The sequence below is a fragment of the Humitalea sp. 24SJ18S-53 genome, from assembly GCF_050632385.1.
In the GTDB taxonomy this organism is placed as follows: Bacteria; Pseudomonadota; Alphaproteobacteria; order Acetobacterales; family Acetobacteraceae; genus Humitalea.
Genome location: NZ_CP192599.1, coordinates 3,094,574 through 3,150,308, shown reverse-complemented (window position 1 = coordinate 3,150,308; position 55,735 = coordinate 3,094,574). Strand labels below are relative to the sequence as shown.

Annotated in this window: 53 protein-coding genes and 1 tRNA gene (2 of these 54 cut by a window edge); 36 read left to right on the top strand and 18 right to left on the bottom strand. The window is 68.3% G+C overall.

Features of this window, described 5'->3' with window-relative positions; all coding sequences use genetic code 11:
• Both ACQW02_RS14975 and ACQW02_RS14970 read left to right on the top strand, forming a co-directional pair.
• Positions 1–700, top strand: the final stretch of a protein-coding gene (locus ACQW02_RS14975) for a gamma-glutamyltransferase family protein (protein WP_431280710.1). It extends 905 nt beyond the left edge of the window; the window shows 700 of its 1,605 coding nt (coding positions 906–1,605); the start codon falls outside the window, past its left edge; the stop codon is at positions 698–700.
• Positions 701–704: 4 nt separating this feature from the next.
• Complete coding sequence (locus ACQW02_RS14970) at positions 705–2,201, top strand: amidase (protein ID WP_431280709.1); 1,497 nt, start codon at positions 705–707, stop codon at positions 2,199–2,201.
• A 1-nt stretch (position 2,202) separates the two neighbouring features.
• Here ACQW02_RS14970 and ACQW02_RS14965 read toward each other — a convergent pair whose 3' ends face one another.
• Positions 2,203–2,454, bottom strand: coding sequence for a hypothetical protein (locus ACQW02_RS14965; RefSeq protein WP_431280708.1), 252 nt, complete (start codon positions 2,452–2,454; stop codon positions 2,203–2,205).
• Positions 2,455–2,483: 29 nt separating this feature from the next.
• Complete coding sequence (locus ACQW02_RS14960) at positions 2,484–2,738, bottom strand: hypothetical protein (protein WP_431280707.1); 255 nt, start codon at positions 2,736–2,738, stop codon at positions 2,484–2,486.
• 221 nt (positions 2,739–2,959) lie between these two features.
• On the opposite strand from ACQW02_RS14960, the gene ACQW02_RS14955 reads away from it, so the two are divergent.
• Positions 2,960–4,210, top strand: coding sequence for an NAD(P)/FAD-dependent oxidoreductase (locus tag ACQW02_RS14955; RefSeq protein WP_431280706.1), 1,251 nt, complete (start codon positions 2,960–2,962; stop codon positions 4,208–4,210).
• Between the two features lie 26 nt (positions 4,211–4,236).
• Here ACQW02_RS14955 and ACQW02_RS14950 read toward each other — a convergent pair whose 3' ends face one another.
• The 3 genes from ACQW02_RS14950 to ppk2 all read right to left on the bottom strand — a co-directional run bounded on the left by ACQW02_RS14950 (position 4,237) and on the right by ppk2 (position 6,061).
• A complete protein-coding gene (locus ACQW02_RS14950; RefSeq protein WP_431280705.1) occupies positions 4,237–4,761 on the bottom strand; it encodes a sugar O-acetyltransferase in 525 nt (174 codons plus the stop codon).
• Between the two features lie 14 nt (positions 4,762–4,775).
• Complete coding sequence (locus tag ACQW02_RS14945; protein WP_431280704.1) at positions 4,776–5,030, bottom strand: Lrp/AsnC ligand binding domain-containing protein; 255 nt, start codon at positions 5,028–5,030, stop codon at positions 4,776–4,778.
• 92 nt (positions 5,031–5,122) lie between these two features.
• A complete protein-coding gene (gene ppk2, locus ACQW02_RS14940; RefSeq protein ID WP_431280703.1) occupies positions 5,123–6,061 on the bottom strand; it encodes a polyphosphate kinase 2 in 939 nt (312 codons plus the stop codon).
• Positions 6,062–6,169: 108 nt separating this feature from the next.
• Here ppk2 and ACQW02_RS14935 point away from each other — a divergent pair, with 108 nt between their 5' ends.
• The 6 genes from ACQW02_RS14935 (at position 6,170) to ACQW02_RS14910 (ending at position 11,863) form a co-directional block, all read left to right on the top strand.
• Entirely contained in the window at positions 6,170–7,225 is a 1,056-nt protein-coding gene (locus ACQW02_RS14935) for an ABC transporter ATP-binding protein (protein ID WP_431280702.1), read from the top strand.
• The gene (locus ACQW02_RS14930) at positions 7,222–8,211 is read left to right on the top strand and encodes an ABC transporter ATP-binding protein (RefSeq protein WP_431280701.1); all 990 of its coding nucleotides are present in this window, start codon (positions 7,222–7,224) and stop codon (positions 8,209–8,211) included. The genes ACQW02_RS14935 and ACQW02_RS14930 overlap by 4 nt, the downstream gene beginning before the upstream one ends.
• 85 nt (positions 8,212–8,296) lie before the next feature.
• Positions 8,297–9,967 carry a thiamine pyrophosphate-dependent enzyme gene (locus ACQW02_RS14925; protein ID WP_431280700.1) on the top strand — a complete coding sequence of 557 codons (1,671 nt, stop codon included), beginning with the start codon at positions 8,297–8,299 and terminating at the stop codon, positions 9,965–9,967.
• A 63-nt stretch (positions 9,968–10,030) separates the two neighbouring features.
• Positions 10,031–11,275, top strand: a complete 1,245-nt coding sequence (locus ACQW02_RS14920) for a Zn-dependent hydrolase (protein WP_431280699.1) — start codon at positions 10,031–10,033, stop codon at positions 11,273–11,275.
• Between the two features lie 76 nt (positions 11,276–11,351).
• Positions 11,352–11,510 carry a DUF3309 family protein gene (locus ACQW02_RS14915; protein WP_431280698.1) on the top strand — a complete coding sequence of 53 codons (159 nt, stop codon included), beginning with the start codon at positions 11,352–11,354 and terminating at the stop codon, positions 11,508–11,510.
• Between the two features lie 71 nt (positions 11,511–11,581).
• Positions 11,582–11,863: a DUF2312 domain-containing protein gene (locus ACQW02_RS14910; RefSeq protein WP_431280697.1), complete on the top strand. Its 282-nt coding sequence runs from the start codon at positions 11,582–11,584 to the stop codon at positions 11,861–11,863.
• Positions 11,864–12,082: 219 nt separating this feature from the next.
• On the opposite strand, the gene uvrA is transcribed toward ACQW02_RS14910, so the two are convergent.
• Positions 12,083–14,956, bottom strand: a complete 2,874-nt coding sequence (gene uvrA, locus ACQW02_RS14905) for an excinuclease ABC subunit UvrA (RefSeq protein WP_431280696.1) — start codon at positions 14,954–14,956, stop codon at positions 12,083–12,085.
• Between the two features lie 146 nt (positions 14,957–15,102).
• On the opposite strand from uvrA, the gene ssb reads away from it, so the two are divergent.
• The 12 genes from ssb to mnhG all read left to right on the top strand — a co-directional run bounded on the left by ssb (position 15,103) and on the right by mnhG (position 26,557).
• A complete protein-coding gene (ssb, locus tag ACQW02_RS14900; RefSeq protein WP_431280695.1) occupies positions 15,103–15,603 on the top strand; it encodes a single-stranded DNA-binding protein in 501 nt (166 codons plus the stop codon).
• 80 nt (positions 15,604–15,683) lie between these two features.
• On the top strand, positions 15,684–18,353 hold the full coding sequence (gene gyrA, locus ACQW02_RS14895) for a DNA gyrase subunit A (protein WP_431285910.1): 2,670 nt from the start codon (positions 15,684–15,686) through the stop codon (positions 18,351–18,353).
• Complete coding sequence (coaD, locus tag ACQW02_RS14890) at positions 18,346–18,846, top strand: pantetheine-phosphate adenylyltransferase (RefSeq protein ID WP_431280694.1); 501 nt, start codon at positions 18,346–18,348, stop codon at positions 18,844–18,846. Before gyrA ends, coaD begins: the two co-directional genes overlap by 8 nt.
• An 89-nt stretch (positions 18,847–18,935) precedes the next feature.
• On the top strand, positions 18,936–19,460 hold the full coding sequence (locus ACQW02_RS14885) for a peptidylprolyl isomerase (RefSeq protein ID WP_431285909.1): 525 nt from the start codon (positions 18,936–18,938) through the stop codon (positions 19,458–19,460).
• A 77-nt stretch (positions 19,461–19,537) separates the two neighbouring features.
• Positions 19,538–19,613 (top strand) — tRNA-Lys (locus tag ACQW02_RS14880).
• Positions 19,614–20,157: 544 nt separating this feature from the next.
• Positions 20,158–20,541, top strand: coding sequence for a PTS sugar transporter subunit IIA (locus ACQW02_RS14875; protein WP_431280693.1), 384 nt, complete (start codon positions 20,158–20,160; stop codon positions 20,539–20,541).
• 78 nt (positions 20,542–20,619) lie between these two features.
• Positions 20,620–23,490, top strand: a complete 2,871-nt coding sequence (locus ACQW02_RS14870) for a monovalent cation/H+ antiporter subunit A (RefSeq protein WP_431280692.1) — start codon at positions 20,620–20,622, stop codon at positions 23,488–23,490.
• On the top strand, positions 23,490–23,834 hold the full coding sequence (locus ACQW02_RS14865; RefSeq protein ID WP_431280691.1) for a Na+/H+ antiporter subunit C: 345 nt from the start codon (positions 23,490–23,492) through the stop codon (positions 23,832–23,834). Before ACQW02_RS14870 ends, ACQW02_RS14865 begins: the two co-directional genes overlap by 1 nt.
• Positions 23,831–25,438: a monovalent cation/H+ antiporter subunit D gene (locus ACQW02_RS14860; RefSeq protein ID WP_431280690.1), complete on the top strand. Its 1,608-nt coding sequence runs from the start codon at positions 23,831–23,833 to the stop codon at positions 25,436–25,438. The genes ACQW02_RS14865 and ACQW02_RS14860 overlap by 4 nt, the downstream gene beginning before the upstream one ends.
• A complete protein-coding gene (locus ACQW02_RS14855; protein WP_431280689.1) occupies positions 25,435–25,920 on the top strand; it encodes a Na+/H+ antiporter subunit E in 486 nt (161 codons plus the stop codon). The genes ACQW02_RS14860 and ACQW02_RS14855 overlap by 4 nt, the downstream gene beginning before the upstream one ends.
• Complete coding sequence (locus ACQW02_RS14850; protein WP_431280688.1) at positions 25,917–26,198, top strand: K+/H+ antiporter subunit F; 282 nt, start codon at positions 25,917–25,919, stop codon at positions 26,196–26,198. Before ACQW02_RS14855 ends, ACQW02_RS14850 begins: the two co-directional genes overlap by 4 nt.
• A 38-nt stretch (positions 26,199–26,236) precedes the next feature.
• On the top strand, positions 26,237–26,557 hold the full coding sequence (gene mnhG / locus ACQW02_RS14845; protein ID WP_431285908.1) for a monovalent cation/H(+) antiporter subunit G: 321 nt from the start codon (positions 26,237–26,239) through the stop codon (positions 26,555–26,557).
• 248 nt (positions 26,558–26,805) lie between these two features.
• On the opposite strand, the gene ACQW02_RS14840 is transcribed toward mnhG, so the two are convergent.
• The gene (locus ACQW02_RS14840) at positions 26,806–27,552 is read right to left on the bottom strand and encodes an IclR family transcriptional regulator (protein ID WP_431280687.1); all 747 of its coding nucleotides are present in this window, start codon (positions 27,550–27,552) and stop codon (positions 26,806–26,808) included.
• Between the two features lie 170 nt (positions 27,553–27,722).
• Here ACQW02_RS14840 and ACQW02_RS14835 point away from each other — a divergent pair, with 170 nt between their 5' ends.
• Genes ACQW02_RS14835 through ACQW02_RS14810 form a run of 6 tightly spaced genes read left to right on the top strand, consistent with a single transcriptional unit; the run spans position 27,723 to position 34,058 of the window.
• Entirely contained in the window at positions 27,723–28,559 is an 837-nt protein-coding gene (locus tag ACQW02_RS14835) for a MaoC/PaaZ C-terminal domain-containing protein (protein WP_431280686.1), read from the top strand.
• Positions 28,556–30,847 (top strand): molybdopterin-dependent oxidoreductase, encoded by a 2,292-nt coding sequence (locus ACQW02_RS14830; RefSeq protein ID WP_431280685.1) that lies wholly within the window; start codon positions 28,556–28,558, stop codon positions 30,845–30,847. The genes ACQW02_RS14835 and ACQW02_RS14830 overlap by 4 nt, the downstream gene beginning before the upstream one ends.
• On the top strand, positions 30,844–31,608 hold the full coding sequence (locus tag ACQW02_RS14825) for a CoA transferase subunit A (protein WP_431280684.1): 765 nt from the start codon (positions 30,844–30,846) through the stop codon (positions 31,606–31,608). Before ACQW02_RS14830 ends, ACQW02_RS14825 begins: the two co-directional genes overlap by 4 nt.
• Positions 31,608–32,321 (top strand): CoA-transferase, encoded by a 714-nt coding sequence (locus ACQW02_RS14820; protein ID WP_431280683.1) that lies wholly within the window; start codon positions 31,608–31,610, stop codon positions 32,319–32,321. The genes ACQW02_RS14825 and ACQW02_RS14820 overlap by 1 nt, the downstream gene beginning before the upstream one ends.
• A gap of 13 nt (positions 32,322–32,334) precedes the next feature.
• Positions 32,335–33,117 carry an SDR family oxidoreductase gene (locus tag ACQW02_RS14815; RefSeq protein ID WP_431280682.1) on the top strand — a complete coding sequence of 261 codons (783 nt, stop codon included), beginning with the start codon at positions 32,335–32,337 and terminating at the stop codon, positions 33,115–33,117.
• Positions 33,118–33,122: 5 nt separating this feature from the next.
• Complete coding sequence (locus ACQW02_RS14810; RefSeq protein WP_431280681.1) at positions 33,123–34,058, top strand: 3-keto-5-aminohexanoate cleavage protein; 936 nt, start codon at positions 33,123–33,125, stop codon at positions 34,056–34,058.
• Here the strand turns inward: ACQW02_RS14810 and ACQW02_RS14805 are convergent.
• The 7 genes from ACQW02_RS14805 to ACQW02_RS14775 are packed head-to-tail and all read right to left on the bottom strand — an operon-like array spanning position 34,043 to position 41,603.
• Entirely contained in the window at positions 34,043–34,504 is a 462-nt protein-coding gene (locus ACQW02_RS14805; RefSeq protein WP_431280680.1) for a MaoC family dehydratase, read from the bottom strand. The genes ACQW02_RS14810 and ACQW02_RS14805 overlap by 16 nt on opposite strands.
• Complete coding sequence (locus ACQW02_RS14800) at positions 34,501–36,153, bottom strand: long-chain-fatty-acid--CoA ligase (RefSeq protein ID WP_431280679.1); 1,653 nt, start codon at positions 36,151–36,153, stop codon at positions 34,501–34,503. Before ACQW02_RS14800 ends, ACQW02_RS14805 begins: the two co-directional genes overlap by 4 nt.
• A gap of 4 nt (positions 36,154–36,157) precedes the next feature.
• Positions 36,158–37,165 (bottom strand): oligopeptide/dipeptide ABC transporter ATP-binding protein, encoded by a 1,008-nt coding sequence (locus ACQW02_RS14795; RefSeq protein WP_431280678.1) that lies wholly within the window; start codon positions 37,163–37,165, stop codon positions 36,158–36,160.
• Complete coding sequence (locus tag ACQW02_RS14790; RefSeq protein ID WP_431280677.1) at positions 37,162–38,124, bottom strand: ABC transporter ATP-binding protein; 963 nt, start codon at positions 38,122–38,124, stop codon at positions 37,162–37,164. Before ACQW02_RS14790 ends, ACQW02_RS14795 begins: the two co-directional genes overlap by 4 nt.
• Positions 38,121–38,966 (bottom strand): ABC transporter permease, encoded by an 846-nt coding sequence (locus tag ACQW02_RS14785; protein WP_431280676.1) that lies wholly within the window; start codon positions 38,964–38,966, stop codon positions 38,121–38,123. Before ACQW02_RS14785 ends, ACQW02_RS14790 begins: the two co-directional genes overlap by 4 nt.
• Complete coding sequence (locus tag ACQW02_RS14780) at positions 38,959–39,978, bottom strand: ABC transporter permease (protein WP_431280675.1); 1,020 nt, start codon at positions 39,976–39,978, stop codon at positions 38,959–38,961. Before ACQW02_RS14780 ends, ACQW02_RS14785 begins: the two co-directional genes overlap by 8 nt.
• A 26-nt stretch (positions 39,979–40,004) precedes the next feature.
• A complete protein-coding gene (locus ACQW02_RS14775; RefSeq protein WP_431280674.1) occupies positions 40,005–41,603 on the bottom strand; it encodes an ABC transporter substrate-binding protein in 1,599 nt (532 codons plus the stop codon).
• Positions 41,604–41,758: 155 nt separating this feature from the next.
• On the opposite strand from ACQW02_RS14775, the gene ACQW02_RS14770 reads away from it, so the two are divergent.
• Genes ACQW02_RS14770 through ACQW02_RS14750 form a run of 5 tightly spaced genes read left to right on the top strand, consistent with a single transcriptional unit; the run spans position 41,759 to position 47,185 of the window.
• Positions 41,759–42,916 carry an acyl-CoA dehydrogenase family protein gene (locus tag ACQW02_RS14770; protein ID WP_431280673.1) on the top strand — a complete coding sequence of 386 codons (1,158 nt, stop codon included), beginning with the start codon at positions 41,759–41,761 and terminating at the stop codon, positions 42,914–42,916.
• Positions 42,913–43,686, top strand: a complete 774-nt coding sequence (locus tag ACQW02_RS14765; protein ID WP_431280672.1) for an enoyl-CoA hydratase-related protein — start codon at positions 42,913–42,915, stop codon at positions 43,684–43,686. The genes ACQW02_RS14770 and ACQW02_RS14765 overlap by 4 nt, the downstream gene beginning before the upstream one ends.
• A 9-nt stretch (positions 43,687–43,695) precedes the next feature.
• A complete protein-coding gene (locus ACQW02_RS14760; RefSeq protein ID WP_431280671.1) occupies positions 43,696–44,838 on the top strand; it encodes an acyl-CoA dehydrogenase family protein in 1,143 nt (380 codons plus the stop codon).
• Positions 44,835–46,217 (top strand): dihydropyrimidinase, encoded by a 1,383-nt coding sequence (hydA, locus tag ACQW02_RS14755; protein ID WP_431280670.1) that lies wholly within the window; start codon positions 44,835–44,837, stop codon positions 46,215–46,217. Before ACQW02_RS14760 ends, hydA begins: the two co-directional genes overlap by 4 nt.
• A complete protein-coding gene (locus ACQW02_RS14750) occupies positions 46,214–47,185 on the top strand; it encodes a CobW family GTP-binding protein (protein ID WP_431280669.1) in 972 nt (323 codons plus the stop codon). Before hydA ends, ACQW02_RS14750 begins: the two co-directional genes overlap by 4 nt.
• Here the strand turns inward: ACQW02_RS14750 and ACQW02_RS14745 are convergent.
• The 3 genes from ACQW02_RS14745 to greB are packed head-to-tail and all read right to left on the bottom strand — an operon-like array spanning position 47,169 to position 49,434.
• A complete protein-coding gene (locus tag ACQW02_RS14745; protein WP_431280668.1) occupies positions 47,169–47,993 on the bottom strand; it encodes an alpha/beta fold hydrolase in 825 nt (274 codons plus the stop codon). The genes ACQW02_RS14750 and ACQW02_RS14745 overlap by 17 nt on opposite strands.
• Before the next feature lie 11 nt (positions 47,994–48,004).
• A complete protein-coding gene (locus tag ACQW02_RS14740; protein ID WP_431280667.1) occupies positions 48,005–48,898 on the bottom strand; it encodes an isocitrate lyase/PEP mutase family protein in 894 nt (297 codons plus the stop codon).
• On the bottom strand, positions 48,895–49,434 hold the full coding sequence (gene greB / locus ACQW02_RS14735) for a transcription elongation factor GreB (RefSeq protein ID WP_431280666.1): 540 nt from the start codon (positions 49,432–49,434) through the stop codon (positions 48,895–48,897). Before greB ends, ACQW02_RS14740 begins: the two co-directional genes overlap by 4 nt.
• 82 nt (positions 49,435–49,516) lie before the next feature.
• On the opposite strand from greB, the gene ACQW02_RS14730 reads away from it, so the two are divergent.
• The 3 genes from ACQW02_RS14730 to msrP are packed head-to-tail and all read left to right on the top strand — an operon-like array spanning position 49,517 to position 53,065.
• Positions 49,517–50,617: a glycosyltransferase gene (locus ACQW02_RS14730; RefSeq protein ID WP_431285907.1), complete on the top strand. Its 1,101-nt coding sequence runs from the start codon at positions 49,517–49,519 to the stop codon at positions 50,615–50,617.
• Positions 50,607–52,061: a glycosyltransferase family 39 protein gene (locus ACQW02_RS14725; protein ID WP_431280665.1), complete on the top strand. Its 1,455-nt coding sequence runs from the start codon at positions 50,607–50,609 to the stop codon at positions 52,059–52,061. Before ACQW02_RS14730 ends, ACQW02_RS14725 begins: the two co-directional genes overlap by 11 nt.
• Before the next feature lie 53 nt (positions 52,062–52,114).
• The gene (gene msrP / locus ACQW02_RS14720) at positions 52,115–53,065 is read left to right on the top strand and encodes a protein-methionine-sulfoxide reductase catalytic subunit MsrP (protein WP_431280664.1); all 951 of its coding nucleotides are present in this window, start codon (positions 52,115–52,117) and stop codon (positions 53,063–53,065) included.
• 129 nt (positions 53,066–53,194) lie between these two features.
• Here msrP and ACQW02_RS14715 read toward each other — a convergent pair whose 3' ends face one another.
• The gene (locus ACQW02_RS14715) at positions 53,195–55,099 is read right to left on the bottom strand and encodes a peptidyl-prolyl cis-trans isomerase (protein WP_431280663.1); all 1,905 of its coding nucleotides are present in this window, start codon (positions 55,097–55,099) and stop codon (positions 53,195–53,197) included.
• 146 nt (positions 55,100–55,245) lie between these two features.
• Here ACQW02_RS14715 and tpiA point away from each other — a divergent pair, with 146 nt between their 5' ends.
• Positions 55,246–55,735 carry the 5' portion of a triose-phosphate isomerase gene (gene tpiA, locus ACQW02_RS14710; RefSeq protein ID WP_431280662.1) on the top strand. It continues 257 nt past the right edge of the window, so 490 of the gene's 747 nt are visible here — the first part of the coding sequence; the start codon lies at positions 55,246–55,248; its stop codon lies off the right edge, out of view.

The following is a 55,735-nucleotide window of genomic DNA, read 5'->3' as shown; positions in this document are numbered from 1 at the left end:
CCGCGACGCCTTCCTGGCCGATCCGTCCCAGGTCGATGTGCCGGTCGAGCGGCTGACGTCCAAACCCTATCTGGACGCACTGCGCGGGTTGATCCGCGACGACGTGGCGATGCGCGAGATGCCGCCCGCCGGCCAGGCCGATTGGGAAAAGCACAAGGACACGGTCTACCTGTCGGTGGTGGACCGCGACGGCAACGCCTGCTCCTTCATCAACTCGCTGTTCGAGGGCTTTGGCTCGGGCATCCTGGCCGAGGATTGCGGCGTGATGCTGCAGAACCGCGGCTACGGCTTCCGGCTGGAGGAAGGGCACCCCAACTGCATCGCCCCCGACAAGCGCCCGATGCACACGATTATCCCGGGGATGGTGATGCAGAACGGTCGCGCGATCATGCCCTATGGCGTGATGGGCGGGCATTTCCAGCCGATGGGGCAGAGCCTGTTCCTGACCAACCATTTTGAGTTCGGGCTGGATATCCAGCAGGCGATCGACCTGCCGCGGCTCTTCCCGCAAAGCGGCAAGGTGCAGGTGGAGCGCGGCATCCCGCAGGCGATGATCGACCGGCTGAACCGGTTGGGCCATGTCTGCGAACTGGTCGAAAAGCCGCATGGCGGCGGCCAGGCGATTTTTATTGACCACGCGCGGGGCGTGCTGGTCGGGGGGAGTGAGCCGCGGAAAGACGGCCTGGCCCTGGGGTACTGAGACGATGACCGAGCCCTGCGACCTGACCGCCCTCGAAGCCCGCGCGCTGATCGGCCGCCGTGCTCTGTCGCCGGTCGAATTGACCCAATCCTGCATCGCCCGGGTCGAGGCGGTGGACCACGCGGTCAACGCCATGCCCGCGCGGGACTTTTCGCGCGCGCTGGCGACCGCCAAGGCGGCCGAACAGGCGGTGGTCGCGGGGGCGCACCTCGGTCCGCTGCACGGCTTGCCCGTGGGTATCAAGGATCTGGAGGAAACCGAGGGGCTGCGCACCACCTGGGGCAGCCCGATCTTCGCCGACCATGTGCCGACCGCCGATTGCGGCATGGTGGCGCGGGTGAAGGCGGCGGGCGGCATCGTGCTGGGCAAGACCAACGTGCCGGAATTCGGCGCGGGGGCGAATACGCGCAACACGGTCTATGGCGCGACGGGCAATGCGTTCGATCCCACGCGCTCGGCCGCGGGGTCATCGGGCGGGTCGGCGGTGGCGCTGGCGACGAACATGGTGCCGCTGGCGACGGGCAGCGATACCGGGGGGTCCTTGCGCAACCCGGCGGCGTTCAACGGCATCGTGGGATTCCGCCCATCGCCGGGGCTGGTGCCGTCGGAAACGCGGGGCTTTGGCTGGTCCAACCTGCCGGTGCTGGGGCCGATGGCGCGCAATGTGCCCGACCTGTGCCTGATGCTGTCGGCGATGGCGTCCGACGATGCGCGGGATCCGCTGGCCTATACGCTGCCGCACCGGCCGGTGCGGGGGGAGCCGGCGCTGTTCTTCCCGCCGCGCGCGATCGACCTGGGGTCGCTGCGCCTGGCGATCACGCCGGATTTCGGCTTCGCGCCGACGGAGAAGCTGGTGCGGCGGGCCTTTGCCGCACGCGTCGCGGCCATCGCGCCGATGTTCGGCGCGGCCGAGGAGGCCGAGCCCGATTGCAGCGGCACCGATGAAGCGTTCGAGGTGCTGCGCGCCATCGGCATGGTGGCGAGCCACGGCCAGAAAGTGCGCGAAAGGCCGCAGGATTGCGGGCCGAACATCCGCGAGAATGTCGCCGAGGGGCTGCGCTATGGTGTCGAGGACATCACCCGCGCGATGACCGAGCAGACCAAGATCTATCGCCGCTGGCAGGCATTCTTCAGCCGGCACGATGTCATCATCTCACCGGCCATCACCACCAGCCCGCGCAATTGGCGTGAGCTGTTCCCGGCCGAGATCGATGGCGTGGCGACGCGGACCTACTTCCACTGGCTGGCGCTTGCCTATGCGGCGACCTTGGTCGGGCATCCGGCGATCAGCATCCCCCTTGGGCTGGACGAGGCGGGGATGCCCTTCGGCTTGCAGATCGTCGGGCCACGCGGCGGCGATGCGCTGGTGCTGGGCGTGGCGGCGTCGATCGAGGCCGCCTGCGCCGGCGATGCCGCGCTGCGCCGGCCAGTGCCGGACGTGGCGGCGTTGATGAAGGCCGGGCCGATCAGCGCCATGGCGGAGTTCATGACCTTCGCCTGACTCAGTACCGGTAGCCGCGCCACCCCGGGCCATAGGGTCGGTAGCCGTAGCCGTAGCCGTAGCCGTAGGGCCGGGCGTAATAGCGCGGGCGCGGCGGCACGACGTAGACCGGCGGCGGCGGCGCGTAATAGACGGGCGGCCCGGCATAGACCGGCGGGGGGGCCTCCACGTAACCCGGCGCCGGGTAGGCCACGCAGCCGCCCAAGGCCAAGCCTAGGGAAGTGATGGCCAGGATCGTCCAATTGCGGCGCATCTTGGCCTCCGGTGCAGACGGGCGATGCCCTACCATCGGCCACGACCGCTGCGGTTATAGGCATAGGCGGGTTGCCCACGCCCACGATTGTAGTTGGGGCCATAGCCGCCCCGGTGGTAGCCGCCATCATTGGAATTGTTGGACGCGGCGATGATCAGCCCAGTGGCCAGCACGGCACCAAGGCCCAGCGCCACCGTCCCCCCCACATTGGGCGACCCGTCGGGATTCTGGCAGCCTCCGAGGACCAGGGCGGAACCAAGGGCGAGTGCGGCGAGGATACGCATGGGGCAGGCCTCCTTTCGGCCTGCGTGCAACATGGGCCACGATCGTGTCGGGACGCGGCCGGAACATGGCGGCGCCATGGCCGGGGTTCACGTTGCTGTGAGCGGCCGCGGCCGTGCCACCGTTCGGACCCTGGCGGCGTTTACTCCCGACCAGGCGGGGGAATGGGCATGAATGCGTCGGACATTTCGGGCGCGCGGGCGACCCTTGGGCGTTCCTGGCGATGAGCAGCGGCGCCAGCCTCAAACGCGATCTGCGCACGGGCACCCCCGTCTGGATCGCCGACCCGCCCCGCCCCGCCCCGCCGACGCCGCTGGAGCAGGATGTGCGCGTCGATGTCGCGCTGATCGGCTGCGGCGTCAGCGGTGCGCTGGTCGCGGATGCGCTGTTGCAGGCGGGGCGGACGGTCGCGGCCTTTGACCGGCGGGGCGTGGCGCAAGGCTCCACCGCCGCCAGCACGGCGCTGCTGCAATTCGAATTGGACCAGCCGCTGACCCTGCTCTCCCGCCGTATCGGGGCGGAAAAGGCGGTGCGTGCCTATTGGCGCTCGGCCACCGCCGTCGCGCATCTGCGCGGAAGGATCGCGGATCTGAACCTGCGCTGCGGCTTTCGGGAACGGCATACATTATACTTGCCGGGCAATGTGCTGGCCGCGGCGGGCCTGCGGGAGGAGGCGGAGGCACGCGCGCGGGTCGGGCTGCGGTCGCGTTTCATCGATGCCGAGACCTTGCGGCGCCTGACCGCGGCGCCTGGCACCGATCCGCTCGAAACCGGCATCGACCGCCCTGGCGCCATCTGGTCGGGCGGGGCGGGTGAAGTGGATCCGGTGGCATTGGTGCGCGGGCTGTGGCGCTCCGCGACCGACCGCGGCGCCACGATCCACGCCCCCTGCGACATCGTGGATATCGCGCCTGGCGCCACGCAGGTCGTGCTGACCACCGATGCCGGGCGCAAGGTGCGCGCGAAGCACCTTGTGCTCGCCACCGGCTACGAATTGTCGAAGCTGGTACGGCCGAAGGGGTACAAGGTGATCTCCACCTGGGCCTTCGCGACCCGGCCGCAGCCGGACCGCCTATGGCCGAGCCGTTGCCTGATCTGGGAGGCGGCGGACCCCTACCTCTATATCCGCACCACCCGCGACGGCCGGGTGTTGGTGGGTGGCGAGGATGCGGATTTTTCCGATGAGGCGAAGCGCGATCGGCAACTGCCCGCGAAGGTCAAACGCATCGCCAAAAAGCTCGGCGCGTTGATGCCGGGGCTGGACACAGAGCCCGACTTCACCTGGACCGGCTGCTTCGGCGACAGCGCCACCAGCATGCCGGCCATCGGACCGGTGCCCGGGGCGCCCCGGTGCTTTGCGGTGCTGGGGTTCGGCGGCAATGGCATCACCTTTTCCGCGATCGCGGCGCAGGTGATCCAGCGCGCGATCTTGGGATTGCCGGACCCGGATGCGGATTTGTTTGCCCTGGCGTAACGGCGCGTATTTAGGCAGTCCTGGGGTCAGATCGGCCTCGCCGGATTGCCCACGACGGTTGCCCCGGCGGCCACGTCGCGGGTGACGACGGCGCCGGCGCCCACGATGGCATCGTCGCCGATCGTCACGCCCGGCAGGATCAGCGCGCCGGCGCCGATCCAGCAATTGGCACCGATGGTGACGGGGCGGCCGTATTCCACGCCGGCGCGGCGCTGGGCGGGATCGCGCGGGTGGTCGGCGGCCAGGATCTGCACGGCGGGGCCGATCTGGGTCAGGTCGCCGATGGTGACCGGCGCGACATCCAGGATCACGCAGCCGAAGTTCAGGAAGACATCCCGCCCGAGGCTGATGTTGAAGCCGTAGTCGCAATGGAAGGGTGGGCGGATACTGGTTCCATCGCCAACGGCGGCGAAGAGTTCCGCCATCAGGGCCTGGCGTTCCGCTTGGGCCAGCAGAATGCCGGCGTTGAAGCGGGCCATCCAGGCGCGGGCCTGGCCATTGGCCGCGACCAGTTCGGGGTCGCCTGGCCGGTAGGGCAGCCCGGCCAGCATCTTTTCCTTTTCGGTCAGGCGCGGCCGCCGGAAAAGGCATTGAAGGTCTGGATGGTGTAGGTGTCCTTCACCCCGGGCACGGTTTGCAGTTTCTGCACGACGAAGAGGCCGATGTCGGCTTCGGGGTCCAGGTAGAACTTGCCCATCAGGTCGTATTGGCCGGAGGTCGAGTGCATTTCCGACAATTCTTCGACCGTATCGGCCATTTCTCGGGCAACGCGGTAGGCTTGGCCCATGTCGCATTTGATCATCACGAATATGGCGCGCATGGCGGGGCCCCCTGGTTGGTCGGGCCGCACCATGCCGCCGGCGCGTGCGGCGGGGAAGGGGTGCCGCGTGCGGCCCCCCCCCCCGTTATCGCTCAGTAGATTTCCGGGACGTAGAGTTCCGGCGCCAGGGTCCGCCGTTCGTAGTTCGGATCGAACACCCGGTCCGGCAGCGGCACCGTCTCATGCGGCACGTCCTCGTACGGGATCATCGACAGAAGATGGGCGATGGTATTGAGCCTGGCGCGCTTCTTGTCGTTGCCCTCGACGATGAACCAGGGCGCTTCGGCGATGTTGGTGCGTTCGAACATCGTCTCCTTGGCCTTGGTGTATTGCTCCCAGCGGACGCGGGACTGCAGGTCCATCGGCGATAGTTTCCACTGCTTGATCGGGTCGTGGATGCGCATGAGGAAGCGCATCTGCTGTTCCTCATCGGTGATGGAGAACCAGTATTTCACCACCAGGATGCCGGAGCGGACCAGCATCCGCTCGAATTCCGGCACGTCGCGGAAGAACTGCTCGACCTTGTCGTCGTCGGCGAAGCCCATCACCTTCTCGACGCCGGCGCGGTTGTACCAACTGCGATCGAACAGCACGATTTCGCCGGCGGCCGGCAGGTGCGGGACGTAGCGCTGGAAGTACCACTGGGTCTTTTCGCGGTCGGACGGTGCCGGCAGTGCCACGGCGCGGCAGGTGCGCGGGTTCACCCGTTGCATGATGCGCTTGATGACGCCGCCCTTGCCCGCGCTGTCGCGGCCTTCGAACAGCACCACGACCTTCAGCCCCTTGTGGCGGACCCAGTCCTGCAGCTTGACCAGCTCACTCTGCAGCCGCAGCAATTCGCGGAAGTAGAAGTTGCGATCGATCGTGCTTTTCTTGCGTTCCTGCCAGAGGGCGCGAAGCTCGGCCGGGATGCGGGCGTCATCGACCTCCTGTTCCAGCTCCTCGTCGAAATCATCCTGGAGTTCGAGGTCGAGCCAAGGCCGTTCCGCTTGCGTGTCGTCGTGATCCTGCACAAGTCTCTCCTGGTTCATGGGCGGAGGTTACCAAGCGGGTCATGACAGGAGAATGACGCCGCCTAGACTGGCCGCTGGCCTTGGCGGCACGCGCCTTGCTTGCCAGCCATGTGTCTGGAGAACGCCATGTCCGACCCGATCGACCTGACCGAGCACACGAGCCAGGATCGCGGCGGCCCAGCGCAGCCGCTGCTGGCGATTTCCGGGCTGACCAAGCATTTTCCCATCCGCGGCGGGCTGTTGGGCCGGACGGTCGCCACGGTGCGCGCGGTCGATGACGTCGGCTTCACCGTGCATAAGGGCGAGACCCTGGGCATCGTCGGCGAAAGCGGCTGCGGCAAGTCGACCACGGCCCGGCTGCTGATGCGGCTGCTGCCGCCCGATGCCGGCGAGATGATTTTTGATGGCGAGGGGGTGGGCGAAACGGCGCTGCCGCTGACCGATTACCGCCGCCAGGTGCAGATGGTGTTCCAAGATTCCTATGCGTCGCTGAACCCGCGCCTGCCGATCGAGGACACCATCGCCTTCGCGCCAAAGGTACATGGGCTATCGGCGGCCGAGGCGCGGGAGCGGGCGCAGGAGTTGCTGGCGGCGGTGGGGCTGGCGCCGGCGCAATATGCCCGGCGCTACCCGCATGAATTGTCGGGCGGGCAGCGTCAGCGGGTGAATATCGCCCGCGCGCTGGCACTGCGGCCGCGCCTGGTGATCCTGGACGAGCCGGTCAGCGCGCTGGACAAATCGGTCGAGGCGCAGGTGCTGAACCTGTTGCAGGACCTCAAGGAACGGTTCGGGCTGACCTACGTCTTCATCAGCCATGACTTGAATGTCGTGCAGTATATCAGCGACCGGGTGCTGGTGATGTACCTGGGCCAGGTGGCCGAGGTCGGGCCGGTGGATGCGATCTACGACCGCCCGGCGCATCCCTATACGCGGGCGCTGCTGGCGTCGCGGCCATCGATGGACCCGGCGAACCGGCGCACCGTGCCGCCGCTGTCGGGCGACCCGCCGAACCCGGTGAACCCGCCATCCGGCTGCCGCTTCCGCACGCGCTGCCCGCATGCGGAGGATGTCTGCGCCGCGGTGCCTCCGCTGCCGGCCGACCTGGGGGGCGGGCATTTGGCGGCCTGCCATATGGCCCTGCCGGGGTCGGGGCATAGCTTGGCCGGGAGCCTGGCGGCATGAGCGCCGCGCTGAAGCCCGAGACCACGGATTCGGTGCTGATCCGGGCGCGCAACCTGACGGTGCAGTTCGTGTCGCGGGATGCCACGGTTTCGGCCGTCAACGGCGTGGACCTGGACCTGATGCAGGGCGAGACCCTGTGCATCCTGGGCGAAAGCGGATCGGGCAAGTCGGTCACCCTGCGGGCGCTGATGGGGCTGTTGCCGAAGCGGGCGCGGATCGGCGGCGAGATCATGGTCGCGGGCCATGACGTGGCGCGGATGAGCGAGAGCCAACTGTCCGACTTCCGTGGCGGCGAGGTCGCCATGATCTTCCAGGAGCCGATGACGGCGCTTGACCCGGTTTTCACCGTCGGGCGGCAGATCGCCGAGACGGTGCAGCGGCATGAGCGGGTGTCGCGATCGGCGGCCAATGCGCGGGCGCTGGAATTGCTGGAACTGGTGCAGATCCCATCCGCGAAACGCCGGTTGGAGGCGTATCCGCACGAGTTGTCGGGCGGATTGCGGCAGCGGGCGATGATCGCGGTGGCCCTGGCCTGCCGGCCCAAACTGCTGCTGGCGGATGAGCCGACGACGGCGCTGGACGCGACCGTGCAGATCCAGGTGCTGCTGCTGCTGCGGGAATTGCAGGAAAGGCTGCGGATGGGGGTGGTGTTCGTCACCCACGACCTGGGCGTGGCGGGCGAAATCGCCGACCGGGTGGCGGTGATGTACGCCGGTCGGGTGGTCGAACAGGGGCCGGTGGCGGCGCTGATGGCGGGTCCGCTGCACCCCTATGCCAATGGGCTCCTGGGGGCGACGGTGCATGCGGGGATGCGGGGCAAGCGGCTGACGACCATCCCGGGGGCGCCGCCGAGCCTGGAGGCGCTGCCGCCGGGCTGCGCCTTCGCGCCCAGGTGTTCGGAGGTGATGTCGGGGTGCGTGGCGGAGGTGCCGCGGCCGACGGTGATGCCCGGGGAGCGGATGGTGCGGTGCTGGAAGTATGGGTGAAGGCCTGACCGTCATCGACCCCTGGGCGGGGTGACGCCTCGCCCGACCGGGTTTAGGTTCCCCCCGCCAAACACGGGGAAACACCATGACCACTTCAGGACGGACCGGCGGCCAGCTTCTGGCCGATGCCCTTGTCGCGCAGGGCGTCGAACACCTGTTCTGCGTGCCTGGTGAATCCTACCTGGATTTCCTCGACGGACTCTACAACCAGCGCAACCGCATCGCGACCATCACCTGCCGCTTCGAAGCCGGTGCCGTCCATATGGCCGAAGCCTATGGCAAGCTGACGGGCAAGCCCGGCGTCTGCGCTGTGACGCGCGGCCCCGGTGCCTGCCATGCCGCCATCGGCGTGCATGTGGCGATGCAGGACAGCACGCCGCTGGTGCTGCTGATCGGCCAGATCCCGTCGGACGAGACCGACCGCGATTCCTTCCAGGAAGTCGATTACCGGAAAATGTTCGGCCCGCTGGCCAAGTGGGTGACGCAGATCGACGACGCGGCGCGGATTCCCGAACAGATCGCCCATGCCTTCGATGTCGCGGTCAGCGGCCGGCCGGGGCCGGTGGTGATCAGCATCTCCGAGGACATGCAGAAGGAAATCGCGGTCGTCCGCGACAGCGGCCCGGCGCCGGTCCTCGCACCTTTCCCGGCGCCCGAGGCGATGCCGCGGTTGATGGCCATGCTGGCCAAGGCACAGCGCCCGCTGGTGGTGCTGGGCGGGTCCTGCTGGACCGCGCAGGGCAAGGCCGACATCCGCGACTTCCTGGTCGCCAACAACCTGCCCGTCGCGGTGGGGTTCCGGCGCCAGGGACTGTTCGACGGCAACCTGGCGCAATACGCCGGCGACCTGGGCGTTGGCGCCGACCCCGCGCTGGTGGGTTTTGCCAAGAAGTCCGACCTGATCATCGCCATCGGCACCCGGTTGGGTGAGGCGGTGTCGCAGGGCTACACGCTGTTCGACTTGGCTGGTGAGAAGCCGATCGTGCAGGTCTTCCCGGATGGCGGGGAGATCGGCCGCGTGTTCCGCCCGGCGCTTGGCATCGTCAGCGACCTGAACGCCTTTGCCGGGGTCGCCGCGGCCACCGCGCCCGTGAAAAATCCGGCCTGGGCGGGTTGGACGCTGGAGGTGCGGGCGGCGCGCGTCGCCTCCCGCGTCGCCCCCGAATATGCCGGGCCGCTGAACCTGGCGGTGGCCTTGCAGGAACTGGAGGCGGCGCTGCCGGCGGATACGATCTTCACCTCGGATGCGGGGAATTTCGCCACCTGGCCGACGCGCTTCACGCATGTGTCGGAGAAGCAGGATTTTCTCGGGCCGACGAATGGTGCCATGGGCTACGGCGTGCCGGCGGCGATCGGCGCGAAGATCACGCATCCCGGCCGGGCGGTGATCTGCTTCGCCGGCGATGGCGGCTTCATGATGACGGGGCAGGAACTGGCCACCGCCTTCCATCATGACGCGCCCGTCGTGGTGCTCGTGTTCAACAACGGCATGTACGGCACGATCCGCATGTACCAGGAACGCGCCTATCCGGAGCGGATCTCGGCGACCCCCCTGACCAATCCCGATTTCGTCAAGTTCATCGAGGCCTTCGGTGGCTATGGCGAAAGGGTCGAGGCGACGGCCGATTTCACCCCCGCCGTGCTGCGGGCGCTGGCCAGCCGCAAGCCGTCGATCATCGAGGTGATGATGGACCCCGAGCAGCTGACGCATCGCGCCACGATCACGCAGTTGCGGGCGCAGGCTGCGAAGGCGTAACGGCTTGCCAGCGGGCCGCCCGGCGCTCATGTCCCGCTACGAAAATCGTGGCGGAGCATGGGCATGAGCGGCACCAACCGGAAGATCGACGCGGCCCGCCTGTGGGACAGCCTGATGGCCATGGCCTCCATCGGCGCGACCCCGAAGGGCGGCGTCAAGCGCCTGACCCTGACCGAGGTGGACCGCCAGGGCCGCGACCTGTTCGCGACCTGGTGCGCAGAGGCCGGGCTGACCATCCGCGTCGATGCCATCGGCAACATGTTCTGCCGGCGCCCGGGGCGCGACCCCAGGCGCCCGCCCGTGCTGCTGGGCAGCCACCTGGACAGCCAGCCCTCGGGCGGGAAATTCGACGGGGCCTTGGGCGTCATCGCCGGGCTGGAGGTGATGCGCAGCCTGAACGATTTGGGCATCGAGACCGAGGCGCCGATCGAACTGGTCAACTGGACCGATGAGGAAGGCAGCCGCTTCGGCCATTCGCTGATGGGCAGCGGCGTCTGGGCCGGCGTCTATGCCCAGGACCACGCCTACGGCCTGCGCGACACCGAGGGCGTGTCGGTGCGCGACGCGCTGGAGGCCATCGGCTATCGCGGCGAGCACCCGGCCGCACCGTTCACGGCCGATGCCTATTTCGAACTGCACATCGAGCAGGGCCCGATCCTGGAAGCCGAGGGCAAGCAGATCGGCATCGTCACCGGCGCCCAGGCGATGGTCTGGTGGGATGCCGTGCTGGAGGGGCAGGACAGCCACGCCGGCACCACGCCGCCCGTCGCGCGGCGCGATGCGCTTCTTGGCGCCGCCCGCATCATCGAATTGGTGGACAAGCTGATGCGCGCCCGCGGGCAGGATGGCCGCGGCACCGTTGGCTACCTGCAGGTGCTGCCGAACAGCCGCAACGTGATCCCGGGGGAGGTGCGGTTCTCCATCGAATTCCGCCACCCCGACACTGAGGAGATCGAGCGCCTGGCCGCCGAATTCCCGCATCTGGCGCAGAGCATCGCCGACGAACTGCGCCTCGGCCTGCGGCTGACCGAATTGTTCCGCCTCCCCGCCCAGCCCTTCGACCCCGGCTGCGTCGCCCTGGTGCGCCAGGCGGCCGCACGGCTGGGGCTGCCGGCGCGGGAGATCGTCAGCGGGGCCGGGCATGACGCGGTCTACGTCGCCCGCCACGTGCCGACGGCGATGATCTTCACCCCCTGCAAGGACGGGTTGTCGCACAACGAGGCCGAGAGCATCGAACCACAGGAAGCCGCCGCCGGCTGCCAGGTGTTGTTCGAGGCGGTGGTGGCGCGGGCAAACCGGCCTCTGTAACGAAATTGCAACCGGTGGCGGGGCCGCGCGCTATACTGGCTCCCGGCGCGTTGGGCGCCGGTTGGAGTATGCCCCCATGAGCCTCGGCACCATCCTTCTTGTCATCCTCATCCTGCTGCTGATCGGCGCCCTGCCGACATGGCGGCATGCGACGAACTGGGGCTATGGCCCAAGCGGCGGGCTTGGCCTGCTGCTGGTGATCGTCATCATCCTGCTGCTGATGGGGCGGCTGTAGCGGGGGCGGTTGGCGGGCGGGGCCGGGGCGCGTATACCCCGCGCCCCGACTGACGCACCCCGGAGCCGCCCATGGCCACGCCGCCGACCATCGCCGACACGCCCGAAAAAGACGCCGATGTGGGCGGCATCGCGGCCGATCGGCTGCGCAGTATCATCGAGCGGGTCGAGCGGCTTGAGGAAGAACGCAAGGCACTCGCCGGCGACATCAAGGACATCTTCACCGAGGCGAAATCGGCCGGGTTCGAGGTGAAGGTGATCCGCCAGATCATCTCCATCCGCAAGAAAGAACCGGCCGAAGTGGAAGAACAAGAAACACTGCTGGACCTGTACCGCCGCGCGCTGGGGATGTAGGGCGCGCCTTGAGAGGGGCTTTGCCCCTCTCAAACTCTCCCCACCAAGGGGCGGTGGCCCCTTGGAAACCCACGATATTTGGTAAAATGAAGAGAGGGGCGTCGCTGGCGCTCCATTGGCCGTGGCGGAACCTGCCCCTCTCTTCATTTTACCAAAACTCCGCCGCCCCTGGTGAGGGAGGTCTGGAGGGGGCGAAGCCCCTTCCTGACCTCCCCCGTTTCACGCCCGCTTGCGCAGTTTCGGCTTGGGCAGCAGCGGGGCCAGGAAGCGGCCTGTGTGGCTGTCCGGGATGGTCGCGATGGTTTCGGGCGTGCCTTGGCCGACGATGGTGCCGCCGCCTTCGCCGCCTTCGGGGCCCAGGTCCAGGATCCAGTCGGCGGTCTTGATGACTTCGAGGTTGTGCTCGATCACGATGATCGTGTTGCCTGCGTCCACCAGCGCCTGGAGGACTTCCAGCAGCTTGCGCACATCTTCGAAGTGCAGGCCGGTCGTCGGTTCGTCGAGGATATAGAGCGTGCGGCCGGTTGCCCGGCGGGACAGTTCCTTGGCCAACTTGATGCGCTGTGCCTCACCGCCCGACAGCGTCGTCGCCTGTTGGCCGAGGCGGATGTAGCCCAGCCCGACCTCCGACAGCATCCGCAGCTTCTCGTAGATCGAGGGCACGGCGGCGAAGAAGGTTGCACCCTCTTCCACCGTCATCTCCAGCACATCGGCGATGGATTTGCCGCGGAACTTCACTTCCAGGGTTTCGCGGTTGTAGCGCTTGCCCTTGCAGGTATCGCAGGTGACGTAGACATCCGGCAGGAAGTGCATCTCGATCTTCAGCACGCCATCGCCCTGGCAGGCCTCGCAGCGCCCGCCCTTGACGTTGAAGCTGAAGCGGCCGGGCTTGTAGCCGCGGGCGCGTGAATCCGGCAGTTCGGAGAACCAGTCGCGGATCGGTGCGAAAAGCCCCGTGTAGGTCGCGGGGTTGGAGCGTGGCGTGCGGCCGATCGGCGACTGGTCGATGTCGATGATCTTGTCGAGCAGCTCCAGCCCCTCGATCCGGTCATGCGCGGAGGGGACGGTGCCGGCGCCCATCAGCCGGCGCGCGGCGGCCTTGTAGAGGGTTTCGATGATCAAGGTGGACTTGCCACCGCCGGAGACGCCGGTGACGCAAGTCATCACGCCCAAGGGGATGCTGGCGGAGACGTTCTTCAGGTTGTTGCCGCTGGCATTGACCACGCGCAGCATGCGCTTGGGATCGGTCGCGCGGCGCTTGGCCGGCACCTCGATCCGCCGGCGTCCGGAGAGGTAGGCACCGGTCAGGCTGGCGGGGTCCGCCGCGACCTGGGCGGGCGTGCCCTGGCTGACCACCTGGCCGCCCGCGGCGCCGGCCGCGGGGCCGATATCCAGCAGGTGGTCGGCCTGGCGGATCGCATCCTCGTCATGCTCCACCACCAGCACCGTATTGCCGAGGTCGCGCAGCCGCCGCAGCGTGGTCAGCAAGCGTTCATTGTCGCGCTGGTGCAGCCCGATCGATGGCTCGTCGAGCACATAGAGCACGCCCGTCAGTCCGCTGCCGATCTGTGAGGCGAGGCGGATGCGCTGGCTTTCGCCGCCGGAGAGGGTGGCGGAGGCGCGCGAGAGGCTGAGGTAATCCAGCCCGACATCGACCAGGAAGCGCAGGCGATCGGTGATCTCGCGCAGGATGCGGCGGGCAATGGTGGCGCGCTGCGGGGTCAGCGTCGCCTCGACCGTGCGGAACCAGGCATCGGCCTCGCGGATGGAGAGCTCCGACGCCTGGCCGATGGAGCATTGCGCGACCTTCACCGCCAGGGATTCGGGCTTCAGGCGGAAGCCGCCGCAGACATGGCAGGGCTTGTCGGCCTGGTAGCGGCCGAGGTCTTCCCGCACCCAGGCATTGTCGCTTTCGCGCAGGCGGCGTTCGAGGTTGGGGATCACGCCCTCAAACGGCTTCTTCACCTCATAGGCGCGCAGCCCGTCCTTGTAGCGCAGGGTGACGGTTTCGGAGCCGGTGCCATGCAGCACGACCTGGCGGAAGGCCGCGGGCAGGCTGCCCCAGGCGGTGGTGAGCGGCGCCTTGAAGTGTCGCGCTAGGCTTTCCAGCGTCTGGTCGTAATAGGGGCTGGCGGCATTGCCCGACCAGGGCGCTATGGCACCGCCGGCCAGGGTCTTGTCGTCATCCGGCACCACCATCGCCGGGTCGAAGAAGGATTCGGTGCCCAGCCCGTCGCAGGCGGGGCAGGCGCCCTGGGGGGAGTTGAAGGAGAAAAGGCGCGGCTCGATCTCCTCGATCGTGAAGCCGCTGACGGGACAGGCGAATTTCTGGCTGAAGACGGTGCGTTCGGCGGTATCGGCGTGTTCGGCGTAGGCGATGCCCTCGGCCAGTTGCAGCGCGGTTTCGAAACTATCGGCCAGGCGTGGCTCGATGCCGGGCTTCACCACCAGGCGGTCGATGACCACCTCGATGTCGTGCTTCTTGGTCTTGGCGAGGGCCGGGACCTCATCGATCCGCAGCAGGGCGCCATTGACCTTGACCCGCTCGAACCCGCGGCGCTGCCATTCGGAAAATTCCTTCTTCCACTCGCCCTTGCGACCGCGCGCGACGGGGGCGAGCAGGAGGAGCCGGGTGCCCTCCGGCATGGCCATGACGCGGTCCACCATCATCGACACGCTCTGCGCCTCGATCGGCAATCCGGTCGCGGGGGAATGCGGCACGCCGGCGCGTGCCCAGAGCAGGCGCATGTAGTCGTGGATTTCGGTGACCGTGCCGACGGTGGAGCGCGGGTTGTGGCTGGTCGTCTTCTGTTCGATGGAAATGGCCGGCGACAGGCCCTCGATCGAATCGACGTCCGGCTTTTCCATCAGTTGCAGGAATTGCCGGGCATAGGCGGAGAGCGATTCGACGTAGCGGCGCTGGCCCTCGGCATAGATCGTGTCGAAGGCCAGGGATGACTTGCCGGAACCGGAGACGCCGGTGATCACGGTCAGCGTATCGCGTGGGATTTCGACGTCGATGTTCTTGAGGTTATGGGTCCGGGCGCCGCGCACACGGATCACGGGCGGCTCATGGCCGGCTGGCTTCGACATGGCGGGGGATTCCGTGTTCGCATTGTGTTCAGGGTGGTTTGCCACCAGAACGGCCCGGTCGGAAGGGGTTGAATCCCCGCCCGCTGGCCGTTCCCGATGCTTGAGGCTATAAGACTGGGGATGAATAGCGTGAGTGGGAGTGGCCGATGGCCGGCGTGAATAAGGTGATCATCCTCGGCCGCCTCGGGAAGGACCCCGAGGTGCGGAATTTCCAGAACGGTGGCCGCGTGGTGAACCTGCGAGTCGCGACCTCCGAGCGTTGGAAAGACAAGTCTGGCGAAAGCCAGGAACGCACGGAATGGCACGCGGTCGCCATCTTCAACGAGAAACTGGGCGAGATCGCCGAGAAATATCTGAAGAAGGGCAGCGAGGTTTATCTGGAGGGCCAGATCGAGACCCGCAAATGGCAGGATGCCTCCGGCCAGGATAAGTACACGACCGAAATCGTCCTGCGGCAGTTCCGCGGCGAATTGCAGCTGGTCGGCGGCCGCAGCGATGGTGGCGGCGGCGGCGGAAGCCGTTCTGGCGGTTACGAGGACGAGGGCAGCAGCCCGGCCCCCTCCCGCAGCCCGGCGCGCGCGGCGGCCCCCGCCCGCGGTGGCTGGGAAGCGAAGAAGAGCGACCTCGACGACGATATCCCGTTCTGAACGCGGCCGATCACGGAACCTGACAGTTGAGCGATAGCGAGAACGGCGGCATCCCCCTGACGGAGCCGCCCCCCGGCACAATGCCGATCGGGCTCGAGGAGGAGATGCGCAGCTCCTACCTCGCTTACGCGATGAGCGTGATCGTGTCCCGCGCGTTGCCCGACGCGCGGGACGGGTTGAAGCCGGTCCATCGGCGCATCCTGTATGCGATGCAGGAGTCCGGCTACGCGGCCGACAAGCCGCACCGGAAATCGGCCCGCATCGTCGGCGACGTGATGGGCAAGTATCACCCGCACGGCGACTCCTCGATCTACGACGCGCTCGTCCGCATGGCGCAGGATTTTGCCATGCGCGTGCCCCTGATCGACGGGCAAGGCAATTTCGGCAGCATGGACGGCGATCCGCCGGCGGCCATGCGTTACACCGAAGTGCGCCTGGCCAAGTCGGCCGCGGCGCTGCTGGACGGGATCGACGAGGATACCGTCGATTTCCAGCCGAACTACGACGAGAGCGACTCGGAACCAAAGGTCCTTCCGGCCAGCTTCCCGAACCTTTTGGTCAACGGTGCCAATGGCATCGCGGTCGGCATGGCGACCAATATCCCGCCGCATAACCCGACCGAGGTTTGCGACGCGGCGCTGATGCTGATCGCCAACCCCGGCGCGACGCTCGACGAGTTGATGACGGTGATGCCGGGGCCGGATTTTCCGACCGGTGCGCTGATCCTTGGCCGTTCGGGCATCCGTTCGGCCTTCGAGACCGGGCGTGGATCAGTGATCCTGCGCGCCCGCGCGGCGATCGAGGAGATGAAGGGCGGGCGTCAGTGCATCGCCATCTCCGAAATCCCCTACCAGGTAAACAAGTCTGTCCTGGTCGAGAAGATCGCCGACCTCGTTCGCGCCAAGCAGGTCGAGGGCATCAGCGACCTGCGCGATGAAAGCGATCGCGAAGGCCTGCGCATCGTCGTCGAACTCAAGCGCGACGCGACGGCGGAAGTGGTGCTGAACCAGCTCTACCGCTTCACCAACCTGCAGACGTCCTTCCCCGTGAACATGCTGGCGCTGGACCAGGGCCGGCCGCGGCAGATGGGGCTGAAGGACCTGCTGGAAGCCTTCATCGCGTACCGCGAGGAAGTCATCCTGCGGCGCAGCCGGTTCCGCCTGGCCAAGGCGCGCGACCGCGCGCACCAGTTGATCGGCTTGGCCATCGCCGTCGCGAACATCGACGAAGTCATTCGCCTGATCCGCGCCAGCGCCGATGCCGCTTCGGCCCGCGCGGCGCTGATGGAGCGTGACTGGCCGGCGGGCGATATCGGCGTGCTGCTGGCCTTGGTGGATGACCACCAGAACGTTCTGACCGAGGCCGGCACGGTGCGGCTGACCGAAGCCCAGGCGCGCGGCATCCTGGAACTGCGGTTGCAGCGCCTGACCGGGCTTGAGCGCGACAAGATCACGGCCGAGTTGGACGAGGTCGGCGGCCGGATCCGCGACCTGCTGGACATCCTCGGTTCCCGCCCCCGCCGGCTCGAACTCATGGCCGAGGAATTGCGGGTGGTGAAGGCGCAGATCGCCTCACCCCGCCGGTCCGAGATCATGGACGGTATCTTCGACCAGGATGACGAAAGCCTGATCGAGCCGGGGCTGATGGTCGTGACCATCACCCGCGATGGCTATGTGAAGCGCACGCCGCTAGAAACCTTCCGCACACAGCATCGCGGCGGCACAGGCCGTTCGGCGGCGGCGACGCGGGAGGACGATATCATCGTCCGCAGCTTCAACGCCCATACGCATCAATGGGTGCTGTTCTTCACCAGCCGTGGCCTCGCCTTCCGCGAAAAGGTCTGGAAACTGCCCGAGGCCGGGACGGGCGCGCGCGGCCGTTCCCTCCGCCAGTTGCTGCAACTGGCCGAGGGCGAGCAGGTCACCACGGTGCTGCCCCTGCCGCAGGATGAGAGCCTGTGGGAGAGCCTGAACCTGGTCTTCGCCACGGCCCAGGGCGGGGTGCGGCGCAACCGGTTGTCGGATTTCAAGAATGTGCGCGCGATGGGTCTGATCGCGATGAAGCTGGACGAGGGCGACAGCCTGATCGGCGTCCAGACCTGCCGTGAGGGTGATGACGTCTTCCTCGCGACTCGTTTGGGCCGTGCCATACGCTTTGTCGCCGATCCGGACACGCTGCGCGTGTTCGCCGGCCGGGAGAGCAGCGGCGTCCGTGGCATCAAGCTGGCGCAGGGCGACGAGGTGATCTCGCTCTCCGTGCTACGCCACGTCGATGCCACGCCGGCCGAACGCCTGGCCTATCTGAAGGCCAGCCGGGCCGCCGATGACGGCGTGGTGCCGGAGGAGGCCGAGGACGGCACGGAGGTCATCACCCTGTCGCCCGAACGGCTTGCCGCGATGGCCGAGGCGGAGGAATTGCTCCTGACCGTCACCGACCTTGGTTTCGGCAAGCGCAGCAGCGCCTACGACTACCGCGTCACCGGGCGGGCCGGCATGGGCATCACCAACATCACCCTGTCCCGCCGCACGGGCACGCGGGTCGTGGCGACCCTGCCGGTGCGGCGCGGCGATGAGGTGATGCTGGTCTCCGACGGCGGCAGCCTGATCCGCACCAAGGCCGACCAGGTCCGCCTGACCGGTCGCCAGGCAATGGGCGTGACGCTCTTCCGGGTGCAGGACAAGGAACGCGTGACCAGCGTCTTCCCGGTCGTGGGGGACATCGCCGAGGATCCGGAGGCGCCGAATGAGTGAGCGGACGGGGCTTTATCCCGGCACCTTCGACCCCGTCACCAATGGGCATGTCGATGTCATCGGCCGCGCCGCCAGGCTGTGCGACCGGCTGGTCGTCGGCGTCTCGGTCAATATCGGCAAGGGGCCGCTGTTTCCGCTGGAGGAACGGGTCGAGCTGGTCCGTGCGGAAACCGCGGTCATCGCGGCCCGCACCGGATGCAAGGTCGATGTGCTGCCGTTCCAGGGCCTGCTGATCGGCTTCGCCAAGGAGGTCGGCGCATCGATGATCGTGCGCGGGCTGCGGGCCGTGTCGGATTTCGACTACGAGTTCCAGATGGCCGGCATGAACCATCGTCTCGATCCCGGGATCGAGACGGTCTTCCTGATGGCGAGCGAGACGAACCAGTTCATCTCCTCGCGCTTCGTCAAGGAGATCGCGCAGCTCGGCGGGGATATCGCCAGTTTCGTGCCCGCGCTGACGCTGGAACGCACGCTGGCGCGTGTCCGCGCCTGAGCCTGTTTGACACCACAACCCGACAGGGAGCCTGGACCATGCACAAACGCACCCTGATTGCCGCCACTCTTGCCACCATGGGAACGATGATGACCGACGAAACCGCCGAGGCCCAGGCTGCGCCCGACCTCGAGAACACGCTGTACATGGACCTGAAGGACGGCCGCGTCGTGATCCGGCTGCGCCCGGACCTGGCGCCCAAGCATGTCGAGCAGATCAAGGCACTGACCCGCCAGGGCTTCTACGACAACACGCCCTTCCATCGGGTGATCGAGGGTTTCATGGCGCAGGGCGGCGACCCGACCGGGACCGGCACGGGGGGCTCGCGCCTTCCGAACGTGCCGGCCGAGTTCAGCCCTCCGGCGCGGGCACGGTTCCTGCGCGGAACCGTGGGCGCGGCGCGCAGCAGCGACCCGAACAGCGCCAATAGCCAGTTCTTCATCATGTTCGCGCCGGCGCCGTCGCTCGATGGTCAGTACACGATTTGGGGCCAGGTCGTGTCGGGCATGGATGTGGTGGACAAGATCAAGCGTGGCGCCGGCGGCAGCGGCACGGTGGCACAGCCGGTCGACCGCCTGGTGCGCATGCGCGTCGCGGCTGACGTGCCCGCCTGATTTACCCGCCTGGCGCATTGCGGCGCGCGCGGGGTTGACGTATCGGCCCCGGGCGCGCTTTGCAGCGTCCACAGCTTGTGCCCGTAGCTCAGCCGGTAGAGCACGTGACTTTTAATCATGGGGTCGTGGGTTCGAGTCCCACCGGGCACACCATTGATTTGTTGTCTTATGTCGGATTTTCGGCTCCGGTTTCCAACACGATCGCCTCCACGAAGCGGATTAACGCGTGGGGGCGAAGTGATCGCGCGAATGCCCGGCGGACCAATCCGCCGAGGATCATCGCTCCGACACCACGCGGTGGGACATGACCCTGGCGGACATCAGCCGCGGTCCTATCGGCGTAATGGTGTTCTGCAAAATTGATCGGCTGCGTTGCGCCGATGCATCCCGCCGATCCCGGGCCGATGCAGCACCTGCGAGAGGGACATTCAGGTGGAACCATGGCAGACGCAGTGTTCCACGTTCGCTCTGCCTGGCCGGAAGATTGCTCGGTGGTCTCACGCCGAAACATGCAGTCACGTCACTCGATCGAAAGAGCATTGAAGCCGCGGAATTAAATGCGTATTAAGGTTAGGATAATCAAAGGCCGATCCCCGGCGGCCGAAGGGTAAAGATACCAATGGCTATTGCAGATCTCTTTCCAGCAGCGAATGGAATCCTTTCCCTCTCGCCCTCCCACAAAAAAGATCTACTGGAGATGCTCGCGGCGGAGGTCTCCGCCCGGATCAGCCAGCCGAAGGACCGGGTCCTCGACGCCATCCTCGCGCGTGAAAAACTGGGGTCGACGGCCCTTGGGCGCGGTGTCGCGCTTCCCCATGCCCGGGTGGATTGGCTGGACACGCCCTTGGCGATCCTGGCCCGGCTGACGCGCGCGATCGACATGGACGCGCGCGATGGCGAGCCGGTGGATCTCGTCTTCCTGGTCATCTGGCCGGAATCCGCCTCGGAAGGCTTTTTGCCGGCCCTGTCGAACATCTGCCGCGTCCTGCGCGACAACCAGTTGCCGCGGCAACTCCGCGAAGCGCGTTCCGCCACAGAGGCCTTGCAGACACTTCTGGCGGCCGACCGGCACGAAGCCTGATCGATCTGGCACTGGGGGCCGGGCGGCCCCGACGGACGGCGCGCCGCACGCCAAATCTAAAGGAGATCCCGGCGCTCGATGCCTGATACCCTCTACCTCGTCGCAGCGGTCCTGCTTCCCTTCCTCGGTGCCCTTGTCGCGATGGTGCTGCCGCAAAGCGCGCGGCTGGAGGCTTGGCTCGCGGGCACGGTGACCCTGCTGACGCTGGTGCTGGTGATCCTGGCCTATTCCTCGACGGCGGCCGGCAGAGTGCCGCGTTTCGAGATCCCCTGGGTGCCGGAGCTTGGCCTCGCGCTCGTCCTGCGGATGGATGGGTTTGCCGCGGCCTTCGCCGTGATGGTGTCGGGCATCGGCTTCCTGATTGTGCTCTACGCCCGCTACTACATGTCACCGGACGACCCGATCCCGCGCTTCTTCTCCTTCCTGCTGGCCTTCATGGGGTCGATGATGGGGCTGGTTCTTTCGGGGAACCTGATCCAGCTCGTCTTCTTCTGGGAACTGACCAGCCTCTTTTCCTTCCTGCTGATCGGCTACTGGCAGAACAACGCGGCGGCGCGGGATGGCGCGCGCATGGCGTTGACCGTCACGGCGGGCGGTGGCCTCGCACTTTTCGCCGGCATGCTTCTGCTCGGTCATATCGTCGGCAGCTATGACCTCGACGATGTGCTGCGCGCGGGCGACACGATCCGCGAACATGCGCTCTACCTGCCGACGCTGATCCTGATCCTGCTCGGCGCCATGACGAAAAGCGCGCAATTCCCCTTCCACTTCTGGCTGCCACGCGCGATGGCGGCGCCGACTCCGGTCTCCGCCTATTTGCATTCGGCGACGCTGGTGAAGGCCGGCATTTTCCTCATGACGCGGCTTTGGCCGGTCATGGCGGGGACGGACGCCTGGTTCTGGATCCTCGTCCCCGTCGGCTTGTTCACGCTGCTGCTCGGCGCCTATGTCGCCATTTTCCAGCACGACATGAAGGCGCTGCTGGCCTATTCGACCATCAGCCATCTTGGGCTGATCACGCTGCTGCTTGGCCTGAACAGTGACCTCGCCATGGTCGCGGCCGTCTTCCACACGATGAACCACGCGACCTTCAAGGCCTCGCTCTTCATGGCGGCGGGCATCATCGACCATGAAACGGGCACGCGGGATATCAGACGGCTTTCCGGCCTGAACCAATCCATGCCCTTCACCGCGCGCCTCGCGCTGGTCGCCGCAGCCGCCATGGCCGGCGTGCCGCTGCTGAACGGGTTCATCTCCAAGGAGATGTTCTTCACCGAGGCGCTGACGGCGGCGAGCACCCCCTGGCACGCCATCCTGCCGGCCGGGGCGACCATCGCCAGCATCTTCGCCGTCACCTATTCGCTGCGCTTCATCCACGGGGCCTTCTTCGGTGCCGAGACGGACGACCTGCCGAAGAAGCCGCACGAGCCACCGCAGTTCATGCGCGTGCCGGTCGAGGTCCTGGTCTTCGTCTGCATGGTGGTCGGCATCTTGCCCGCGGCCACGATCGGCCCGCTGCTGGATGTGTCGGTGCGCTCGCTACTGGGCACGGGCACGCCGGACTACAGCCTGGCGGTCTGGCACGGCTTCAACCTGCCCTTCGCGATGAGCCTGGTGGCGCTGGCCGGCGGCGTGTTGCTCTATCGCCTGCTCTACCGCCACCTGAAGGCCGGCATCGACGGCACGCCCTTGTTGAGCGGCTTCGACGGCCGCCGCGTCTTCGACCAGGTGATGGTCTTCATCTCCTGGCGCTTCGCGCGAGGGCTGGAGCGGTTGATGGCCACGGACGGGTTGCAGATGCAGCTACGCATCATGGTCTGCATCGCGATCCTGGCCGCCACGCTGGCGCTGCTGCCGCACGGGCTCTCCGCCGGCGGGACGACGCTGACCCCGGTGGATCCCGTCGTCGCGCTGATGTGGCTCGTCGGCGGCGGCTGCGCCATCGCCGCCGCGTACCAGGCCAAGTACCACCGCCTGGCCGCGGTGATCCTCCTCGGCGGCACCGGGCTGATCAGTTGCTTGACCTTCGTCTGGTTCTCCGCGCCGGACCTCGCGCTGACGCAGTTGCTGGTCGAGGTGGTGAGCGCCGTTCTGCTGCTTCTCGGCCTGCGCTGGCTGCCCAAGCGGACCGAGAATGCCAGTTCCGACGCGCTGCCGGCGCGGCTGCGGCGCCTGCGCGATCTGGGCATTTCCGTCGCCGCCGGCGTCGGGCTGACGGCCGTCTCCTACGCCACCATGACCCGGGCTTCGCCCGAGGGCATCTCCCGCCACTTCCTGGAGCGTGCCTATACGGAGGGGGGAGGGACCAACGTGGTCAACGTGATCCTCGTCGACTTCCGCGGCTTCGATACGCTGGGCGAGATCACCGTGCTTGGCGTCGTGGCGCTGACCGTCTTCGCGCTGCTGCGTCGATTCCGCCCGGCACCCGAAAGCGTCGGCATGCCCGACCAGCAGCGGGGCGAGGCGCGGGACTGGCTGCTGGTTCCCGCCGTCACCATGCGCCTGCTGTTCCCGGTCATCGTCGTGGTCGCGATCTACCTGCTGTTGCGCGGGCACGACCAGCCGGGCGGCGGGTTCGCCGCCGGGCTGATGCTGTCGATCGGCATCCTGCTGCAATACATGGCGGGCGGGACGCGCTGGCTGGACGATCATCTGCGCGTCCTGCCGCTGCGCTGGATGGGGGTCGGGCTGTTGCTGGCCGCCGGCACCGGGGCGGCGGCGCTGGTCTTCGGCCGCCCCTTCCTGACCTCCTACTTCGACTACGCCGACCTGGGGCTATTGGGTAAGCTGCCCTTGGCGAGCGCCGTGATCTTCGACCTTGGCGTCTTCGCCCTGGTCTTCGGGGCGACGGTGCTGATCCTGATCGCGCTGGCGCACCAGTCGGTGCGCAGCCAGCGCGCGGCGCCGCCCCCGCCGCCGGATGCCCTGGCCCGGATGGGAGACGACTGATGGAACTGATCCTCGCCATCGCGATCGGCATCCTGGGCGGTTCCGGCGTGTGGCTGCTGATGCGGCCGCGCACGTTCCAGCTCATCATCGGGCTCGCGCTGCTGTCCTATGCGGTGAATCTCTTCATCTTCAGCATGGGGCGCTTTCCGATCGGCAAGCCGCCGATCCTGGAACCGGGCACCGTCGGCGATCCGGCGGTCTTCGCCGATCCGCTGCCGCAGTCGCTGGTGTTGACGGCCATCGTCATCGGCTTCGCCACCACGGCGCTGTTCCTTGTGGTGATGCTGGCAGCACGCGGCCTGACCGGCGGCGACCATGTGGACGGAAGGCGCCCACGGTCATGATCGGCTGGCACCAGCACCTGATGATCGTGCCGATCGCGCTGCCGCTGATCATGGGCGCCATCATGGTCCTGCTCGACGAACAGCGGTCGCGGCTCAAGGCGGCGATGGGCATCGCCTCGATCCTTGTCATGCTCGGCGTCGCCATCGCGCTGGCGATCCGGGCCGATGCGGGCGGTCCGGTTTCCGTCAGCGTCTATCGCCTCGGCGATTGGCCGGCGAGTTTTGGCATTGTCCTGATGCTGGACCGGCTTTCGGCGCTGCTGTTGATGCTGACGGCGCTGCTCGGCCTCGCGGCATTGCTCTACGCGCTGCCGCGCTGGCAGCGGATGGGGGCGCATTTCCATGCGCTGCTGCAGTTCCAGTTGATGGGGCTGAATGGCGCCTTCCTGACGGGCGATCTGTTCAACCTTTTCGTGTTCTTCGAGGTGCTGCTCGCCGCCTCCTACGGCCTCGCGCTGCACGGCTCAGGCGTCGCGCGCGTAAAGGCCGGGCTGCACTATATCTCGGTCAATCTGGCGGCATCGCTGCTCTTCCTGATCGGCGTCAGCATGATCTATGGCGTCACGGGGACGCTGAACATGGCGGACCTTGCCGCCCGCATCCCGCAGATGCCCGATGCCAACCGGCCGTTGCTGGAGGCAGGGGCCGCGATCCTGGGCATCGCCTTCCTGACCAAGGCCGCGATGTGGCCCATAGGTTTTTGGCTGATCCCGACCTATTCGGCGGCCAGCCCGCCGTCGGCCGCGATCTTCTCGATGATGAGCAAGGTCGGCATCTACGCCGTGCTGCGGCTGGTGTTGCTGCTCTTCGGGCCGGAGACGGGCGTTTCCGCCGGCTTCGGCAGCACTTGGCTGATGGTGGGCGGCATCGCGACCATCCTCTTCGGCGCCGTCAGCGTGCTGGCCACGCAGGACCTGCCGCGGCTGGCCGGGGCCAGCGTGTTCATCTCCTCCGGCACACTGCTGGCGGCCGTGGGGGCGGGACAGGTCGCCGTGACCGGCGGGGCGCTATTCTACCTGGCGAGTTCGGCGCTCGCGATCGGTGCCTTCTTCCTGTTGATCGAGTTGCTGGAGCGCGGCCGCGAGGTCGGCGCCGACGTCCTGGCCGTCACGCTGGAGGCGTTTGGCGACGGCGAGGAGGAGGATGTCGAGGATGACGCGACCGGCGCCCCGATCCCCGCCACGATGGCCGTGCTGGGCGCCTGCTTCCTGTGCTGCGCGCTGCTGCTGGCGGGCCTGCCGCCGCTGCCGGGCTTCATCGCCAAGTTCGCGATGCTGAGCGGCATCCTGAACCCGGCGGGCCTCGTCGAGGGGCCGGCCCTTGTCTCGCCGGGTGGATGGGCACTGCTGGCGGCGCTGATCCTGTCGGGCTTCGCGACGGTCCTGTCGATGACGCGCGCCGGCATCCGCAACCTCTGGGCAACCTCCGACCGCGCGGTGCCGCGGGTGGGCGCTGTCGAGATCGCGCCGGTGCTGCTGCTGCTGTTCGTTTGTATCGGCATGACCGCGGCGGCTGGGCCGGTCATGCGCTACATGCAGGCGGCTGCCGTCTCGCTCTATGCTCCCCAGGCCTATGTGGGCCAGATCATGGAGCGCCCACGATGAGGCGGGTGCTGCCCCATCCGTTGGTCTCGGCGGGCCTGTTCATCCTGTGGCTGCTGCTCAACCAGACGCTCGCGCCCGGGCCCGCGCTGGTCGGCGTCGCTGTCGCGGTGCTCGGGGGCTGGGTGCTGGCGCAACTCGATCCCGGCCGGCCGAGGCTGCGGCGCCCGGGCGTGGCCCTGCGGCTGGTCGGCGTGGTGGTGAAGGATGTCGTCCTGTCCAACATCGCCGTGGCCGGCATCATCCTGGCGCGACGCAGGCAGGGCCGGGCGGGGTTCATCCGTGTTCGCCTCGTGTTGCGGGAGCCGCAGGCGCTTGCCGTGCTGGCCTGCATCCTGACCGCGACACCGGGTTCCGCCTGGGTGGAGTTCGACGCGGCGGAAGGCTGGCTTTTGCTGCATGTGCTCGACCTGGGTGAGGAGGAGGAATGGGTGCGCCTGGTCAAGGACCGGTATGAGCGGCCGTTGATGGAGATCTTCACATGAGCGTGGCCATCCTGAGCTGGTCCCTCCTCCTCGCGCAACTCATGCTCGGCCTGGCGATGCTGTGCGCGACCTGGCGCGTGCTCCGCGGGCCGCGCGCGCAGGATCGGGTGGTCGGGCTCGATACGCTGTACATGAATGGCATGCTGATGCTGGTGACCTTCGGTATCCGCGCCGGCACCTCGGTCTATTTCGAGGCGGCGTTGGTGATCGCCCTCCTGGGGTTTGTCAGCACGGCGGCGCTGGCCAAGTTCCTGATGCGCGGCGAGGTGATCGAATGATGCACCAGGCCGTCGAACTTCCCTTGCCCGTGGCGATCATGGTCGCGCTGCTGGTGGTGGCGGGCGCTGCTGTCACGCTGCTCGGGTCGATCGGCCTGCTGCGGTTTCGCAGCTTCTACGAACGCCTGCATGCGCCGACCCTGGGCGTGTCCTGCGGGATGGGCTGCATCATTCTTGCGTCGATGATCTTCTTTTCGGTGCTGCAGTCACGGTTGGTGATCCATGAGATCGCGATTGCGATCTTGCTGCTGCTGACGACGCCGGTCACGTTGATGCTCGTCGCCAGGGCGGCGCTGCACCGGGATCGGCTGGAAAAAAATGAGGAGATACCAAGGTCGGCGGATGACCATCTGGGCTGATGGCGGCAGGGTCGTTGCGCGCGTGACCAAGGCAGGGGCGGTTCAGGGCATCATCTGGGGATAGTGTCGCCGGCCCTCCCTGGGGTCACAGTCCTGGCCGGAAATCGCTTGCCGCTTTGCGGATCGGCGCCATGCGGCATGTGGGACTACGCCCAGGCCATCGTGGCCGGGTACACCACCAGCGCCAGGACTTTCCATCATGGGGTCGTGGGTTCGAGGCCCACCGGGCACACCCGGCAAATCAGCCCTCAGCCGCGGTGGCCGAGCAGTGCGGAGACCTCCGCGGCCGCGTCCCGGCAGTGCCGCGCCAGTTCCAGCATCCGGTCGCCGCCGATGCGGCTGGACGGGCCGGTGATGCAGAACGCGCCGACCGCCAGGCCATGCGCATCGCGCACCGGCGCCGCGACACCGGCGACGCCGACCTGCCATTCATCGACCGAGCGCGCCACGCCATCCGCCCGCACCTGGGCAAGCGCCTCGGCCAATTGCGCCGGGGTCTGGATCCCATGCGGCGTCGGCGGCACGAAGCCCTGCATCAGTGCTTCGATCATCGGCGCCGGCTGAAAGGCCAGCAGCGCACGCCCGAGCGAGGAACTGGTCAGCGACACGCGTGACCCGAGGGGCGAGACGATCTGCAACGGATGGAGCGAGTCCGCCTTGTCGATGATCAGCGCCTCCCGCCCCTGCACGATGCCAAGCAGCGTCGCTTCCCCCGTGCGGGCGGCTTCGCGTTCCAACAGCGGCCGGGCACGTTGGCGCAGCCCCATGCCGCGTATCGCGCCGTTGCCCATCTCCCAAAGCTTCACCGTCAGGCCGTAGCGCCCCGTCTCCGGATCCTGCTCGGCATAGCCATGGCGGACCAGCGTATCGACCAGGCGATAGACGGTGCTCTTGTTGAGTGCCAGGTCGCGTCCGAGCTGGCTGATGCCGATCGGTGCGCCGCTGCGCGACATCGCCTCGATCAATTGCAGTGCCTTCTCGACGGTAACCGACACAGGACCTCCTGAAATGGCTGCGGCTGGCGGGCCGGGGGCCATCCCTTGCGCAGGGCGGGGATTGGCGCCGGACCCCCGGAGACCCGCGTGATGTTTCAAGTATGGGCACAGCGTTGCAAATTGTCCAAGGCGGCAGCAAGCTTGCCGCGAACGTCAGGCGGCCCCCTTGCATGAAGCTCGACCCTGCGCGCCTTGCGGCCCTGGCGATCCCGCGCCGCGAGATCCCCTACACCGATCGTGAGGTGATGCACTACGCCCTGGCTGTGGGCCTGGGCGCCGCGCAGGACCTGCCCTTTCTCTACGAACGCGACCTGCGTGTGGTGCCGAGCCTGGCGACCATGCTCGCCTTCGACGATTCCTGGCTGGCGGATGCCGGCATCGACCTGCGCCAGGTGGTGCATGGCGCGCTCGACCTGCGCTTCCATCGCCCATTGGCCGCACAGGGCGTGGCCGAGGCGGTGACCCGCATCACCGGGCTCGGTGACAAGGGTGAGGGGCGCGGCGGCCTGGTGCATCAGGAGACGGTGTTGAGCCAGGGCGGCGCGGCTGCCTGCACCGTGCTCTCCACCATGTTCGTGCGTGGCGCCGGCGGCTTCGGTGGCGATGTCGGAACGGCGCCCGAAGCCGTGGCAATTCCCGCCGGCGCGCCGGGCGACACCGCCATGGTCGCCACCGTCGCCAACCAGGCGCTGCTGTTCCGCCTGCTTGGCGACCGCAACCCGCTGCATGTCGACCCCGAGGTGGCGAAGGCGGCCGGCTTTGCCGCGCCGATCCTGCACGGCGCCTGCACCTTCGGCATCGCCTGCGCCGAGGCGCTGCGCCGTTTCTGCGACCGCGATCCGGGTCGGCTGACGCGCCTGGCGGCGCGCTTCGCCGGGCCGCTCTACCCTGGCGAGACGCTGCGCTTCAGCTTCTGGCGCGACGCCGAGGGCGTGGTGTTTCGTGCCGAGGCCGCGCAGCGCGGGGCGATCGTGCTCGACAATGGGCGGGTGGGGCTGCTGGGATGAACCCGTCCATCCTGCTGACCCATTGGGGCGCCTACCATGCGCGGGTCGAGGCGGGGCGCCTGACCGCACTGGCGCCGCTGCCGGGGGATCCGGCCCCTTCGCCGATCGGCCATTCGGTGGCGGGCGCGTTGGACGATGCGCTGCGGATCCGCCAGCCGATGGTCCGTGCAGGCTGGCTCGCCGAAGGACCGGCCAGCCGGGGCCGACGGGGGCAAGACGCCTTTGTGCCGGTCGGCTGGGCGCAGGCGAATGCGCTGGTGGCCGGTGAGTTGCGTCGTGTCATCGCCACCCATGGCAACCGGGCGATTTTCGGCGGTTCCTACGGCTGGGCCAGTGCCGGGCGCTTCCACCACGCGCAGAGCCAATTGCATCGCTTCCTGAACTGCGCCGGCGGCTACACGCGCTCGGTCAACACGCATAGCTACGCGGCGGCCGAGGTGCTGTTGCCGCGTGTGATCGGCAGCCAGGACGGGCTGGTGCGCGCGCATACGCCCTGGCCGGAGATCGCGGCCCACGCGAAGCTGGTGGTGATGTTCGGCGGCATGCCGATGAAGAACACCCAGGTCGCCGCCGGCGGCGTCGGCCATCACACGGTGCGCGAGGACCTGCTGCGGTGCCGCGATGCGGGCGTGGAGTTCGTGAACATCAGCCCGATCCGCGGCGACGCACCGCCGGACCTTGGCGCCGAATGGCTGGCGGTGCGGCCGAACACCGACACCGCGCTGATGCTGGCGCTGTGCCACACCTTGCTGGTCGAGGGGCTGCACGACGAGGTTTTTCTCGCGCGCTGCTGCACAGGCTTTGCCCGCGTCCGCGCCTACCTGCTGGGTGAGGCGGATGGCCAGCCGAAGCACGCGGATTGGGCGGCGGCGATCTGCGGCATCCCGGCGCCAGGGATCCGCGACCTCGCGCGCCGCATGGTGGGCACGCGTTGCATGATCGCCGTGGCATGGTCGCTGCAACGCGCCGACCATGGCGAGCAGCCGCTCTGGGCCGCGATCACGCTGGCCGCGATGCTGGGGCAGATCGGGCTGCCGGGCGGTGGCATCGGCTTCGGCTATGGCGGCAGCAACCGCATCGGCACCGCGTCCCACGGCATCACCTGGCCGGCGCTGCCGCAGGGGGAGAACAAGGTCGCCGACTTTATCCCCGTGGCGCGGCTGGCCGACATGCTGCTGCACCCCGGCGACCCCTTTACGTATGACGGCGGGACGTATCGGTATCCCGATATTCGGCTCGTCTGGTGGGCTGGCGGCAACCCGTTCCATCACCAGTCGGACCTCAACCGCCTGGTCGAGGCCTGGCGGCGGCCGGAGACGGTGGTGGTGCAGGAACCCTGGTGGAACCCGCTCGCCCGCCACGCCGATATCATCCTGCCTTGCACCACGCCCGCCGAGCGCAACGACATCGGCATCGCGGGCGACGAGGCGCATCTGTTCGCCATGCGCCAATTGGTCGAACCGGTCGGCGAGGCGCGCAGCGACCACGCCATCCTGACCGGCATCGCCACGGAATTGGGGTTCGAACAGGCCTTCACCGATGGCCTGGATGAGATGGGCTGGCTGCGGCGCATGTATGCCGAGGCACGGCAGCGTGCCGCGGCGCATGGGCTGAACCTGCCGGAGTTCGAGGCCTTTTGGGCGGCGGGCCATATCCGGCTTCCGCCCCCGACGGTGCGACGCAACCTGCTGCAGGATTTCCGCGCCGATCCTGTCGCGGCGAAGCTCGCGACACCCTCCGGCCGCATCGAGTTGTTCTCCGATACCATCGCCGGCTTCGACCTGCCCGATTGCCCGGGCCACGCCGTGTGGATACCCCCGGCGGAATGGCTCGGCGGCGGGGAGGCCGTGCGGCATCCGCTGCACCTCATCTCGAACCAGCCGCGCATGCGGTTGCATAGCCAGTACGACAACGGTAGCGCCAGCCGTGCCGCGAAGGTGGCGGGGCGTGAGGCGATCTGGATGTACCCGGCCGATGCCGCCGCGCGTGGCATCGAAGCGGGCGTGGTCGTGCGTGTGTTCAACGACCGTGGTGCCTGCCTTGCGGGGGTGGTGCTGACCGACAGCCTGGCGCCTGGCTGCGTGCAACTGCCAACGGGCGCCTGGTACGACCCCGAGGCGCCGGGCGGACTCGACCGCCACGGCAATCCGAATGTGCTGACGCTCGACAAAGGCACCTCCGGCCTTGCCCAGGGGCCGAGCGCGCATACCACGTTGGTGGAAGTCGAGCGCTTCGACGGCGTGCCCCCGCCGGTGCGGGCCTTTGATCCGCCGGAGATGCGCGCGTGATCCCCGTGGAATCGGTCGCGGCCCTGGCGGCGCGCATTCCGGATGGCGCGATGGTGGTGATCCCGCCCGACTATGCTGGCGTGGCGATGGCCGCGACACGCGCGCTGGTGGCGCGCGGCGTGCGGACGCTGCATCTGCTGGCCAGCCCTTCCTCCGGTATTCAGGCGGACATGCTGATCGCGGCCGGCTGCGTCGCGACCATGGAAGCCGCCGCCGTGACGCTCGGCGAATACGGCGCGGCACCCGCCTTCGCCGCGGCGGTCAAGACGGGCGCGATCCGCATGAAGGACAGCACCTGTCCCGCCATCCACGCCGCGCTGAACGCCGCGGAAAAGGGCCTGCCCTTCATTCCGCTGCGCGGCCTGATCGGCAGCGACGTGCTGCGCCATCGCGACGATTGGAAAGTGACCCAGAATCCCTTTGCCAAAGCGCCGGACCCGATCGTGCTGCTGCCCGCGCTGCGCCCCGATGTTGCGCTGTTCCACGCGGCCGCGGCCGATCGGGAGGGCAATGTCTGGTTCGGGCGACGACGCGAGGTGATGGTGATGGCGCATGCCGCGCGCACCGCGCTGGTGACAGTGGAACGCGTGCTCGACACCTGCTTCTTCGATCGTGAGGAGATGGTCGCCGGCACGCTGCCCTCGCTCTATGTCGGCGCCCTGGCCGTGGCGCCGCAAGGCGCCTGGCCGCTCGGCCTGGATGAGGAATACGCGACAGATGGCGACGCCATGGCGCGCTATGCGGCCGGGGCGCCATTGTGATGGATGCGGCGCTGCTGATCAGCCTGATCGCCGACCTGATCGGCGATGCGAAGCACGTCGCGACCGGCGCGCTATCGCCCATCCCGACCGCGGCGGCCATGCTGGCGCGCAAGCGGTCCGGCGGGCGGATGCGGGTGACCATCCTCGGGTCGCGCCGCAACAGCCGCTACACCGATGGCGCGAAGGAATTGTTCGACAGCGCGGCGCAGGGGCGCATCGACGTCTTCTTCCTCTCCGGCGCGCAGATCGACGGCGAGGCGAATATCAACCTGTTGAGCATCGGCGATTATGCCCGCCCCAAGGTGCGCTTCGCCGGCAGCTTCGGCTCCCCCTACCTCTACATGATGGTGCCGCGCGTCATCCTGTTCCGGCCAGAGCATGATGCGCGGGCGCTGGTTCCAAAAGTGGATTACATCAGCGCGCCGGGATGGAGCCCGCCGGAGGTGTATCGCCCCGGCGGCCCGCAGGCGCTGGTGACCGGGCGTTGCCTGTTCGACTGGCGCCGGGACGAACGTCGCTTCGCGCTGCGCAGCATCCATCCTGGCCAGACCGCGGAGGGTGTCCGCGCCGCCACCGGCTTCGCCTATGCCTGCCCCGATCCCGTCCCCTTCTCCCCCACGCCCGACGCGGCCTTGCGCGCCGAGATCCGCGACGTGGTGCGTGACGAGGTCGCGGAAGCCTATCCCCGTTTCGCCGAGGAATTCGACATATGAGGCAGGACACCCCATGACCGAGACGTCGCCCTTCACGGGCAAACGCGTGATCGTCACCGCCGGCGCCGCCGGGATCGGCTTCGCCATCGCCGAAGCCTTTCATGCCGCCGGCGCGAAGGTCTGGATCTGCGACGTGGTGGAGGAGCGCATCGCGGCCGCCACCGCGGCGCTGCCGGGCCTGGGCGCCATGCGCTGTGACGTCGCGGACGCGGCCCAGGTCGATGCCTTCGTCGCCGCCGCGACCACGGCGATCGGCGGGCTCGACATCCTGGTCAACAACGCCGGCATCGCCGGTCCCGCGGCGCCGGTCGAGGAGATTTCGACCGAGGATTGGGCGCGCACCATGGCGGTGAACGTGAACGGCCAGTTCTTCGTGGCCCGCGCCGCCATCCCGCATCTCAAGCAAGCGGGGGAGGGGGCGATCATCTGCATGGCCTCGGTCGCCGGCAAGTATGCCTTCCCGTTGCGCTCGCCCTACGCGGCATCCAAAGCCGCGGTGATTTCCTTCGCGCGCGGCCTGTCCGTCGAACTCGGTCCCTACAAGATTCGCGTGAATGCCATCGCCCCTGGCGTGGTCAGCGGCGAACGCATCCAGCGGGTCTTCACCGACCGCGCCAAGACCAAGGGCATCACCTACGACGAAATGGCCGCCATCGCGCTGCGCGCCGTTTCGCTGAAGACGATGGTGGACCCGGAGGAGATCGCCGGGCTGGTGATGTTCCTCGCGGCCCCCACCGGGCGCGCCATCACCGGCCAGGTGCTGAGCATCTGCGGCGGCCTTGAATACACGGAGTGATCGACATGGCACACGAAGGCAAAGTCATCATCACCTGCGCCATCACGGGCGCCACGCACACGCCCACCATGTCGCCCTACCTGCCGGTCACGCCATCCGCGATCATCGAACAGGCGGCGGATGCGGCCGAGGCCGGCGCTGCGATCCTGCACCTGCATGCGCGCGACGCCGCGACCAGCCGGCCGACCGGTGACCTCGATATCTGGATGCATATCCTGCGCAGCCTGAAGCAGCGCACGCCCGCGGTGCTGAACATGACCACCGGCGGCAGCACCTTCATGTCGATCGAGGACCGCCTGCATGCGCCCGATGCCGCCAGGCCGGAGCTGTGTTCCTGCAACATGGGGTCGATGAACTTCGGCACCTACACGATGATCCCCAAGTACCAGGGAAAATGGAAGCACGACTGGGAGGAGGAGTATCTGGAGGCCAGTCGCGGCGCGATCTTCCGCAACACCTTTGCCGATATCGAGACCATCCTGGACCGGCTTGGTTCGAACGGCACGCGCTTCGAGTTCGAGTGCTACGACGTCGGCCACCTGTACAACCTGGCGCATATGGTCGATCGCGGGCTGGTGAAGCTGCCGATGTTCGTGCAGCTCATCGTCGGCACGCTGGGCGGTATCGGCGCCGATCCCGAGAACCTGGTCTTCATGAAGAAGACCGCGGACAAGCTGTTCGGCGACAATTACCGCTGGTCCGTGCTCGCAGGCGGCCGTCATCAGATCAATATGGCGACGATGGCGGCGACCATGGGCGGCAATGTCCGCGTCGGCATGGAGGACAGCCTCTACGCCGGGAAAGGCAAACTCGCCACCTCCAACGCCGAGCAGGTCCGCATGATCCGCGAGATCATCGAGCGCCTGTCCCTGCAAGTCGCGACGCCCGATGAAGCGCGGGAGATGCTGGGCCTGAAGGGCGGCGATCAGGTCGGGTTCTGAGGACGGTTCAGCAGGACGATGACGTGGTCGCCGCTGGTGACCACGGTACCGTCCTGCTTCACCAGCGCACCATGTTCCGTGGCGATGCCGCGGCCCGGCTTGGAACTCGGCCGCTTGTCCACGAGCGTGAGCTCAAGGTGCACGAGGTCACCAGGTTCCAGCGGCGCCAGGAACTTCACCTTGTCCCAGCCGAGGGACGCGACGACGCTGCGCTCGAAGCAGCCAAGCTGCGCCTTCAGCCCTTCGATCAGGGCGAGCCCGAACAAGCCATGCGCGATGCGACCGCGAAACCCCGCGGCGCGGGCGAAATCCGCATCCATGTGGACGGGGTGGGCTTCCCCGGTGAGCGCGGCATAGCGATCGATGTCGTCGAGCGTGATCGCGCGTGATGCGCTGCGCAGCACCGTGCCGGGGCAAAAATCCTCGAACCAGATCTGCTCGATCATGCTTTCATCCGTTCCGCGTCCTGCAGCCGTCGCCAGTCGATCTTGCTGGTGCCGGAACGCGGCAGGGCATCCACGAAGGCGACATGCTTGGGCACCTTGTACGCCGCCATCAGCCCGCGCGCCCAGTCGCGCAGGTCGTCGGCTGTCAGGGCCATGCCCGCGCGCCGCACGATCAATGCCTTCACCGCTTCGCCACTTCGCGCATCCGGCACGGCGATGACGCAGCATTCCTGAATCGCCGGGTGGCGATAGAGCGTCGCCTCCAACTCCGCTGGCCAGACCTTGTTGCCGCTGACGTTGACCATGCGCTTCAGCCGATCGACGATGAACCAGTAGCCCTCCGCATCGCGATAGCCGAGGTCGCCGGTGCGCAGGAAGCGCTTGCCGTCGCGGTGGAGGAACACCTCCGCATCGGCTTCGGGCCGCTGCCAGTATCCGCGCATGATCTGCGGCCCGGCGATGATGATTTCGCCGGTCTCACCCACGGGCAACTCGGCCAGCGTGTCGGGATCGATGATGCGTGATTCCGTCTGCTGGATGGGAATGCCGAGGCATTGCGGCTTCGGCCGATCCGGCGGGTTGAGATGCGTGGCAGCGATGGTCTCGGACAGGCCATAGCCTTCGACGAAGCGCAGGCCCCAGCGGCGTTCAAGTTCCTCCGCCACCGCCGCCGGCATGCTGGCGCCACCGCCCGTCAGCGTGCGCAGCCGGGCAAAGGCGCGCGGATCAAAATCGGACGCGCCGAGGACATCCACCACCATCGTCGGCGCGGCACTCCAGAGCGTCACGCCGTAGCGCAGGAACAGCGGCACGATCAGTCCGGGGTCCCACCGCGCCATCAGCACGATGGTGATGCCGGCGGCGATACCCCCGTTCATCGACACCTGCATCCCAGCGACATGGAACAGCGGCATGAAGCCACTCACGACGCTGGCATCGTCGAAGCCATACCAGGCAGCCTGGGCGAAGGCGGTGAACACCGTGCCCGCATGGCTGTGCATGCAGGCCTTGGAGCGCCCGGTGGTGCCCGAGGTATAGGGCATGACGCAAAGGTCGCCGGATGTCGTCACGTCGGGGCGGGGCACCAGCCCCTCGGCGATCGCCGCTTGCCAGGTGAAGCAGCCCTTTGGCGGCATGGGGTGCGCACGCGCCGCCACCACCTGCGGCAGGCGGAATGGCGCGGGGTCCGGCACCTCATCGCCATAGGTGGCGAGGATCAGATACCGCAGCCCTGTGCCGAGCAGCGGCGCGAAGCGATCGAACAGCTCGGCACCCAAAAGTGCCACGCGCGCGCCGCTATCGGCGGCGAAATACGCGATCTCCTCCGGCAGGCTCATCGGACTCACCGGGACCACCACCGCACCGGCGCGCAGGATGGCGTGGTAGGCAATCACGAAGTGCGGCGAGTTCTGCATGTCGAGCAGCACCCGGTCGCCCTGCGCCACGCCGCAGCGATGTTGCAGGAAGCCCGCCAGGGCTTCGACACGCGACAGCAGCGTCGCGTAGGTGATCTCGGCCCCGTAGAAGGCGAGCGCGACATGCCCGGGCCTCCGCTTCGCGGAATGGCGCAGCGTGGCGTTCAGCGTGGGCGGCAGCCCCTTCACTACCAGGGGCAGGCCAGCGGGCCAGAAGGGTGGGGCCGTGGCCATGCCGTCAGGCGGGGTCGAGAGGGAAGTGGCATCGTGCCTTCTGCCCCACGGCAACGTCGCGCAACGCCGGCGCCTCGATCGCGCAACGGGCTTGTTCACGCGGACAGCGGCCTTGCAGCCGGCAGGCGTTGGGGTCCGGGTCCACGGGGCTGCGCGGCTCGCCCTCCAGGCGCTGCGCAGGTGGCCGCGGCACCCCGGGCAGGCGGGGAATCGCGGAGAGCAATGCGGCGGTATAGGGATGTGTCGGCGCGCGAAACACCTGTTCGGCCGGCCCCGTCTCGACGATCTTGCCCATGTACATCACGGCGATCCGGTCACAGAGCAGGCGCACGACATTCAGGTCGTGGCTGACGAACAGCAGCGCCACGCCCGCGCGGCGCCGCAGCGCCATCAGCAGTTTCAGCACCACCGCCTGCACCGAGACATCGAGCGCGGAGGTCGGTTCATCCAGCACCAGGAGCTGCGGCTTCGGCGCCATGGCCCGGGCGATGCCGACGCGCGCCTTCTGGCCGCCGGAGAGCTGGTGCGGATAGCGCGGAAACAGGTCCGGCGGCAGGCCGACCTCGGCGGCGGCCTCCAGCACACGCGCGCGAATGGCCGCGGCATCGAGTTCCGGTTGCAGTTGGCTCAGCGGGTCGGCGATGGCCTCGAACACAGAGAAGCGCGGGTTGAGGCTCTCCGTCGGGTCCTGGAACACCATCTGCACGGCGCGTCGCGCCGGCAGCGTCGCGAAGCGGGCGGCGGAGATGCCGTGAACCGCCACCCCGTCCAGCCAGATCTCGCCACCGTCGACCTCCACCAGGCGGCTCGCGAGCCGTGCGAGGGTGGACTTTCCGCAGCCGGATTCGCCGACAAGCCCGACCGCCTCGCCGGGCATGATGCGCAGATCCACGCCATCCACCGCCATCAGCAGTGCCGGCGGCGGTCGCCGGAACAATTGCCGCGCCCCACCGCGCGGTCGCGGCATCGGATAGACCTTGCGCAATCCGGTGAGTTCCAGGACCGGGGTCATAGCGGCAGCCGGCAAGCGACGCGATGCGCCGCATCAAGCGCCTCCAGACGCAGCGGCGCACTGTCGCATACTGGTGCGCGGCGCTCGCACCGCTCGGCGAAGCGGCAGAAGGGGAGGTCGGCGCGTCGCAGATCGGGCAGCGCGCCTTCGATGGGCGTCAAGGCATCGATGCTATCGACCGCCGAGGGCACGGAGGCCAGCAACTTCGCCGTGTATGGATGCGCAGGACGCGCAAACAAGGTGCCGACCGGCGCATCCTCCACCACATGCCCTGCATGCATCACCACGATGCGGTCGCAGTATTCGGACGCGAGGGCGAGGTCATGCGTGATGAGGATCGCGGCGACGCCGCGGCTGCGCACGGCATCGCGGAACAACTCCATGATCACGGCCTGGGTGGTGACATCCAGCCCCGTGGTCGGCTCATCGGCCACCAGCAACCTCGGGGCGCAGGCCAGCGCCATGGCGATGCCGATGCGCTGGCACATGCCGCCCGATAGTTCGAACGGGTAGGCGCGGCTTCGGCGCTCGGGATCGGGGATACGCACCTGGCGCAGCGCTGCCAGCATGCGGGCGCGAATGATGGCGGCGGGCGCCGGGTCGTGGCGCGCGAGGACATCGGCGATCTGCTGGCCGGCGGACCGGATCGGATTCAACGCGGTGCGCGGATTCTGGAAGACGATGGATATCTGGCGCCCGCGCAACTCGTTCAACGCACCTTGGGACAGTTGCAGCAGGTCCTGCCCCTCGAACATCGCACGGCCCGAGGTCACGCGCGCGGCGGCATCGAGCAAGCCCAGGAGCGTATAGGCGGTGACGGACTTGCCGGACCCGCTTTCGCCGACGATGCCAAGCATCTCGCCTGGCGCGATGTCGAAACTCACGTCCTCCAGCGCATTCACGGTGCCGGAGCGCGTGCGGAACTCCACTGAAAGATCCTGCACCGACAGAAGGCTCACGTGCGGCTCCGCGGATCGACGACGTCACGCAAGCCGTCGCCGAGCAGGTTGAAGCAGAACACCGCCAGCATCAGGGCCAGGCCGGGGAAGGCCGCCAGCCACCATTTGCCGGAAACGATGAACTGCGCGCCCTCGGCCACCATGATGCCCCATTCGGGCGTCGGCGCCCGGACGCCAAGGCCGATGAAGGAAAGCCCCGCCGCATTCAGCACCGCCCAGCCGAGGTTGAGCGATGCCTGCACCACCAGCGGCGGCATCACGTTGGGCAAGAGGAACACGCGAAGAATGCGCGCGTGGCCGGACCCGCCGATACGCGCCGCTTCGATGAATCCGAGATTGCGCCGGACACTGACCTCCGCACGCGCAAGGCGGATGTAGAAGGGCAGGTTGATGACGGCGGTGGCATAGACGATGGAGGACACCGAATTGCCCAGTGCCGCCACCACGCCCATCGCCAAGGCGAAGAGCGGGAAGGCCATCAGCACATCGACGCCACGGCTCACGGAGCGGTCCAGCCCCCCACCGAAATAGCCGATCACCGCACCGATCACGGCGCCGATCCCGAAGGACAGCGCGACGGCCGAGAAGGCGATCAGCAAATCCAACCGGGTGGCCACGACGACGCGGGAGAAAATGTCCCGTCCGAGCTGGTCCGTGCCAAACCAATATGTGGCCGAGGGCGGCTGCAACGCGACGTCGGTGTTCGTCATCAACGGGTCGAAGGGCACCAGCATCGGCCCGAAGGCGGCGGTACCGAGCAGCAGCGCCAACATCAGCAGGGCGACCAAGGTGACCGGGTTCTCGGCAAGTGTGTAGCGCAGCAGCAACCAGCGTTCACGCATCGTCGAGCAGGCCTGTGCGTGGGTCGATCAGCGCATAGGCGATGTCCACCAGAAGATTCACCAGCACGAAGATGAAGGCCATCACCAGCATGAAGCCCTGCACCGGTGCGTAGTCCAGCGACAGCAGGGAATCCAGCGCATAGGAGCCGACGCCTGGCCAGGCAAAAACCCGCTCCACCAGCACATTCGCGCCGAGCATGTAGGAGAATACCATCCCGAGCGTCGTCACGATCGGCAGCAACGCATTGCGCAACGCATAGCTCACGATGATGGTGCGACGGCGCAGCCCATTGGCGCGCGCCGTGCGGATGAACTCGCTGCCCAGCGCGCCGAGCATCGCCGCGCGCGTCATGCGCGCCAGTGGCGCCAGTGCGAAGATCGCCATCGTGACCGCCGGCAAAACAAGCTGCCCGAAGGCCGAGCGAAAGCCCTCCACATCGCCGGCAAGCAGCGTGTCGATCAACAGGAACCCCGTGATGGTCGGCGGCGGGATCGCGAAAGGATCAAGCCGCCCGATCGGCTCGGGCGACACGCCAAGCTGGTAGTAGAAGACGTAGATCAGCAGCAGGCCGGTCACGAAGGTGGGCAAGGACACGCCCGTCGTGCTGATCAGCCGGCAGGCATGGTCGACCAGGCTGCGCGGTTTCAATGCGGCGGCGATGCCAAGCGGAATCGCCACCACGACCGCGATCAGGAAGGCGGCGATGGTCAACTCCGCGGACGCCGGCAGGCGCTGCGCGATATCCGTCAGGACGGGCTGCCCGGTGCCGATCGACAGCCCCAGTTCGCCGCGCGCCAGACCGGCGAGGTAGATGAAGAACTGCCGCCACAGCGGCTGGTCCAGGCCGAGCGATTCGCGCACCGCCTGGATCATCGCCGCATCGGCGGTCGGGCTGCTGGCGAAGAACACCGCCGGGTCGCCAGGCAGCAGCCGCGTCAGCAGGAAGGTCACCAACACGACGCCGAACAGTGTCGGCACGACACCGACGAGGCGGCGAAACAGAAAGGTCATCGCCTCATCCGTGCGCCGCCCGCGCGCTAGATCCGCCGCAGTGTGCGAAGCTCAAGCTGTCGGTGGAACAGGTATTTGTAGCCGTCGATATTTCGCGCCATGCCGGTATCCAGCGACGGCTGCCAGAGCAGGATGATCGGCACCTCCTCCTTCGCCAGTGTGATCATCCGCCGGATATCGCGTTCGTAGACCTCGCGGTCGGTCTCGTAGCGGGTCTTGTCCACCAGGCCGGCGAATTCCGGATTGCGGAAGGTGCCGAAATTCCAGCGCGTCGGGCCATGGTAGAAGATGCGGAAGAAGTAGTCCGGATCGTTCAGGTAGGCGGCGGAACCCTCGAAGAAGAAGGGCACTTCCTTGCGCTCCAGCAAGGTGCCCAACTGGCCGCCAGGCACCTTGTTGATGGTCACGCGGATGCCGACGCGGCCAAGGGCTTCCTGCACCAGCAACGACAGCGGTTCCGCCACCGGCGCAAGCGACAGTTCGAAGGAGAAGGTCGTCTCGAATCCGTTCGGCAGGCCCGCTTCCGCCAGCAGCGCACGCGCCTTCGCGGGGTCCGTGCTGTAGCCGAGCGGTTGCGGGAACTCGATGCTCTGCGGTGAGCCCGGTTCGCCGCCGAACAGCGGCCGCCCACGGCGGAACAGTGCCGCGTCGAACATCTGCTGGTAGGGCAGGGCATAGGCAATCGCCTGCCGCACCTTCACATTGTCGAAAGGCGGCAGCGAGCTGTTCATGCCGATGAACTGGAACGCACCGGCCATCGGCACGCCCACCACGCGCACGCGCCCGGCCTGCTCCAGCGAGACCACGTCCTGCGGCGGCAGGTCCTGCACGATGTCCGCATCGCCGCGTTCGAGCGAGGTGCGCCGGGTCTGCGCATTCGGCACCACCTGCCACAGCACGCGGCGGAAGCCGGGCAACATGCCGGTCTTCCAATTGTCGAAGCGCGACAGCGTCACGCTTTGCCCCGGCACGTGGTTATCGAGGCGGAACGGGCCGCTGCCGGCCACATTGGTGCGCAGCCATTCATGCGCCCAGGGGTCCGCCGCCGTCGCGTGGCTGCGCACGACCTTCGAATTGTAGATCACCGGATAGGCCGCCGCGAGGTTCGGCAGCGTGAAACGGTCCGCCTGCGGCGTCGTGACCCGGATCGTCCTCGCATCCACCACGACGAACTGGTCCGGGCTCGTCATCGAACCCGTCGAGAACTGCGACCGGCCGATCGGGCTGGCGACGACGCGGTCCAGCGACCACTTCACATCCTCGGCCGTCACCGGCGAGCCATCATGGAAGGTGGCGTCATCGCGCAGCTTGAAGGTGATGACCTTCCCGCCGTCCTCGACCTCGAAGCTTTCGGCCAGTTCGCCCTCGATGTCGTAGTAATCGTAGTAGAGCGTGCCATCGGCCTGGCGCGTGGTGCCGAAGCGCACCAGGCGATCATAGGTGTTCCAATGCACCTGGATCGCGTTGCGGTTGATACCGACACCGATCGGGTCGAAGGAATTGGGCCCCGCCTGGCTCAGGACACGCAGGCTTTCGGCCCGCGTCTGTGCCTCGGCAAACCGCATCGGCATCAAGCCGGCCGCGGCGAAGGAGGCCGCAGCGGCCCCGAAATCACGACGACGCATCACACACCCCTTCAAGGTCGTGCCCGCGCGCGCTTGCCGGGCTGGTGACGTCGCGCCGTTGACATCGCCAACGGACACCCAAAGAATAAAACGGTGTTTTTAGATTTGAAACAAGGGGTCTGTCCCAGCTTGCGGCGGATCGAGGGTGCAACACCATGGACCGGCCCGCCGAGGATGATCTGAAACTGCTCGCCGAGGGCATCCGTGCCTTTGTAGAGGCCGAACTGGCGCCGCACGAAGCGTTGGTCGAACGTCTGGATGCCGTGCCGGAGGACCTGTTCCGGGAGATCCAGCAGAAGGCCATCGCCGGAGGCTTCTATGCGCTGAACATGCCGGAGGAGCACGGCGGCGGCGGGTTGAACGCCCGGGAGCGGGCGGTGGCGGAGATCGAGTTCGGCCGCACCAGCCGGGCGCTCGGCATCATCTGCAACCGGCCGGCGCCGATCCTGAAGGCCTGTGTGGGCGATCAGGTGGACACCTACCTCCGCCCCACCATCCGCGGTGAGCGTTGGGAATGTTTCGCGCTGACCGAGCCTGGCGCGGGATCCGACGCACGGGCGATCACCACCAAGGCGGTGGTGGATGGCGATGACTATGTGGTGAATGGCACCAAGCAGTTCATTACGATGGCAATGCGGGCCGACTTCATCATCCTCTTCGCCGTCACTGGCGTGGATGAGACACCGAAGGGCCCGCAGAAACGCATCACCGCCTTCCTGGTCGACAAGGCGACCCCCGGCATCGCGGTCACGCCGCTCGACGTGCTGTCGAACCGCGGCATGAAGTCCTGCATCATCAGCTTCGATGATGTGCGCGTGCCGAAGCGCAACATCCTGGGCGAGGAGGGGGGCGGCTTCGCCATTGCAAAGGCCTGGATCTTCTCGGGCCGCGTGATGCTGGCGGCGAATTGCGTGGGGCTGGCCGAGCGCGCCATGGGCATGGCGGCGCAATGGGCGAATACGCGCGTCGCCTTCGGCAAGCCGATCGGCCAGTTCCAGGGCACGGGCTTCAAGCTGGCCGACATGGCCATGGAAATCCACGCGACCAAACTGATGGTCGCGGATGCGGCGGCGAAGATGGATGCCGGCACGATCACCCAGCGCGAGGCCTCGCAGGTGAACCTCTACGGCTCGGAGATGGTCGGCCGGGTCACCGACAATGCCTTGCAGATCCTGGGCGGCATGGGGGTGACGAAGGACCTGCCGCTGGAGCGATTCTGGCGCGATGCGCGGGTGGAACGCATCTGGGAAGGTACCTCGGAAATCCATCGCGACATCATATCGAAGGATGTGCTGCGGGAGTTCCGCTCGTGACATCCCGCATCCGCGTCACGGAGAACGGGCCGCTCCTGGAGATCACCTTCGACCACCCGCCCGCGCATGCCTTCGACCAGAAGGCCAGCCGGGACTTGGACGCGGCCTTCGCCCACCTCTGCGACACGCCATCGCTGCGCTGCGGCATCGTCACCGCGACGGGCGAAAAAATCTTCTCGGCCGGCTGGGATCTGAAGGCGGTGGCCGCGGGCGACCGTGGCGAGGATTTCGGTCCGAACGGCTTCATGGGTCTCAAGCGGCAGTTCACCAAGCCGGTCATCGCGGCGGTGAACGGGCTTGCGGTCGGCGGCGGGTTCGAATTCGCGCTGCACGCCCATATGGTGGTCTGCGCGACGCATGCCGAATTCGGCTTGCCGGAGGTGCAGCGTGGCTTCCTGCCGGAAGCGGGGGGCCTCTGGCGGGTCTATCGTCGCCTGCCGGTTTCCATCGCGCATGAGTTGCTCTTGACCGGCCGCCGCCTGACGGCGGAGGAGGGGCTGCGGCTTGGCTTCGTCAATCGCATCGTGGCGCGCGACCAGGTGATGGCGGTGGCGCGCGACATGGCGATGCAGGTCGCCGCCGCCGCGCCCCTGGCCGTGGAGGCGCTGCTGGAAGTGGCGCGCAGCGTCGAATGCACGCCCGATGCGGAGGCCTTTGCCGCCTTCAGCGCCGGCCTGCCGGCGCATCGCCGCATGCGTGAATCCGAGGATTTTTTCGAGGGCCCGCGCGCCTTCGCCGAAAAGCGCCCCCCGCGCTGGACCGGACGCTAGGAGTTCACCATGGATTTCGACCCATCCCCCGCCCAGCAGGCCATGCGCGACGCGCTGCGCGCCTTCCTCATTCGCGAATGCCCGATCGAATACGTGCGGGCATGCGACGAGGCCGAGCGTTTTCCGACCGAACTCTACGAAAAACTCGCGGCACAGGGCTGGCTCGGCATTCCGATCCCCGAGGAATACGGCGGCACCGGCGGAAGCTGCACCGACCTCGCCATATTCCTCGAGGAATTCGCGGCGCATTTCGAGGCCGGTGCGAATATCTACTACACCAGCGTCGTCATTGCCGCCGACGCCCTGACCCATTTCGGCACCGAGGACCAGAAGAAGACGCTTCTGCCGAAGCTGGCACGCGGGGAAATCCGCTTCGCCTTTTCGCTGTCCGAGCCGAATTCCGGGTCCGATGCCGCATCGCTTCGCACCAAGGCGGTGCGTGAGGGCGACGAGTGGGTCATCAATGGCCAGAAAATGTTCTGCTCCTGCGCGCAGGTCGCCGACTACATCCTGCTGATGGCGCGCACCGACACGAATGCGCCGAAGCATGATGGCATCACGATGTTCCTGCTCGACCCGAAGACGCCGGGTGTCGAAATCCGGCAGTTGAAGAAACTCGGCCTGAAGCCGATGGACCTCAACGAGATCTTCCTGACCGATGTGCGCATCCCCGCCGATCGCGTGATCGGGGCGGTGAACCAGGGCTGGCGCAATGTGCTCAAGACGCTGGACTACGAGCGCTGTTGCCTGTCCGCGGTCAATGTCGGCGCGGCGCAATCCTGCCTGGACAAGGCACTGGCCTATACCAAGGAACGCCACCAGTTCGGCCAGGCGATCTCCCAGTTCCAGCTTGTGCGCGCCAAGCTCGCCGACATGGAGATGGAGATCGATGCGGCGCGGTTGCTGCTCTACCGCAGCGCGGCGCTGGTGGACCGGCACATCCCCAACAACAAGCAGAGCGCCATCGCCAACCTGTATTCGTCCGAGACCTATGTGCGCGCGGCACTGGACGGCATGCGGCTGATGGGCGGCTGGGGCTACCTGATGGAATACGACATGCAGCGCCATTTCCGCGACAGCAAGCTCGCGGAAATCGGTGGCGGCACTTCGGAAATCCTGCGCATCGTCATCTCGCGCGAAATGCTGCGATGATCGCCGACCTCGTCCTCGCCCATGCCTCGGCGGCGACACCGGCGGGTGTGTTCGAGGGCGACATCCTCATCGCCGACGGCAAGATCCTGGATATCGTCGATCCCGGCACCGGCCGGGGGCGGCAGGTTGAGGAGTTGCACGGCAAGATCGTCCTGCCCGGCGGCGTCGATCCGCATGTGCATTTCCTGATCGGCTTCATGGGCCAGCGCAGCGTCTATGATTTTGGCAATGGCACGGTCGCGGCGCTGCGCGGCGGCAATACCACGGTCATCGACTTCGCCCTGCAACGCCGCGGGCGCAGCCTGATGGATGGGCTGAAGCATCGTCGTGTCCAGGCGGACCGGCACGTCGCCTGCGACTATGGGCTGCACCTGATCGCGACCGACGTGAACCCCGCGACCCTGGCCGAGGTGCCCGCGGTGGTCGCCGCCGGTGCGTCGTCCTTCAAGGTCTATACGGTCTACGAAAAGGAACAGCTCAAGGTCGATGACGGCCCGCTGCACGCGTTGATGCGCGCCCTTGGCGCCGCGGGCGGCACGATGGGGCTGCATGCCGAAAACGCCTCGCTGATCGACCACGCCATCGCCAGGCACCTCGCGGCCGGCGAGACCGCGCCGCGCTTCCATGCGCTGTCGCGTCCCGCCCTGGCGGAGACCGAGGCCGTCTCGCGCGGCCTGCTGCTGGCCGAGGATGCCGGCTGCCCGCTGCACATCTTCCACCTCAACTCCGGCCCCGCCCTGGGTTTGATCGAGGCCGCCCAGTCGCGCGGCCAGGCGGCCACCGCCGAAACCTGCACGCATTACCTGGCGCTGACCGCCGAGGTGATGGACCGCCCCGACGGACATCTGTTCGTCATGTCGCCGCCGCTGCGCGACGCCGCGCACCAGGCGCGCATGTGGGACGGGCTGGCCCTCGGCAGCCTCTGCGCCGTGACCTCCGACGACGCCTCCTACAGCGCGGAGGCCAAGGCGCTGGGCGCCGAAAGCTTCGACCGCATCGCCAATGGCGTGCCGGGTGTGGAGGCGCGGCTGCCCTTGCTCTGGACGCTGGGGGTCGAGGCCCGGCGCCTGACCGTGCCGCAATTCCTGCGCGCCTGGAGCAGCGGCCCAGCCGAGACTTTTGGGCTTGCGTCGCGCAAGGGCGCGATCGCGCTTGGTGCCGACGCCGACCTGGTGGTGATCGATCCTGTGGCGCGCCGCACCATGACGGCCGAAAGCCACTACGGCCCGATCGGCTACAACCCCTACGCCGGCATGGAGCTGACCGGCTGGCCCGTCCTGACGATCCGGCATGGGGAGATCGCGGTGCGCGATGGCGTCTGGCTCGGCCGGCCGGGGCAGGGCAAGTTCATCGCGCGGCAGGCGCGCATCGCGCCGTGACGATACCGGTCACGCTCGTCACGGGCTTTCTCGGCAGTGGCAAGACGACGCTTGTCGCGCATCTGCTGGCGCAGCCCGGCATGGCGGGCACGCTGGTCGTGGTGAACGAATTCGGCGAGGTCGGCATCGACCACGACCTGCTGGAGGCATCGAGCGACGACACCATCCTGCTCGCGAACGGCTGCCTCTGCTGCACCATCCGCGGCAATCTGGTGGACACGCTGCTGGACGTGGCGGCGCAGCGAGAGGCAGGGCGCCTCCGCGCCTTCGATCGCGTGGTGGTGGAAACCTCCGGCGTCGCCGACCCCGCGCCGCTGATCGGCTTCCTGCTGTCCCAGCAAGCGGTGACGGATCGCTACCATCTCGCCGGTGTCGTCACCACGGTGGATGCGGTGGCCGGGCGCGCCACCCTGGCCCGCCAGCCGGAGGCCGCGAGCCAGGTCGCGGCGGCGGATCTGCTTGTGCTGACCAAGTCCGACCTCGTGCCCGCGGCCGACGCCGCCGCGCTGGAATCGCTGCTGCATGGCCTGAACCCCGGCGTCCCGCTGCGGCGCGTGCTGCTGGGCAAGATCGACGTGGCGGACCTGCTCGTCCTTCAGCCGGGCGCGCACGCGCATGGTCCAGGCTGTGACCATGACCACGGCCACGACGACCACACCGCGCGCTTCCGCACCACCATCTTCACCGCCACACGCGGGATCACCGAGGCGGAGGTGCCGCAACTGCTCGCATCCCTGCGCGCCGTGGCCGGGCCTTCGCTTTTGCGCCTCAAGGGCTTCGTGCCGCTGGACGGCTCCGGCCATCTGGTGCTGCAGGGCGCGATGATGGTGGTGCATGACGCCATGCGCCGCGCCGTGCCGGCCCCGGGCGGTGGCCGCGTCGTGGCGATCACCGAGGGCGAGCCCCCCGCGGCGCTTGCCACGGCGCTCGCCGGTTTCGGCCTGCGCGACGTCAATCAAGTTCGCTGAAGAAATCCCCAACGATCTTGTTGAACGCCGCCGCGCGCTCGAAATACGCCGAATGGCCGGTCGCCTCGAACTGGATATGCGTCCCGCGCGGTGTCGCGGCCGCCATCGCAGGCACGGCGAAGGACGGGTAGGTCCCGTCTTCCTCCCCCGTCAGCCAAAGCACGGGCACCGACACGGCCGCCAGGTCCGACAAGGGGCGGGTGCGTGACGCACCCAGCCGCGCGCGCACGGCTTCCTTGTCCAGCCCGGTGCTCAATTCGTCGATCGCCCGGTAAAGCTGGTGCAGCGCCGGCTGTTCCCGCGCCGCCCGCAGCCCGATCGCCGGATGCACGCCGGCCCCAAGCGCCGCCCGTCGCGCGTCCGATGCGCCCTGGGTCCAGCCAGCCATGTCGCCACCGGCCTGCCGCGGGTCGATGGTGCCGGATGTCGCCGCCATCACGATGGCACGCAGCCAGGCGGGCTTGGCGAAAGCCGTATCCAGCGCCGTCCACCCGCCCATCGACTGGCCCACGATGCGCACGTCGGTCAGGTCCAGATGCGCCACCAGGGCCGCCAAGTCGCCGGCATAGGCCGCCGGATCCGGCCCGCCGGCCGGGGCGGTCGACGGCGCGAAGCCGCGGTGGCTGAAGGTGACGCAGGTATAGTGCGGTGCGAAATGCGCGACCTGCTGCCACCAGGACAGATGGTTCCCGCCAAGCCCATGGGCGAAGACGATGGCGGGGCCGGAGCCCATGCACTCCCAATAGAGCCGGCAATCGGGGCGATCCAGGAAGCCGCGTTGACGGGGCAGGGCGGTCGCATCGGTCATCCGGAGTTCCTCTATTCGGCCGATGGCGTCGCGTAGCGCGCCTCGGCGGCGTAGTATCGCTCGAAGCCGACGCCGGCATAGAGGGCGTCGAAGGGCAGCAGCAGCTCCGGCGGAATCCGCCCGCCGCCGCGCAAGGCCGCCAAGGCTTCGGACTGCGCCCGCATGGTCGCGTTCAGCAGGCTGACCCCGCACAGTAGGATGCCATAGCCGATGGCCCCGGCCTGGGCGGCGTTCAGCCAGGGGCGGCCGGGCTTTTCGACCTGCGCCAGCATGGTCGGCACGCCGGTCACCACGCGGTGCAGCGCCTCCATCTCGCTGACATCCGTGGGGCCTTCGAAATAGACGATATCGGCGCCCAGCCCGGCAAAGGCGGCGCAGCGCCACAGGGCTTCATCCAGGTCGGCGGCGGCGCGGCTATCGGTCCGGCCGATCACCAGCACGTCGCCGCCGCGGGCGCGGATCGCGTCCCGCTCGTCCAGCGCCGCGCGCAGCCGGGTCAGCGCCACGTCGCGCGCGACGACCTCGACACCCTGGGCATAGCCGCAGCGCTTTGGGAAAACCTGATCCTCGACCATCACGGCGGCGAAGCCCGCGGCGTGGTAGCCGGCCACGGTGCGGCGGACGTTCATCGGGTTGCCGAACCCCGTATCGGCGTCGCCGATCACCGGCAGCGCGGTCGCGGCGCAAAGGTCGCGCCCGGCCGAAATCATCTCGCCATAGGAGATCAGCCCCGCATCCGGCTCGCCAATCCGCGTCGCGCTGACGGCATAGCCGCTCATGAAACTCGCACCGAAGCCGGCCTGTTCGGCGAGGCGCGCGGACATGGCGTCCCAGACGCCGGGGACCACCAGGGCCTCGCGCCCGGCCAGGTGGGCGCGCAAGCGGGCGGCAGGCGATGCGGTCATGAACGATCTCCGTCGTCGTCGAGGTAGCGGATCGCGACCAACTCGATCTCCTCCAGCCCCGCCGGGGTTCGCAGGCGGATTGTGTCGCCCGGTTGCTTGCCCAGCAACGCCCGCCCGATCGGCGAGACCCAGGAAATGCGGCCCTTGGCCGGATCGGCCTCATCCACGCCGACGATGGTGGCACTCGCCTCCGTGTCATCGGCGCGGGCCCAGGTCACGGTGGCGCCGAAATACACCCGGTCGCGGCGGGTCTGGGCCGCGGGGTCGACCACCTGCACGCGGTCCAGGCGCCGGCGCAGAAACCGCACGCGCCGGTCGATCTCACGCAGGCGGCGCTTGCCGTATTGGTAGTCGGCGTTCTCGCTGCGGTCGCCCTGGGCGGCGGCCCAGGAGACGATTTCCGTCACCTTCGGCCGTTCCTCGTCCCACAACCGGCGCAGTTCGTCCTGCAGGGCAGCCGCCCCCTTTGGCGTCATGTAGAATGGCGTGCCCGGTGGCAGGCCCGGTGGGCCTTCGTCGTCATCATCGTCGTCCATGACCGATGGATGGCGCCGGCGGCGCGGCGCGGCAAGGCCCGCCCTCGCCGTATCGGCCGGGGCGGGCTATGCGGGCGCCACCATGCACCACGCCCTGCCAGCACACCTGGCCGTCGTCATCCCCTGTTACAACGAGGCCGCCAATGTCGCGCCCCTGGCCGCGCGGCTGGACGTGGCACTGGCGGGCATCGCCTGGGAAGCGATCTTCGTCGACGACGACAGCCCGGACGGCACGGCCCATGAAGCGCGCCGCCTGGCCGAGACCGACCCGCGCATACGCGTGATCCGCCGTGTCGGGCGGCGCGGCCTGTCCTCGGCCTGCGTCGAGGGGATGCTCGCCACCTCCGCCCCCTACGTCGCCGTGATGGACGGCGATTTGCAGCATGACGAGGCCGCCCTGCCGGCCATGCTGGCGGCGGCCGAGGACGGCGCCGACATCGCCATCGGCAGCCGCCATGTCGAGGGCGGCACCGTGGGCCAGGGCCTGTCGGCCGCCCGCCGCAAAGTGTCCGATCTCGGCGGCTGGGCAGCGCGCCTGCTGCTGCCCGCGCCCGTCAGCGACCCGATGAGCGGCTTCTTCCTGCTGCGGCGGGCGGTGATCGAGACCGCGGCCCCCCGGCTGACCGCGCGGGGTTTCAAGATCCTGCTCGATATCCTGCTCTCCCTGCCGAGCCCGCCGCGCATCGCCGAAATCCCCTACGTCTTCCGCGCCCGCCAGGCTGGCGAGAGCAAGCTGGATGCGCTGGTGCTGCTGGATTTCGCGGGGTTGTTGCTGGACAAGCGCTTTGGCGGCGCGGTGCCGCTGCGCTTCCTGGGCTTTGCCCTGGTCGGCGTGGTCGGGGTGCTGGTGCATCTTCTGGCGCTGAACCTTGCGGTCCGCGGCATCGGCCTGTCCTTCACAGCGGCGCAATGGTCGGCGACGCTGGTCGCGATGACGGCGAATTTCTGGCTGAACAACACGCTGACCTACCGCGACGTGCGCCTGCGCGGGGCTGGCCTGTGGCGGGGCCTGCTGCTGTTCTACGTGGTCTGCGGGCTTGGGGCCTTCGCCAATGTCGGCATTTCCTCGCTCCTGGTGTCGGACCAGGTGGCGGGGTGGCGCCTGGCCGGCGCCGCGGGCGCTGCCCTGACCGTGGTGTGGAACTACGCCGTCTCCAGCACGCTGGTCTGGCGTGCAAGGTAGCACGGATCGCAACTGGGCGCTGGCCCTGCTGCTGCTGACCCTGGTGCGGTTGGCGGCGGCGGCGGCGGTGCCGATCGCGCCGGATGAGGCCTATTACTGGATCTGGTCCGGTGCGCTGGCCTGGGGCTACCTCGATCATCCGCCGATGGTCGCGGCCTGGATCCGGGCCGGGACGCTTGTCCTGGGCGAGACCCCTTTGGGCATTCGCCTGCTCGGACCTCTCGGGCTGGCGCTGGCGTCCGTCGCGCTTTGGGACGCCGGGCGGCGTCTGTTCCCGGCACGACCTGGGGCGGGTGCCTGGGGGGCCGCGCTGTTCAACGCGACGCTTTTCGCCAATGCGGGGGCGGTGCTGGTCACGCCGGACACGCCGCTGGTGGTGTTCTGGTGCCTGGCGCTCTGGGCCGCGGTGCGGCTGCATGTGTCGCAGGACGGGCGCTGGTGGCTGGCGGTGGGCTGTTTCGCCGGGCTGGCGCTGCTGTCGAAATACACCGCCGTCCTGCTGGGGCTGGGCCTGGCGATCTGGGTGGTGGGGGCGGCGCGGCACTGGCTGCTGCGGTGGCAGCTCTGGGCCGGTGGGGCGCTCGCGGTCCTGATCTTCGCCCCCGTCATCGCCTGGAACGCGGCGCATGGCTGGGCGTCCTTCGCCAAACAGGGCGGCCGGGCGGGCACGGCGACCGGCGGCGCCGGCTTGCGCTTTGTCTGGGAGTTCCTGGGCGGCCAGGCCGGGCTGGCGACACCGCTCGTCTTCGTGCTTTGCGTCGTGGGCGGGGCCGTGGCGCTCTGGGCGGCGCTGCGGCGGCGCGATGCGGGGGCGGCGCTGCTGGCGGCGCTGATCGTGCCCGGGGCGGCGCTGTTCCTCTGGCAGGCGACCGGAAGCCGGGTGCAAGGCAATTGGCCGGCGATCCTCTACCCCGCCGCCTGCCTCGCGGCCGCGGGCATGCTCGGGCCGCGCTGGGATGGGTGGCGGCGACCGGCCCTAGGCCTGGGGCTGGTGCTCGCGATCCTCGGGCTGGTGCAGGCGACCCTCGGCCCGCTGCCCTTGCCGCGACGCTCCGACCCCTCGCTCGCGCGACTGGCCGGATGGACCGCGTTCACGGCCGAGGTCGAGGCCGCGCGCCGCGACGCTGGGCTCGCCTTCGTCGCCGCCGAGGAATACGGCCTGGCCGCCGAACTGGCGCTGCGCCTACCGCCCGGCGTCGCGGTGATGGCGATTTCCGACCGCTGGGATCTTTTTAATCTTCCGACGCCGGAATCCGGCGTAACCGGATTGCTGGTCCGCAGCGAAAGACGAGGTGAGGGAGCCCCGCTTTGGCCAGAGGCGGTCCCCCTCGGCGGCATCATCCGCGCGCGCGGCGGGATCGAGGCGGAGCGTTACCGGCTCTACCGCGTCACCGTTCGGGCGGAGATGCCACCCGTGGCCGTGTTGCCGCGCCCGAAGCCTTGACGGCGGGCGGCGCGGGGACAACCTCCCCTGTGCCGAGACGAAGGACAGACCACATGAACATCCGTATTCCGCGCGGCTGGGAAATCCCCGAACGTCTTGCGACCCCCGAATCCGTGGTGCTGAACCGCCGGGCGCTGATGGGGGCCTCCGCCATGCTGCTGCCCGGGGCCGCCCTGGCCCAAGGTGCGGCCCCGGCCGGCGACGCGCCGAACCCGATGGCCGCGATGCGTAATACCCGCTTCCGCCCGGATCGCGCCGTGACCGCCGAGCGCGAGGCGACGACCTACAACAATTTTTATGAGTTCGGCACCGACAAGGGCATCTCGCGCCTGGCGCAGCGCCTGCCGCAGCGGCCCTGGACCTTGCGTATCGGCGGCATGGTCGGCACGGCGCAGGACCTGGACATCGACGACATCATCCGCCGCATGCCGCTGGAAGAGCGGGTCCTGCGGATGCGCTGCGTCGAAGGCTGGGCGATGACCGCCGTCTATACCGGCTTCCCGCTCTCCGAATTGCTGAAACTCGCCGCCCCGACCTCGGCGGCGAAATACGTGGTCTTCGAAACCGCCGCCGACCGCGCCAACATGCCCGGGCTGCGCCAGTCCTGGTATCCCTGGCCCTACAAGGAAGGCTGCACGATCGAGGAAGCGGCCAATGAAATGGCCTTCGTCGTCGTCGGCATGTACGGCAAGCCCTGCCCGCCGCAGAATGGCGGCCCGATCCGCGTGGTCTTCCCGTGGAAATACGGCTTCAAGCACGGCAAGAGCCTGGCGCGCATCACCCTCTCGGACCAGCGCCCCGTATCCTATTGGGAACAGATCCAGGGTTCCGAATACGGCTTCTGGGCGAATGTGAACCCCGAGGTGCCGCATCCGCGCTGGAGCCAGGCGACCGAACGGCTGCTGGGTACCAACGAACGCGTCCCGACGCGCATCTTCAACGGCTACGGCGAGTTTGTCGCCGACCTGTACCGTGGGTTGGAGCGGGAACGCCTCTGGGCCTAGAGCATGATGGCCGTAGGCGCGAATGCGCCGCAGGGCTGAATCACGCGACAAAACAACAAGCTAGACCGCGATGCGTGAGCGAATGCGAACGCATCGCGGTCTAGGGCGCTCTCGCCGCGGCGGGGCGGGCTACCGGGCCGTCAACGCCGGCAGCAGGCTGTTGTTCAGCCGCACATTCGCGCGGTCCCGTAGTGCGGCGGTGAACTGGGCTTCCAGGTCGGCGGCAATCGCCTGCTCCGTCTCGCTCTTGATGGTCGCGAGGCCGATCGGGTCGGCCGCCGGGTTGCCCGCGACGACCTCGACCAGGACGGCGACGACATAGCCATCGCGCGTGGCGACCATCGTGGCGCCACCCGGCGCCAGCGAAAACACCGGCCCGCGCAACTCACTCGGCGGCTGGCTGGCCGCCGGCGGCGGCGCATCGGCGGCGGGGGGGCGGCGCCCGAAGGGGCCCATGCGATCGACCGACAGCCCCACGGCGGCGGCGGCCTGCGCGATCGGCGTGCCCGACTGGACGCTGCGCAGCAGCCCCGCGGCGGCTTCTTCCTGGTGCCGGCGGCGGGCATCCAGCAGCCACAGGCGCCGGACATCCGCCTCGACCATCTCGAACGGCTTCAGCGCGGCGGGTGTGATCTCGCGCAGGTCGATCGCGACGAAGGTGCCGCCGCCGATTTCCTCCATCCGCGGTCCGCGCCCCTGCTCGGCCGCGAAGATCGCGGTGAGGGTCGCGGCGCGGGCATCGGCGGTGACGGGCAGCGGCACCGGCCGGCCTTCGGCATCCAGGCCCCGGGAATCCGTGCGGACCTCCGTCAGGCCCAGTCCGAAGCGTGGGGCGACCTCCGCCAGGGTGGCACCGCCCGCCAGGGCGTCCTCGACCCGGTTCGCGCGTTCATAGGCGACATCGGCGGCGCGTTCCGTGGCCAGGCTGGCGGCCAACTCGCCCCGCACATCCGCCAGGCTCCGCGTGGTGCCGGGCGTCACCGCCACGATCCGGAAGACATGCCAGCCGAAGGGGCTGCGCACGGGATTGCTGACACCACCCTGGGCCGGCGCGAATGCGGCCTCGGCGAGTTCAGGCAGCGGCAGTGCGGCGCGATCGACGTCGCCCAGCGCCAGGGCGTTGCCGCCGGCGGCCCGCGCCTCGGCGGTGATCGTGGCCATGTCGGCCCCGGCCCGCCAGCTTGTGGCGACGGCGGCGGCCGCGTCCTCGGTCGGCAGCAGCGCCTGCTCCAGGTCGCGCCGCTCCGGCGTTTCGTATTGCAGGCGGCGGCTCGCGTAGGCCTCCTCGATGGCGCGATCGTCGATCTGGATCTCGCCGGCCAGGGTGGCGGGCGACAGGGCGGCCACCACGGCGGTGCGATATTCCGGGGCGGAGAAGTTTTCCGGGTTGTTCTCGTGGAAGCGGCGCAGCGCCGCCTCGGTCGGCGGCTCCGGCTCCGGGGCCGAGAGGTAGGCGAATTCGACGACATCGGCGATCCGCTGCTCGTTGGCGAAGCCATAGAGCAGGGAGGTCAACTCGGTCGGTGCCGTGGCGCCGGCGCGCACGCCGCCGATCAACTGGATGCGCTGCAGGTCGTCCGAGACCAGGCGCAGGAACTCCGGCTCCGACAATTCATTCTGCCGCAGGAACTGGTCGAGGATGAGGCGGCTGAAGCGGCCGTCGCCGCCCTGGAACGCCGGGACGGCCCAGATAAAATCGCGGATCGTCGCGGCCGGGACCGCCAGGCCCATGCGTTCGGCCTCGGCCGAGCGGGCGCGGTCGGCGATCATCGCCTCCAGCGCCTGGCGTGCGACAGCCGCCCGCATGTCGGCGTCCATCTCCACCCGGCCGGCAAGCTGGCGCTGCGTCCGCGTGATCGCGCGCTGGGCGGCGACTTGGGCATCGACAAGCTCGATCGGGCGCCCGGCCACCCGGGCAACGGCGGTGTCCTGGCCAAGGCCGCGGATCGTGTCCTCGATGCCCCAGATCCCGAAGGACAGGACGAGCAGCAGGAACAGGCCCTTGGCGAACCAGGTGGAGGCAAGGCGGCGCATCTGAATGATCATGCTGGCGCGGGTAGCCGAAAACCGGGGCGGGGGGAATGCGTGACCGCGGCCATCGGCGCGCCAGAGGGCCGTGAAGCGGTTGCGGCAAGCCCGGCTGGGCGCTAGGGCGCTGCAAGACATACAGGAGATCCCCCATGCCCGTGCCTCGGACGCTGATCGCCGGCAACTGGAAGATGCATGGGACGGTCGCGGATGCCGTGGCCCTGGCGCGTGCCGTCGTCGCGGGATCGGCGGGCCTGCCAGCCGACCTGCTGATCTGCCCGCCCGTCGTCCATCTGCTTGCCGTGGCGCCCGCCGTGTCCGGCAGCGCGGTCGGGCTTGGGGCGCAGGACTGCCATGCGGCCGGCAAGGGGGCGCATACCGGCGACGTGTCGGCCGGCATGCTGCGCGACGCCGGCGCCGCCTGGGTCATCCTTGGCCATTCGGAACGCCGCGCCGACCACGCCGAAACCGACGCGCAGGTCGCCGCCAAGGCGGCGGCCGCCATGGCGGCCGGGCTGTGCCCGATCGTCTGCGTGGGCGAGACGCTGGCGCAGCGCGAGGCCGGGGAGGCCGAGGCCGTGGTCGCCGGCCAACTCGCGGGCAGCCTGCCGCCGGGCTTTGCCGAAGCGGGCGGCGTCGTGG

What these genes read in the sequence shown, in the direction of transcription:
- ACQW02_RS14970 (WP_431280709.1), top strand. Translation starts at nt 705, where the DNA reads ATGACCGAGCCCTGCGACCTGACCGCCCTCGAAGCCCGCGCGCTGATC.
- ACQW02_RS14965 (WP_431280708.1), bottom strand. Translation starts at nt 2,454, where the DNA reads ATGCGCCGCAATTGGACGATCCTGGCCATCACTTCCCTAGGCTTGGCC.
- ACQW02_RS14960 (WP_431280707.1), bottom strand. Translation starts at nt 2,738, where the DNA reads ATGCGTATCCTCGCCGCACTCGCCCTTGGTTCCGCCCTGGTCCTCGGA.
- ACQW02_RS14955 (WP_431280706.1), top strand. Translation starts at nt 2,960, where the DNA reads ATGAGCAGCGGCGCCAGCCTCAAACGCGATCTGCGCACGGGCACCCCC.
- ACQW02_RS14950 (WP_431280705.1), bottom strand. Translation starts at nt 4,761, where the DNA reads ATGCTGGCCGGGCTGCCCTACCGGCCAGGCGACCCCGAACTGGTCGCG.
- ACQW02_RS14945 (WP_431280704.1), bottom strand. Translation starts at nt 5,030, where the DNA reads ATGCGCGCCATATTCGTGATGATCAAATGCGACATGGGCCAAGCCTAC.
- ppk2 (WP_431280703.1), bottom strand. Translation starts at nt 6,061, where the DNA reads ATGAACCAGGAGAGACTTGTGCAGGATCACGACGACACGCAAGCGGAA.
- ACQW02_RS14935 (WP_431280702.1), top strand. Translation starts at nt 6,170, where the DNA reads ATGTCCGACCCGATCGACCTGACCGAGCACACGAGCCAGGATCGCGGC.
- ACQW02_RS14930 (WP_431280701.1), top strand. Translation starts at nt 7,222, where the DNA reads ATGAGCGCCGCGCTGAAGCCCGAGACCACGGATTCGGTGCTGATCCGG.
- ACQW02_RS14925 (WP_431280700.1), top strand. Translation starts at nt 8,297, where the DNA reads ATGACCACTTCAGGACGGACCGGCGGCCAGCTTCTGGCCGATGCCCTT.
- ACQW02_RS14920 (WP_431280699.1), top strand. Translation starts at nt 10,031, where the DNA reads ATGAGCGGCACCAACCGGAAGATCGACGCGGCCCGCCTGTGGGACAGC.
- ACQW02_RS14915 (WP_431280698.1), top strand. Translation starts at nt 11,352, where the DNA reads ATGAGCCTCGGCACCATCCTTCTTGTCATCCTCATCCTGCTGCTGATC.
- ACQW02_RS14910 (WP_431280697.1), top strand. Translation starts at nt 11,582, where the DNA reads ATGGCCACGCCGCCGACCATCGCCGACACGCCCGAAAAAGACGCCGAT.
- uvrA (WP_431280696.1), bottom strand. Translation starts at nt 14,956, where the DNA reads ATGTCGAAGCCAGCCGGCCATGAGCCGCCCGTGATCCGTGTGCGCGGC.
- ssb (WP_431280695.1), top strand. Translation starts at nt 15,103, where the DNA reads ATGGCCGGCGTGAATAAGGTGATCATCCTCGGCCGCCTCGGGAAGGAC.
- gyrA (WP_431285910.1), top strand. Translation starts at nt 15,684, where the DNA reads ATGCCGATCGGGCTCGAGGAGGAGATGCGCAGCTCCTACCTCGCTTAC.
- coaD (WP_431280694.1), top strand. Translation starts at nt 18,346, where the DNA reads ATGAGTGAGCGGACGGGGCTTTATCCCGGCACCTTCGACCCCGTCACC.
- ACQW02_RS14885 (WP_431285909.1), top strand. Translation starts at nt 18,936, where the DNA reads ATGACCGACGAAACCGCCGAGGCCCAGGCTGCGCCCGACCTCGAGAAC.
- ACQW02_RS14875 (WP_431280693.1), top strand. Translation starts at nt 20,158, where the DNA reads ATGCTCGCGGCGGAGGTCTCCGCCCGGATCAGCCAGCCGAAGGACCGG.
- ACQW02_RS14870 (WP_431280692.1), top strand. Translation starts at nt 20,620, where the DNA reads ATGCCTGATACCCTCTACCTCGTCGCAGCGGTCCTGCTTCCCTTCCTC.
- ACQW02_RS14865 (WP_431280691.1), top strand. Translation starts at nt 23,490, where the DNA reads ATGGAACTGATCCTCGCCATCGCGATCGGCATCCTGGGCGGTTCCGGC.
- ACQW02_RS14860 (WP_431280690.1), top strand. Translation starts at nt 23,831, where the DNA reads ATGATCGGCTGGCACCAGCACCTGATGATCGTGCCGATCGCGCTGCCG.
- ACQW02_RS14855 (WP_431280689.1), top strand. Translation starts at nt 25,435, where the DNA reads ATGAGGCGGGTGCTGCCCCATCCGTTGGTCTCGGCGGGCCTGTTCATC.
- ACQW02_RS14850 (WP_431280688.1), top strand. Translation starts at nt 25,917, where the DNA reads ATGAGCGTGGCCATCCTGAGCTGGTCCCTCCTCCTCGCGCAACTCATG.
- mnhG (WP_431285908.1), top strand. Translation starts at nt 26,237, where the DNA reads ATGGTCGCGCTGCTGGTGGTGGCGGGCGCTGCTGTCACGCTGCTCGGG.
- ACQW02_RS14835 (WP_431280686.1), top strand. Translation starts at nt 27,723, where the DNA reads ATGAAGCTCGACCCTGCGCGCCTTGCGGCCCTGGCGATCCCGCGCCGC.
- ACQW02_RS14830 (WP_431280685.1), top strand. Translation starts at nt 28,556, where the DNA reads ATGAACCCGTCCATCCTGCTGACCCATTGGGGCGCCTACCATGCGCGG.
- ACQW02_RS14820 (WP_431280683.1), top strand. Translation starts at nt 31,608, where the DNA reads ATGGATGCGGCGCTGCTGATCAGCCTGATCGCCGACCTGATCGGCGAT.
- ACQW02_RS14815 (WP_431280682.1), top strand. Translation starts at nt 32,335, where the DNA reads ATGACCGAGACGTCGCCCTTCACGGGCAAACGCGTGATCGTCACCGCC.
- ACQW02_RS14810 (WP_431280681.1), top strand. Translation starts at nt 33,123, where the DNA reads ATGGCACACGAAGGCAAAGTCATCATCACCTGCGCCATCACGGGCGCC.
- ACQW02_RS14805 (WP_431280680.1), bottom strand. Translation starts at nt 34,504, where the DNA reads ATGATCGAGCAGATCTGGTTCGAGGATTTTTGCCCCGGCACGGTGCTG.
- ACQW02_RS14800 (WP_431280679.1), bottom strand. Translation starts at nt 36,153, where the DNA reads ATGGCCACGGCCCCACCCTTCTGGCCCGCTGGCCTGCCCCTGGTAGTG.
- ACQW02_RS14795 (WP_431280678.1), bottom strand. Translation starts at nt 37,165, where the DNA reads ATGACCCCGGTCCTGGAACTCACCGGATTGCGCAAGGTCTATCCGATG.
- ACQW02_RS14785 (WP_431280676.1), bottom strand. Translation starts at nt 38,966, where the DNA reads ATGCGTGAACGCTGGTTGCTGCTGCGCTACACACTTGCCGAGAACCCG.
- ACQW02_RS14780 (WP_431280675.1), bottom strand. Translation starts at nt 39,978, where the DNA reads ATGACCTTTCTGTTTCGCCGCCTCGTCGGTGTCGTGCCGACACTGTTC.
- ACQW02_RS14775 (WP_431280674.1), bottom strand. Translation starts at nt 41,603, where the DNA reads ATGCGTCGTCGTGATTTCGGGGCCGCTGCGGCCTCCTTCGCCGCGGCC.
- ACQW02_RS14770 (WP_431280673.1), top strand. Translation starts at nt 41,759, where the DNA reads ATGGACCGGCCCGCCGAGGATGATCTGAAACTGCTCGCCGAGGGCATC.
- ACQW02_RS14760 (WP_431280671.1), top strand. Translation starts at nt 43,696, where the DNA reads ATGGATTTCGACCCATCCCCCGCCCAGCAGGCCATGCGCGACGCGCTG.
- hydA (WP_431280670.1), top strand. Translation starts at nt 44,835, where the DNA reads ATGATCGCCGACCTCGTCCTCGCCCATGCCTCGGCGGCGACACCGGCG.
- ACQW02_RS14745 (WP_431280668.1), bottom strand. Translation starts at nt 47,993, where the DNA reads ATGACCGATGCGACCGCCCTGCCCCGTCAACGCGGCTTCCTGGATCGC.
- ACQW02_RS14740 (WP_431280667.1), bottom strand. Translation starts at nt 48,898, where the DNA reads ATGACCGCATCGCCTGCCGCCCGCTTGCGCGCCCACCTGGCCGGGCGC.
- greB (WP_431280666.1), bottom strand. Translation starts at nt 49,434, where the DNA reads ATGGACGACGATGATGACGACGAAGGCCCACCGGGCCTGCCACCGGGC.
- ACQW02_RS14730 (WP_431285907.1), top strand. Translation starts at nt 49,517, where the DNA reads ATGCACCACGCCCTGCCAGCACACCTGGCCGTCGTCATCCCCTGTTAC.
- msrP (WP_431280664.1), top strand. Translation starts at nt 52,115, where the DNA reads ATGAACATCCGTATTCCGCGCGGCTGGGAAATCCCCGAACGTCTTGCG.
- ACQW02_RS14715 (WP_431280663.1), bottom strand. Translation starts at nt 55,099, where the DNA reads ATGCGCCGCCTTGCCTCCACCTGGTTCGCCAAGGGCCTGTTCCTGCTG.